Source organism: Occallatibacter sp. FHG110214_02, assembly GCF_059115385.1.
Window position 1 is genome coordinate 1 of the sequence record NZ_JBZYWK010000029.1, and the last position, 46,684, is coordinate 46,684.

At 57.4% G+C, this 46,684-nt stretch carries 38 protein-coding genes and 2 riboswitches; of the genes, 21 read left to right on the forward strand and 17 right to left on the reverse strand.

The window, feature by feature from the left end; translation table 11 throughout:
- Positions 1-643 precede the first annotated feature (643 nt).
- The 3 genes from AC5S3R_RS18495 to AC5S3R_RS18505 all read left to right on the forward strand — a co-directional run bounded on the left by AC5S3R_RS18495 (position 644) and on the right by AC5S3R_RS18505 (position 4,719).
- Complete coding sequence (locus AC5S3R_RS18495) at positions 644-976, forward strand: FeoA family protein (protein WP_494268651.1); 333 nt, start codon at positions 644-646, stop codon at positions 974-976.
- Positions 973-2,886 (forward strand): ferrous iron transport protein B, encoded by a 1,914-nt coding sequence (gene feoB / locus AC5S3R_RS18500; protein WP_494268652.1) that lies wholly within the window; start codon positions 973-975, stop codon positions 2,884-2,886. The genes AC5S3R_RS18495 and feoB overlap by 4 nt, the downstream gene beginning before the upstream one ends.
- A gap of 231 nt (positions 2,887-3,117) precedes the next feature.
- Positions 3,118-4,719: an ABC-F family ATP-binding cassette domain-containing protein gene (locus AC5S3R_RS18505; protein WP_494268653.1), complete on the forward strand. Its 1,602-nt coding sequence runs from the start codon at positions 3,118-3,120 to the stop codon at positions 4,717-4,719.
- 56 nt (positions 4,720-4,775) lie between these two features.
- Here the strand turns inward: AC5S3R_RS18505 and AC5S3R_RS18510 are convergent, their stop codons facing one another.
- Positions 4,776-5,705 (reverse strand): metallophosphoesterase family protein, encoded by a 930-nt coding sequence (locus AC5S3R_RS18510; RefSeq protein ID WP_494268654.1) that lies wholly within the window; start codon positions 5,703-5,705, stop codon positions 4,776-4,778.
- 271 nt (positions 5,706-5,976) lie between these two features.
- Here AC5S3R_RS18510 and AC5S3R_RS18515 point away from each other — a divergent pair, with 271 nt between their 5' ends.
- Entirely contained in the window at positions 5,977-7,710 is a 1,734-nt protein-coding gene (locus AC5S3R_RS18515) for an amidase (protein WP_494268655.1), read from the forward strand.
- Between the two features lie 196 nt (positions 7,711-7,906).
- Here AC5S3R_RS18515 and AC5S3R_RS18520 read toward each other — a convergent pair whose 3' ends face one another.
- Entirely contained in the window at positions 7,907-8,503 is a 597-nt protein-coding gene (locus AC5S3R_RS18520) for a hypothetical protein (RefSeq protein ID WP_494268656.1), read from the reverse strand.
- Positions 8,504-8,768: 265 nt separating this feature from the next.
- Between AC5S3R_RS18520 and AC5S3R_RS18525 the strand changes: the two genes are divergently transcribed.
- Positions 8,769-8,996, forward strand: a complete 228-nt coding sequence (locus tag AC5S3R_RS18525; RefSeq protein ID WP_026447189.1) for a hypothetical protein — start codon at positions 8,769-8,771, stop codon at positions 8,994-8,996.
- 141 nt (positions 8,997-9,137) lie between these two features.
- Here AC5S3R_RS18525 and AC5S3R_RS18530 read toward each other — a convergent pair whose 3' ends face one another.
- Positions 9,138-9,650, reverse strand: a complete 513-nt coding sequence (locus AC5S3R_RS18530) for a PepSY domain-containing protein (protein ID WP_494268657.1) — start codon at positions 9,648-9,650, stop codon at positions 9,138-9,140.
- 180 nt (positions 9,651-9,830) lie between these two features.
- Here AC5S3R_RS18530 and ribB point away from each other — a divergent pair, with 180 nt between their 5' ends.
- From ribB to AC5S3R_RS18560, 6 genes are all read left to right on the forward strand, one after another.
- Positions 9,831-11,048, forward strand: coding sequence for a 3,4-dihydroxy-2-butanone-4-phosphate synthase (ribB, locus tag AC5S3R_RS18535; protein WP_494268658.1), 1,218 nt, complete (start codon positions 9,831-9,833; stop codon positions 11,046-11,048).
- Between the two features lie 30 nt (positions 11,049-11,078).
- A complete protein-coding gene (locus AC5S3R_RS18540; protein ID WP_494268659.1) occupies positions 11,079-11,303 on the forward strand; it encodes a hypothetical protein in 225 nt (74 codons plus the stop codon).
- Positions 11,272-11,544 (forward strand): cupin domain-containing protein, encoded by a 273-nt coding sequence (locus AC5S3R_RS18545; RefSeq protein ID WP_494268660.1) that lies wholly within the window; start codon positions 11,272-11,274, stop codon positions 11,542-11,544. Before AC5S3R_RS18540 ends, AC5S3R_RS18545 begins: the two co-directional genes overlap by 32 nt.
- A gap of 86 nt (positions 11,545-11,630) precedes the next feature.
- On the forward strand, positions 11,631-11,906 hold the full coding sequence (locus AC5S3R_RS18550; protein ID WP_494268661.1) for a hypothetical protein: 276 nt from the start codon (positions 11,631-11,633) through the stop codon (positions 11,904-11,906).
- The gene (locus AC5S3R_RS18555) at positions 11,906-13,093 is read left to right on the forward strand and encodes a glutathionylspermidine synthase family protein (protein ID WP_494268662.1); all 1,188 of its coding nucleotides are present in this window, start codon (positions 11,906-11,908) and stop codon (positions 13,091-13,093) included. Before AC5S3R_RS18550 ends, AC5S3R_RS18555 begins: the two co-directional genes overlap by 1 nt.
- Positions 13,094-13,145: 52 nt before the next feature.
- Positions 13,146-13,799, forward strand: a complete 654-nt coding sequence (locus AC5S3R_RS18560; RefSeq protein WP_494268663.1) for a hypothetical protein — start codon at positions 13,146-13,148, stop codon at positions 13,797-13,799.
- Between the two features lies 1 nt (position 13,800).
- On the opposite strand, the gene AC5S3R_RS18565 is transcribed toward AC5S3R_RS18560, so the two are convergent.
- Together AC5S3R_RS18565 and AC5S3R_RS18570 are read right to left on the reverse strand one after the other, a co-directional pair.
- A complete protein-coding gene (locus AC5S3R_RS18565) occupies positions 13,801-14,385 on the reverse strand; it encodes a TetR/AcrR family transcriptional regulator (protein WP_494268664.1) in 585 nt (194 codons plus the stop codon).
- A 105-nt stretch (positions 14,386-14,490) separates the two neighbouring features.
- Positions 14,491-15,288, reverse strand: a complete 798-nt coding sequence (locus tag AC5S3R_RS18570; RefSeq protein WP_494268665.1) for an SDR family NAD(P)-dependent oxidoreductase — start codon at positions 15,286-15,288, stop codon at positions 14,491-14,493.
- A 227-nt stretch (positions 15,289-15,515) separates the two neighbouring features.
- On the opposite strand from AC5S3R_RS18570, the gene AC5S3R_RS18575 reads away from it, so the two are divergent.
- Positions 15,516-16,337: a hypothetical protein gene (locus AC5S3R_RS18575; RefSeq protein WP_494268666.1), complete on the forward strand. Its 822-nt coding sequence runs from the start codon at positions 15,516-15,518 to the stop codon at positions 16,335-16,337.
- A 58-nt stretch (positions 16,338-16,395) separates the two neighbouring features.
- Here AC5S3R_RS18575 and AC5S3R_RS18580 read toward each other — a convergent pair whose 3' ends face one another.
- On the reverse strand, positions 16,396-17,370 hold the full coding sequence (locus AC5S3R_RS18580; protein WP_494268667.1) for a deoxyhypusine synthase family protein: 975 nt from the start codon (positions 17,368-17,370) through the stop codon (positions 16,396-16,398).
- 532 nt (positions 17,371-17,902) lie between these two features.
- On the opposite strand from AC5S3R_RS18580, the gene AC5S3R_RS18585 reads away from it, so the two are divergent.
- Positions 17,903-18,505 carry a Crp/Fnr family transcriptional regulator gene (locus tag AC5S3R_RS18585; protein ID WP_494268668.1) on the forward strand — a complete coding sequence of 201 codons (603 nt, stop codon included), beginning with the start codon at positions 17,903-17,905 and terminating at the stop codon, positions 18,503-18,505.
- A gap of 17 nt (positions 18,506-18,522) precedes the next feature.
- Here AC5S3R_RS18585 and AC5S3R_RS18590 read toward each other — a convergent pair whose 3' ends face one another.
- The 3 genes from AC5S3R_RS18590 to AC5S3R_RS18600 all read right to left on the reverse strand — a co-directional run bounded on the left by AC5S3R_RS18590 (position 18,523) and on the right by AC5S3R_RS18600 (position 22,498).
- Positions 18,523-20,334, reverse strand: a complete 1,812-nt coding sequence (locus AC5S3R_RS18590; protein WP_494268669.1) for a voltage-gated chloride channel family protein — start codon at positions 20,332-20,334, stop codon at positions 18,523-18,525.
- Positions 20,335-20,345: 11 nt separating this feature from the next.
- Positions 20,346-20,416, reverse strand: a riboswitch (Fluoride riboswitch).
- A gap of 134 nt (positions 20,417-20,550) precedes the next feature.
- Positions 20,551-21,141 (reverse strand): BON domain-containing protein, encoded by a 591-nt coding sequence (locus AC5S3R_RS18595; RefSeq protein WP_494268670.1) that lies wholly within the window; start codon positions 21,139-21,141, stop codon positions 20,551-20,553.
- A 262-nt stretch (positions 21,142-21,403) separates the two neighbouring features.
- Positions 21,404-22,498, reverse strand: a complete 1,095-nt coding sequence (locus AC5S3R_RS18600) for a hypothetical protein (protein ID WP_494268671.1) — start codon at positions 22,496-22,498, stop codon at positions 21,404-21,406.
- A gap of 282 nt (positions 22,499-22,780) precedes the next feature.
- Between AC5S3R_RS18600 and AC5S3R_RS18605 the strand changes: the two genes are divergently transcribed.
- Positions 22,781-24,304: a sialate O-acetylesterase gene (locus tag AC5S3R_RS18605; protein ID WP_494268672.1), complete on the forward strand. Its 1,524-nt coding sequence runs from the start codon at positions 22,781-22,783 to the stop codon at positions 24,302-24,304.
- On the opposite strand, the gene crcB is transcribed toward AC5S3R_RS18605, so the two are convergent.
- The 6 genes from crcB to AC5S3R_RS18635 all read right to left on the reverse strand — a co-directional run bounded on the left by crcB (position 24,301) and on the right by AC5S3R_RS18635 (position 28,719).
- Complete coding sequence (crcB, locus tag AC5S3R_RS18610; protein ID WP_494268673.1) at positions 24,301-24,675, reverse strand: fluoride efflux transporter CrcB; 375 nt, start codon at positions 24,673-24,675, stop codon at positions 24,301-24,303. The two genes, AC5S3R_RS18605 and crcB, sit on opposite strands and share 4 nt — an antisense overlap.
- A 109-nt stretch (positions 24,676-24,784) precedes the next feature.
- Positions 24,785-24,864, reverse strand: a riboswitch (Fluoride riboswitch).
- Positions 24,865-24,918: 54 nt separating this feature from the next.
- A complete protein-coding gene (locus AC5S3R_RS18615) occupies positions 24,919-25,476 on the reverse strand; it encodes an esterase/lipase family protein (protein WP_494268674.1) in 558 nt (185 codons plus the stop codon).
- A gap of 62 nt (positions 25,477-25,538) precedes the next feature.
- Positions 25,539-26,039 (reverse strand): GNAT family N-acetyltransferase, encoded by a 501-nt coding sequence (locus AC5S3R_RS18620; protein ID WP_494268675.1) that lies wholly within the window; start codon positions 26,037-26,039, stop codon positions 25,539-25,541.
- A 58-nt stretch (positions 26,040-26,097) separates the two neighbouring features.
- Positions 26,098-26,754 carry an alpha/beta hydrolase gene (locus AC5S3R_RS18625; protein WP_494268676.1) on the reverse strand — a complete coding sequence of 219 codons (657 nt, stop codon included), beginning with the start codon at positions 26,752-26,754 and terminating at the stop codon, positions 26,098-26,100.
- 77 nt (positions 26,755-26,831) lie between these two features.
- Positions 26,832-27,791, reverse strand: coding sequence for a ring-cleaving dioxygenase (locus AC5S3R_RS18630; protein WP_494268678.1), 960 nt, complete (start codon positions 27,789-27,791; stop codon positions 26,832-26,834).
- 166 nt (positions 27,792-27,957) lie between these two features.
- Positions 27,958-28,719 carry a Bax inhibitor-1/YccA family protein gene (locus tag AC5S3R_RS18635; RefSeq protein WP_494268688.1) on the reverse strand — a complete coding sequence of 254 codons (762 nt, stop codon included), beginning with the start codon at positions 28,717-28,719 and terminating at the stop codon, positions 27,958-27,960.
- A gap of 290 nt (positions 28,720-29,009) precedes the next feature.
- Here AC5S3R_RS18635 and AC5S3R_RS18640 point away from each other — a divergent pair, with 290 nt between their 5' ends.
- A complete protein-coding gene (locus AC5S3R_RS18640; RefSeq protein ID WP_494268679.1) occupies positions 29,010-29,876 on the forward strand; it encodes a glutathione peroxidase in 867 nt (288 codons plus the stop codon).
- 70 nt (positions 29,877-29,946) lie between these two features.
- Here AC5S3R_RS18640 and AC5S3R_RS18645 read toward each other — a convergent pair whose 3' ends face one another.
- Complete coding sequence (locus AC5S3R_RS18645; protein WP_494268680.1) at positions 29,947-30,657, reverse strand: urea amidolyase associated protein UAAP2; 711 nt, start codon at positions 30,655-30,657, stop codon at positions 29,947-29,949.
- 99 nt (positions 30,658-30,756) lie between these two features.
- Entirely contained in the window at positions 30,757-31,839 is a 1,083-nt protein-coding gene (locus AC5S3R_RS18650; RefSeq protein WP_494268681.1) for a Vgb family protein, read from the reverse strand.
- 528 nt (positions 31,840-32,367) lie between these two features.
- On the opposite strand from AC5S3R_RS18650, the gene AC5S3R_RS18655 reads away from it, so the two are divergent.
- The 6 genes from AC5S3R_RS18655 (at position 32,368) to AC5S3R_RS18680 (ending at position 46,320) form a co-directional block, all read left to right on the forward strand.
- Positions 32,368-35,658 (forward strand): DUF1549 domain-containing protein, encoded by a 3,291-nt coding sequence (locus tag AC5S3R_RS18655; RefSeq protein WP_494268682.1) that lies wholly within the window; start codon positions 32,368-32,370, stop codon positions 35,656-35,658.
- Between the two features lie 13 nt (positions 35,659-35,671).
- A complete protein-coding gene (locus AC5S3R_RS18660) occupies positions 35,672-37,102 on the forward strand; it encodes a DUF1501 domain-containing protein (RefSeq protein WP_494268683.1) in 1,431 nt (476 codons plus the stop codon).
- A 267-nt stretch (positions 37,103-37,369) separates the two neighbouring features.
- Positions 37,370-41,113 carry a TonB-dependent receptor gene (locus tag AC5S3R_RS18665; RefSeq protein WP_494268684.1) on the forward strand — a complete coding sequence of 1,248 codons (3,744 nt, stop codon included), beginning with the start codon at positions 37,370-37,372 and terminating at the stop codon, positions 41,111-41,113.
- Between the two features lie 343 nt (positions 41,114-41,456).
- Positions 41,457-43,376: a CRTAC1 family protein gene (locus tag AC5S3R_RS18670; RefSeq protein WP_494268685.1), complete on the forward strand. Its 1,920-nt coding sequence runs from the start codon at positions 41,457-41,459 to the stop codon at positions 43,374-43,376.
- Between the two features lie 57 nt (positions 43,377-43,433).
- Positions 43,434-45,818: a tetratricopeptide repeat protein gene (locus AC5S3R_RS18675; RefSeq protein WP_494268686.1), complete on the forward strand. Its 2,385-nt coding sequence runs from the start codon at positions 43,434-43,436 to the stop codon at positions 45,816-45,818.
- A complete protein-coding gene (locus AC5S3R_RS18680) occupies positions 45,805-46,320 on the forward strand; it encodes a hypothetical protein (protein WP_494268687.1) in 516 nt (171 codons plus the stop codon). Before AC5S3R_RS18675 ends, AC5S3R_RS18680 begins: the two co-directional genes overlap by 14 nt.
- Positions 46,321-46,684 lie beyond the last annotated feature (364 nt).

Genomic DNA, 46,684 nt, shown 5'->3' on the forward strand with positions numbered 1-46,684 from the left:
CCCCCCCCCCCCCCCCCCCCCCCCCCCCCCCCCCCCCCCCCCCAGGGCCCTTTTCGGAGATGCGAACGGCCCGATTCCTTTGGAATCGGGCCGTTTTTCTGCTTGATTCTTAGTGTGGCATAAAAGGGTTTAATTGAGCGCAAGAGTTATCCACAGATTTGGGATTTATTTTGCATTGCATGCAGCGGCTGCGCGTTTTGCGCGCCACGGGGATTTTGTGGCCCTCCCGGTGGTCGGGGTCGAGATGGGGGTGTGGCAGTGAAAAAGGCAACCGCAGATCCTTCACTCCGCCTACCCCAATGCGCTTCGCTCAGGATGACAACGCTTGATTTTGTGGGTGAACCAGAACAACGCTATTTTTTGTGGGGTGAGAGAGCTGGCTAACGGCTGTGTGATGGGCGACACGGAGGCAAGTGAGAGGGTTGGGGATACTGCGATTGATATGAGAAAAATTCGGAAGGTTTTCAGCGGCATTCCCGGCGGCGGAACTTCAGGCAGAGATCAGCACAAACACTACATTGTGGCACGATTGCGGCGGAGACACTGCTCACCCTACGTGCGGTCCTTGCAAGTGGGACTGAATGAGTCGTATACTAAATTGCGACTTTTCCGGTCGCAGTTGCGCGTTTCACGGGGTTGGCGGGTGAGTTTTCTGAGTGAGTTACAAGTCGGGGAACGCGGCGTTGTAGTGACGCTTGACCTGCCGGAATCCGTACAGAACCACCTGATGCACATGGGCTTTGTTCCGGATGCGATGGTGACGACACTGCGGCGGGCACCTGCGGGCGATCCTACGGTTTACCTTGTGGATGGGCTTGAGATTGCACTGCGGCGCGAGACGGCCAAGTCGATACGCGTAAAGGTTCCGCGGACACTGAGCCGGCAGCAGGAGCGCGAGTTGCTGGAAAGCGCGCGTCAGGCAGCGCAGCAAGAGTCTGACGATGTTGAGATGAAGCAGGTTGAAACCGTTCGATGAGTGCGTGTTGCGAAACTCCGGCCTTTGTCCCCCCTCCGCCAATGACTGGCGGCACGCTGCGAACGATTGCGTTGATTGGTCCGCCGAATGCGGGCAAGTCCACACTGTTTAACAAGCTGACGGGATTGCGCCAGAAGGTTGCGAATTATCCCGGCGTGACGGTGGAACAGCGCATGGGCGCGATGGCGGGCGTGGCACGGCCTGACCTTACGCTGATTGATTTGCCGGGGATTTATTCGCTTGCTCCCATCTCGGAAGACGCTCGCGTTGCGGTCGATGTCCTGAAAGGCAGGATGCTGGGCACGCCGAAGCCGGATGCGGTGCTGCTGGTGCTGGACGCGCAGCATTTGACGCGTCAACTGATGCTGGCTGCTCCGGTGCTTGCGCTTGGATTGCCGACGCTGGTGCTGCTGAACATGAGCGACCTTATGGAGGCTCGCGGCGGCGCGGTGGATGTGCTGAAGCTGGCGCGGGAGTTGGGCGCTCCGGTGGCGCAGATTTCTGCTACGCATGGAACAGGGCTGGAAGCGGTGCCGCTGTTTTTGAATCAGCGGGATAAGCCTGCGGAAGCGATTCAGAGGCCGTTGACGCTGCCGGTGCTGGGAAACCCGGCGAGCACGCATACGTGGGCTGCGCAGGTGAGTCGCAATACGGGGTATCGCGCGCCGCTTTCCGCAAAAAGCACGCAGAAGCTGGATAACATTCTGCTGCATCGCGTGTGGGGGCCGCTGCTGTTTTTGTTTGTGGTGGTCAGCGTGTTTGAGGTGGTGTTTGCGCTGGGGCAGCCACTGAGCGATGGTTTTCAGAATTTGCTGACGCAGCTAGGTGATCTGGCGCGGCCACTGCTGCCGGAGGGCTGGATTCAGTCGCTGATCCTGGATGGCGCGTGGAAGGGTATCGCTTCCGTGCTGGTGTTTTTGCCGCAGATTCTGCTGCTGTTTTTGTTTATCGGGATTCTTGAGGACTCGGGCTATTTGGCGCGTGCGGCGCTGATTGCGGACCGCGTGATGCGGGCGATTGGGTTGAATGGCAAGGCGTTTATTCCGCTGCTCTCGGGCTATGCGTGCGCGGTGCCAGCGATTATGTCCACGCGCACGATTGAAAATAAGCGCGACAGGTTTGCGACGATCCTGGTAACGCCGTTTATGACGTGCTCGGCGCGGCTGCCGGTTTATCTGCTGCTGATTGCGGCGTTTATTCCGAACAAGGGCGTGCTGTGGGGTTTCCTGAGCTTGCAGACGGTGACGATGCTGGGGCTTTACCTGGCGGGGTTTCTGGCGGCGCTGGCTACGGCGCGGCTGCTGAAAAGCTCGATTCTCAAATCAAGTGAGACGCCGTTCATTCTGGAACTGCCGCAGTACCGGATGCCTACGCTGAGAGCGCTGGGGATTCGGCTGGTGGACCGCTCGAAGATTTTCCTGTCGCAGGCGGGGCGTGTGATTTTGCTGGTGACACTGGGGATCTGGGTGCTTTCGCATCTGCCGGTGACGAAGGTACATGGCGTGCTGAATGCTCCGGAACTGGCTTCGAGCTTGATTGGCAAGCTGGGACATTTTATTGAGCCGGTGATTGCTCCGCTGGGATTTAACTGGAAGGTTGGGATTGGGATTCTGTCGAGCGTGCTGGCTCGCGAGGTGATGGTGAGCACGATGGGCACGCTGTATGGCGCGGACCCGGAGACGCAGTCGTTGAGTTTGCAGACGGCGATGCACAACGACATGCACCTGGGCGGCGCGCTGGCGCTGATGATCTTTTTTGCGTTTGCAATGCAGTGCACCTCTACGATGGCCGTGGTGAAGCGCGAGACGAATAGCTGGAAGTGGCCGGCGCTGCAATTTGCTTACATGCTGGTGCTGGCTTATGGGGCGGCGTTTGTTGTGAATCATGTGGTTACGGCGATTTGGGGCTAGGGACTGGCCGTCCAGGCAGCTGCTCTTCGCGTCATTTTTTGCTGGGATTCGAGCTGTGAGCCTCCCGCTAGTCGGCGCTGAGAAAATGACTAATCCTGTGAGAAAATAGAAGTGTTGAAGCTCTTTGTGCGCCTTTCGTTGCGTGCAATCTCGACCAATTTTTGAAATTGATTCGGCGCGGATAGCGGGCTTGCCTGCTGTGTGGGTTGCGCTACGGATGACAGGAATCGAATGATTAGCGTCAGCAATGTCACGATGCGTTATGGCTCGAAGGTGCTCTTCGAGGATGTCTCGGTGAGTTTTGTTCCGGGGCGGCGGTATGGCCTTACGGGGCCGAACGGCGCGGGCAAGTCCACGTTTATGAAAGTCCTGACGGGCGAGATTGAGCCGCAGAAGGGCACGGTGGTTCGTCCGCGGAAGCTGGGCGTGCTGCGGCAGGACCAGTTTGCGTTTGATAACTATCGCGTGCTGGATACGGTCATCATGGGTAATGCTCCGCTGTGGGCTGCGCTGGAAGAGCGCGACCGCATCTACGAGAAGCCGGAGATGACGGACGAGGACGGCATGCGGCTGGGCGAGCTTGAGGGCGTCATCGGCGACGAGGACGGCTATACGGCTGAGGCGGACGCGGCGGTGTTGCTGAAGGGTCTGGACATTGCCGATGAGCTGCACGAGCGCAAGATGGGCGAGTTGCAGGGCGGCCAAAAGGTTCGCGTGCTGCTGGCGCAGGCGCTGTTCGGGAATCCCGAAGCACTGATGCTGGACGAACCTACGAACTATCTCGATTTGGATTCGATTCACTGGCTGCAGGATTTCCTGGCGAAGTATGACGGCACGCTGATTACGATTTCCCACGACCGTCACTTTTTGAACAGCGTGACGACGCATACTGCGGATATTGATTACCAGACGATCATCACCTACACCGGCGGGTATGACGATATGGTGATTGCGAAGACGCAGGTGCGCTCCACGCTGGAGCAGCAGAATGCGCAACGCGAAAAGAAGATTGCGCAGTTGAATGAGTTTATTGCGCGGTTTGCAGCGGGTACGCGTTCGAGCCAGGTGACGAGCCGCCGCAAGGAAGTGGAACGGCTGCAGACGAATGATTTGGCGCGGTCGAATATTCAGCGCCCGTTTATCAAGTTTGACCAGATCAGGCCGAGCGGCAAGCATGTGCTGGAGTTCAAGGACATTCGCAAGTCGTATGGCGATGAGAAGGTTCTTGATGGCTTTACGGCGAATGTGCTGCGCGGCGAGAAGGTCTGCCTCATGGGCAAGAACGGCGCGGGCAAGACGACTCTGCTGAAGAGCCTGCTGGCGAATTATCCGGGCCTATCTGACTCTGAATTTACGCTCGACAACGGCACGATTTTCTGGGGGCACGAGGCGCAGGTTGGATACTTCCCGCAGGATGTGGGCTCGATGATTGAGCATGGCATGACGGTTGCCGAGTGGCTGCATCGCTGGGACCCCAAGGCCAGCGTGGAAGAGATTCGCGGAATTCTGGGGCAGATGCTTTTCAGCGGCGAAGAAGGCATGAAGCCGACCAAGGCGCTTTCCGGCGGCGAGGCGGCGCGGTTGCTCTTCTGCAAGCTGATTCTGACCAAGCCGAATATCCTGATTCTCGACGAGCCTACGAACCATCTTGATCTGGAATCCATCAATGCGCTCAACGTTGCGCTGCAGCGGTATGAAGGCACGGTTCTGTTGGTTACGCATGACCACGATTTGATTGATGAAGTGGCGACGCGGTTATGGATCTTCAAGGGAGATCATGAGCTTGAGGATTACGCCGGGCCTTACCAGGAATGGAAAGGCAAGCACAACTAAATCAAAAGGGCGAGCGGAATGCTCGCCCTTTTGATTTTTGTACCACGCACGCTTACTTAAGTGTTTTGCGGGTCGATACTCTTGAATCCATAAGTTTCGTAGCGCGTGGTTAGCTTGCCGCCTTTTACTTCCGCTACGGTGAAGCCTTCCGGTGTGCCCATGCGCGTGCCGTGCCACCAGTTGCCGCTGACGGCTCCGCTGGTGATGTACGGAACGCCGTGCCAGAGGACTTTCTCATTGATATGCGTGTGGCCTTGCAGAACGCCAAGAACGTTGTGGCCTTCAAAGAGCGCAATCACTTCGCTGGAATTGGCAACGGACATGCCGTGATGCTTCGGCGGTTCCGCGGGTACAGGCACATAGGAATCAAAGGCCGTGACGAGCGGGATGTGCACGGAGACGATGACGGGCGCGGCAGTGGGAAGAGCTTTGAGGTCGGCGGCCAGCCACTTGAGCTGTGCGGCATCCACGCGGCCCTCATAGGCACGGTCTTCGGTGAAGCCGATGGTGTCGAGCACGATAAAGTGCACGCCTTTGTGGTCGAAGGAATAATACGTCTTGCCGAAGCGCCCTTCGTACATCTTCTTGCCATAGAGCGGATCGGCTGCGGTAGCTCCGCTGGCGGGATAGACGCCAAAGCAATCGTGGTTGCCGATGGTGTGATGAATCTTCATGCCGAGGTCCTGCTCGGTCTTCCCGTAGAGATCGAAGAGGCTTGAGGCGCGGTCCTTGCTCACTGCGAGCGAATCGAAGACATGGTCTCCGCCCTGGATCACGAAGTCGCTCTTGAGATCGCGCGCTTTCTTGAATGCCATATCGCAGCCGGCGGCAGCGTTCAGCTCGGGCTGCAGGTGTGTGTCTGTGATGAAGAGGAAGGTGAAATCTTCCGGCGCGGATGCTGCGGCTGCGGGAACGGACGGTGCAATGGCCGCCAGTCCAGCGGCTCCGGCAAGCGAGAGAAATTCTCTGCGGTTCACGGGGCTCATATCTCCACAATGAACCGTTTTGAAGAAGGCAATATCAAATTTTTCTGAATTCTGCGGGGTGAAGCGGAAGAGTTACGGGGAGCCCATGCAGTGCTGCAACGGGCAAGAGCATACCTCAGGGATTTATCCCCGTGCATTCTTTATCGACTTTGATTGCCGGGGATAAATCCCCGGCCTGCCTGTCATGCCATGATGCAAAGCAGATTCACGTGCTCCACTACCAACGCGAAAAGTATGCTTGCAAGATGGAAACAGCGTGCGATGATGGCTCATGCCGCGCACACTTCCTGCCCTTCTTCTCTATGCGAGCCTTGCACTGGCTCCTGCTTCGTTTGCCGCTCAGCCTGGCGTTCATACTCAATCCGAGATTGATCACGACCTGATGGAAGTATCCGTTACGCAACTGGAGAGCTACTACGCTACGCATAAGTACACGGTGACGCAGGTTATGCAGTGGCATCTTGCACGGATTCATCGCTACAACGGCATCTACCGCGCCGTGGAAACGGTGATGGAGAAAGAAGCACTGGCTCGCGCTGCGGAGTTGGATGCAGAGCCTGCTGGCGCAAAACATGGGCCGCTTTGGGGCGTACCGATTGTGATTAAGGCCAACACGTCGATTGACGGCCAGGTAACGACGGATGGATGGGCTGGCTACACGATGCCGGGGCATGAGCTGATTGCGCCGAAAGATGCGCCGGTTGTTGCGAGGCTACGCGCAGCGGGTGCGGTGATTATTGGCCACACCAACATGCCAGATTTTGCAGCCAGCGATACGAACCGTTCCAGCAGCTTTGGCCGGACGGGCAATGCTTACGATGTACGGTTTTCTCCAGGAGGCTCATCCGGCGGAACGGTGACAGCGGTTACGTCAAATTTTGCCATACTGGGAAATGGCACGGATACCGGAAATTCGATTCGCATGCCTGCGGCAACTTCGGCGGTGATTGGCGTCTTTCCGACGCGAGGGCTTGTGCCCATCTCCGGCATTGCTCCGCTGGACTGGCTACTGGACAACACCGGACCGATTGCGCGCAACGTGACCGATGCGGCGATTGCGTTGACGGTGATGGCGGGCGAGGATTCAACCGGCACACCAAGGCCGGATTCGCTGGATGCGCGGACGGCTGAGGCTCCTGAGAAGGCTCAGCGCGGGCCGTATACGCAATACCTCAAGGCAGGCTCGCTGAAGGGCAAGCGGTTTGGAGTTCCTGCGTTCATTCTCAAGGGTACGGACGTGCCGTTTGAAGGCATTGCCTCCGTTGTGCCGGATGAGCAGGCCGAAGCCACGGAACGCAAGGGAGACTTGCCGCTGGACCCGCGGACGAAGGCGACATTTTTGAAGTCGATTGAGGCGCTGCGCGCGGCCGGTGCAGAGATTGTCTTTGACGACCGGATTCTGCCGGATAGCTTTCCCCGCACGGCTAGCCGCGTGGGAACGCTTCCTTATGTCGGCGAGGGCACGGACACGTTTCTGCGGGAGTTTGGACCTGCAGGGGGATATCACTCGGCGGCGGAGTACGAGCAGGCCACGGGGAAGAAGATTCCGCAGGTGGTGACGGGGTATACCGGGGAGGCGGACCGGCGTGGGTTGCCGATCCAGGCGCAATCGAAGATTGAGAACGATGCGCGGGCGGAGGCGAATGTTTTTGGGCCTCGGGCGAAGGCGATGGCGCAGTTTGAGGAGACGCTTGAGCAGTTCCACCTGGATGGGTATGTATATCCGGCGACGCAGATTCCTCCGCCGGATGAGACGATGCCGCAGGGTGGGGAGATTAGCGGCGGGCCGCACTCGGAAACTAGCTGGGTGAATATTCTTGGGGTGCCTGCGGTGGTGGTTGTGGGTGGGTGGTATCCGGGCGGGCTGCCGTTTGGGCTGGAGATTTCCACGCGGCGGTGGCATGACGGGGATTTGCTGGGGTGGGCTTATGACTATGAGTTGCATACGCATTACCGGCATCCTCCGGTGCTGGTGGAGCAGGGGTTGTTGCCGGGAGCGCCTTGAAAAGCAGAGTACAGAGGGGATGGGGTACAGGGTTTTTAGATAAACGGCTGAAGCTATAAAGAACAAAAACTGTAAAAAGCTGTATATATCCCAGGTCTCCAAAAGAAGGAGACCTGGGGCACCCGAAGTTTGTCGGAGTGCATCCGATGCTGTTCCCTGTTCCCTGTTCCCTGTTCCCTGTTCCCTGTTCCCTGCTTTACTGCACGTTCAGGTCGCCGTCTACGTCGAGCACCAAGTTGTCGCCTTCTATCTGGACGGAGTGGATTTTCAAGCGTTGCAAGGTTAGCTTGTAGCCGGTAGAGGCGGTTGAGCCGACCAAGGCTTTGCGGAGTACATCGGCGGCGTTGACGGTCATGCTGGAGGGGATTTTGTGGCTCAGGAAGGGCGAGAGCAGGAAGTTCAGCTCGCGCTGGTCGCTGATTCGCTCCACGCGGGCGTCGCGGAAGCCTATGGTTTCGCCTTCGCCGTTGGGGGCCATGGAGACCTCCGAGGTTGGCGAAAGAGAGATACCGAAGCAGGCGCCGTGGACCGTGGTTCCGATGCCGGCGTGGGTTTTGACCTGAACGATAATGCGATCTGTGGAGAAGGTTACCTTGGGGTCGGAGGCGTAAACCGAGCAGCCAGCGCTGGGGCCTCCCTTGAGGTAGTAACGCCCGTTGGGACCGCCAAAAAGCTGCGCCTGGAGGGTGCGTTCCAGTGCGGAGCGGCTGACCTTGAGCTGGACGGCGCCGGCGGGCAAAACGAGGCAAAAAGTGGTGCAAGCAAGCAGCAGGGCTGATCGAAACAGACTCATAGGAATGATGGTGCCATTATCCACAGGGCACGCGCTAGTGCCATGCGCTTAACTTCTCCGGCAAGATATTGATAATAAATGCTTTACAAAGTAATTCAACGGGCTAAAATTAGCCACCGGGCTACCATATCCGGTGCAGTTTTCTCTTGATTTTTGAATAAAAAATCCCTAAAATGGAAAACATAAGCGTTGTTGTTTCACCGGATATGCTTCCACCCCTGCAAGCATCCGTCTGAAAAATCCTACCCAGTTAAGGAAACCCATCATGGCAAAGCGTCGTGGAAATCCGAATTGGGGCAAGCCGGAGCCCATCGGGCCCGTTGTGCCTACTGTTACCTCTTTTGAACAAATTGTGAAGGAATTCAAGCTCACCCCGGACCAGTACATCCGTTCGACCCGTCTCCGCGAGTGGGCCCGCCGCAACAAGAATTCCAAGTACATCCCTGAGGCTCTTTTGGAAGCCTGGGGCTTTGAGATCGAATCGACGTTGTAGGCAAGTTTCAGCTTCGTATGACAAAAGCGCCGCTCAATGCGGCGCTTTTTGCTGTTTATGAAAGCACTTGCGATTGTGATCCCGCCCTTTTCGCAAACTGCGTGAAAAAGCCAAGGCATCCGGCGCTTTTCCTTCTTGCTGCTAGAACGGCAGGAGCAGGAGCGGGATGACGATACCCGCGAGGAGCAAGGCCGTGATGACAATACGGTTGCGGGTGTAACGGTACGACATATAAACGCCCGTGAGCGTGGAGAGAAAGAGGCCGACAGAGACGATCACGAAGAAGATCTTCATGGGCAGGTGCGATTTCGGCCTGGAAGCTGGCGCGGGCGTCGACGGAACGTTACTCTGCGGGGCGGACGCTGCCGCGCTGTCCGTGTGGTGATGGTCACCGCCATGATCTCCACCAGTGGACGCCGTGGAGTCCGGCCGGGGCTTCCGCACGGGGATTTCGGTGGTCTGCTTTTTGTGCAACTGCGCGAGGGTGACAAGCCATGCCGGGGGCTTGTAGCTGCTACCGAACGAGGTTTCGTGCAAATTGATGCTTTGCAGAGCTCCTGTGAAGGCAAAAAACAGGAGCGCCGGGGCGATGAAGACTCCCAGGTAGAGGTGCAACAGGCGCACAAGGCGCAGAAAGGCGTGGGATTGGGACATGGCTTGTCTGTATTCCTCGTACTGTGGCTAATGGAACGGCGCTGCGGATGGAGACGCAAATAATCCAGACTTGAACACGGAAGAGAATCCCGCATCACGGCCTGTTGGGTTGCTCATTTTGAGAGAATGATACTATCGGTTGGCTTGAAGAAGCCTTAAGATCTCCCTAAGAAAGACGCTATGCCCGAACGAACAATGACGCCGCCTTTTGTGGATGTACCCGCCGCGCTGGATGAGATTCGCGCGGGACGGATGGTTGTGGTTGTGGACGATGAGGACCGCGAAAACGAGGGCGACCTGACGGTTGCCGCCGAGTTTGCTACTCCTGAGGCCATCAACTTTATGGCGAAGTTTGGGCGCGGGCTGATTTGCCTGACTCTGACCGAGGAACGCGCCGACTTTCTGCGGCTGTTTCCGATGACGCAGCACAATTCCTCGCGGTTTGGAACGGCGTTTACGGAGACAATCGAGGCCCGGGAGGGCGTGACGACCGGGATTTCCGCGGCGGACCGCTCGCATACGATTCTGACGGCGATTGGCGAGAAATCTACGGCGGCGGATTTGGCGCGGCCTGGGCATATCTTTCCGCTTCGGGCACGGCGCGGCGGCGTGCTGGTGCGCGCGGGGCAGACGGAGGCCTCCGTTGACCTGGCGCGGATGGCGGGGCTGAACCCTTCGGGCGTTATCTGCGAAATTATGCGCGATGACGGCGAGATGGCACGGATTCCCGACCTGATTCCCTTTTGCGAAGAGCACGGGCTGAAGATTCTGACGGTTGCGGAGCTGATTCGCTACCGGCTGCAGAATGAACGCTATATTGTGCGCGCTGGCGAGACGACGGTGCAGACGAAGCTTGGCGAGTTCCGCATGATTGCCTACCAGAGCGAGGTCAATGGCGGCGAGAGCCACGTGGCGCTGATTCGTGGAGATGTGGTGTGCAGCGATGCGAGCAAGCCTGTGCTCGTTCGCGTGCATACGCGCTGTACGGCTGGCGATATCTTTGGCGCGGACTGCCGCTGCCGCGAGACCCTGGATGAATCCTTGCGGATGATTGCAGCGGAAGGCTGCGGTGCACTGATTTATCTGCACAACACGGCGCAGGGTTTTGAGATTGAGCACACACCTGCCGAGGCCGGCGCCACCGCGGGCGTGACGCATGACGCGGGACGCATTGTGCTCCACAAGGAACTGCGGGCACGCGAAGGAGCGCAGGACAGGTCTGGTCGGATTGTTCGCGCGATTGGGCTTGGTGGGCAGATCCTTACAGATCTTGGCATTCATCGCATTCGGCTGCTTTCCAATACGCCGATGCACATTCCGGCACTGGAAGGCTTTGGGCTGGAAATTGTGGAGCAGGTGGGGATTCCGCTGGAAGAGTGCGTCAAGGCTGGGGATTAGGACAGGCTCGCTGTAGAAGATGGGTGGCTGATGAAGAGGCTGATTGCGTTCTCCGCGCTCGCTGTTGGGCTAATGCCGCTTGTGTATAGCCAGTCGCTCAAAGTAGACCACTACACTCCCAGCGAGATTATTGCGAAATCTCATGAGCTTGAGCCCAGGGCGCAGGGGCCCGAGGGCGTTGCCAACACCACGCTGAAGGAGTATCCGAACCATCACACGATGGTTGTACTCCGTCATAAAGATGGAGCTGCATGAGGAATTCGCGGACATCTTTTATGTTGTGCAGGGCAAGGCCACGCTCCTTACCGGAGGCAGTATTACCGGCGCTAAGACCGTCGAGACGGGAGAGGTGAGAGGTTTGGCCGTTACAGACGGCGAGCGAACAGAGCTTGCTATGGGCGATGTGGTTCACATTCCCGCAGGGCTGGCGCATCAACTGCTTCTCGGCAAGACCAAGACCTTTGCCTATCTTGTGATTAAAGTAGAAGAGAAGTAATTACCGTTTGCTGTTCTTGGTGGCAAAGGCAGACGGAACCAGCCGCAGGATAATTGCGTAGCTATACCGGACAAAACGAGACTCCCATGCGCCGCTCACGCGAAGTTCAACTCACTCTTCTTGCTTCCCTCGCCTTTTCCCTCACAGCCTGCAAAGACGCTCCGCAGCATTGCGTGGATGCGCAGAACCATCTGCTGCCAGATGCCTACTGCCGCTCGGGCGGTGGCTATGCCGGTGCACACATTATTTACGGCGGCTCAAGCGGAGGGCGCATTGGCGATACCGTGGTGGGCGCGAGTGTTTCGCGCGGAGGCTTTGGTGGTGTTGGCGGGCATGGTGGCGGAGAAGGCGGAGGCGAGTAATGCGGCGTCTGACGGTTACTCCGCGCCATGATTGGCAGAAGCGTGTGGAGCGCGTGGGGCTTACGTATCACACGCTGGATGACGGCTCACCCTATTGGGATGAGACGGCGTACTGGGAGTTCAGCTCCGCGGAGATTGACAGGCTTGAGGCTGCTACGGCGGAGATTCAGCGGCTGGCGCTGGCTGCCGGTGAGGTGATTCTGCAACAGAACCGGCTGGCGCAGATGGGAATTCCCGCCGAGGCGGCGGATGCGATTCGCGCGGCGTGGAATGGCGAGCCTCCGGCGCTCTATGGGCGGCTGGACCTTGCTTATGATGGAAAGTCCATCAAGCTGCTGGAGTACAACGCGGATACGCCGACGGGGCTGGTGGAAGCGGCAATTGCGCAATGGTATTGGCTGCAGGATTGCTTTCCCGATGCAGACCAGTTCAACTCGCTGCATGAAAGGCTGATTGCGAAGTGGAAGGACCTGAAGGCCTACCTCACAAGCCCTGTCTACTTTGCCGATGCGGGCACTCTCGAAGACCGCATGACGACAGGCTACCTGGAAGACACGGCGCACCAGGCCGGTTTGCACACGCGGCATATTGCCATGCGCGAGATTGGCTGGGATGCGCGCAGGCAGGATTTTGTTGACTTCGATAACCGGCGCATCGGCACGCTCTTCAAGCTCTATCCGTGGGAGTGGATGCTGAAGGAACCGTTTGGCGCGAATGCGCTGACGACTCTGCCGCCTGCTTCGGCGCTTTCGGAGTATGGTCCGCGGGAGGACCGGCGCTCGTGGGGCTCGATGCTTTGGATTGAGCCGATATGGAAGATGATGTGGTCGAACAAGGCTCTGCTTGCGATTTTGTGGGAGCTGAATCCGGGGCATGAGCTGCTGTTGCCTGCTTATTTGGATGGCCCGCATGCGATGCGCAGTTATGTGCGCAAGCCGCTGATGGGGCGCGAAGGCAACGGCATTGCCTATGTACGCGATGGCGAGACGGTGGAAGGCTCACTGAGTGGCAATGCTTCCGAAGGGTACGTATATCAAGCCCTGGCGCCGATGGCTGCGGCTGCGGGGAAGACGGCGGTGTTTGGCTCGTGGCTGATTGATGGCGAGCCTGTGGGCATGGGTGTGCGCGAATCGTCCGGGTTGGTGACGAATAATACAAGCAGCTTTGTTCCGCATCTGTTTCGTTAGGGAGAATAGCGTGAAGGAAATCAGCAGGCGCAGTTTTGGATTCGGGCTTGGAATGGCGGCGGTATCTGCGATAACCGCAAGTGAAGCAGCAGAAGCTCAACTGGTATGGGCAAAGAAGGATTGGAACGAGGCGGAGTTTAACAAACTGCTGACAGACCAGCATGGCGATATGCGGCAGGTGTTTGATGTTACTGATGCGCATACGTTAGGCGTTGTGAAGAATGCGTTGAATGGGCTTGAAATTGGATTTGGGATTAAGCCCTCGCGCTTTCGGACGGTTGCAGGCTTGCATGGCACGGCTAATTTCGCGCTGCTGGATGATGCGATGTGGACGAAGTACCGGCTTGGCGAGTTTGCAAAAATAACTGCCCCGGAGACGAGCATGCCTGCCACTCGCAATCCATTTGCAAAGAGCAGTTTTTCTCCGTGGGCGCTGAGCGGCGACCCGAGCGATTTGAGCACAGCATGGCATGATGCCAGTGTGGAAGGCTTGCAGCATCGCGGCGTGAAGTTTTTCGGCTGCCATACGGCACTGGAATTTCAGGCACGCGAGCTGGTGAAGGCGCAGAAACTATCCGACGAGCCGGAAACAATCGTGCGCGAGATGCTCGGGCACCTGCTACCGGGAACAATGCTGGTGGCCTCGATGGCTTCCGCATTGATACTGCTGCAAAATCATGCGAGATACGCGTACCTGAAGCTATGAATCACTTTGCCAGCAGCACTTCAAACGTGTAGTGCGCAAAGGTATGCAATGGGTCGTCGCTCTTGTCGGCTACGGAGCGCAGCAGTGCGCCCTCCCAGTTATTTAACAGAAAGGCTGCCAGCGAATCCGGGTCGGTGCTCTTGCGCAGTTCTTTCTGCGTGACGGCTTCTCGCAGCACATCGGCTAACGCTTGTTGCCAGTGTGCAAATGCGCCGCTTAACAGCTTTCGCAGCGGTGTGCTCTGTCCGGAAACTTCCAGTGTGAGGTTACCGATGGGGCAGCCGAGGGCCATTCCCTTCTGACCGAAGACGCGAATTACCTCATCAAAATAACGGCGCAGGCGCTTCAGAGGAGAGTATCGGGTATCCTTGAGAATTTTCTCCCAGCGGAGAACTTCACGAGTACCGTAGCGGCCAATCACAGCAGCGACAAAATCTTCCTTGCTGCCGAAGTGGTGATAAAAAGAGCCCTTGGGAACGCCGGCAGCCGCGAGAATTTCGTTCAGGCCGGTGGCTGCGTAGCCATTGCGGTGAATCAGTTCCACTCCTACGTCGAGAAGATGTTCGCGTGTGGATTTTTGCTCCATGATGGTTGCGGCTTGCAGCTCCTTTCCTGAGATTGTATCGAGTTAGACCGGACGGTTTAGCACTGTTGCGATTCTGAACCGTCCGGTCTACTTTATTGAGACGGATTACGCCTGCACTGCGTAACGCTCTGCAGGAAATTTGCGCGAGAGATTGGGTCCGAGTGCCTTGCGGGCAGTCTCGTACTTTTCCCAATCGGCAGCATCTGGCAGCGCGGGAATTGTGATTATCTCGCCATGATCAAGTCCTGCGAGAGAGGCATCCACCATATCTTCCGCGGACATAACGATCTCATTCGGCAGGTGCTCGACGGGCATCCCGGCCTTTTCCCATAGTGGAGTTGCGGTGGCTCCGGGGAGTACAGCTTGCACGCGGATTCCCTTCTCTGCGACCTCGTTTGCGAGGGACTGGGTGAAGTTGATGACGTAGGCCTTGGTGCCGCTATAGGTGCCGTTTAACAACTCCGGCGCGAGCGAAACGACGGAGCCGATGTTGATGATGAGGCCGTTGGCACGAGCGAGGAAGCCGGGCAGTGCCGCGAGTGTGAGGTGCGTGAGCGCCGTGACGTTGAGGTAAATCATGGATTCGAGTGCGGAGGGATCCGACTCGGCCAGTTTGCTGACGGCTGCGATGCCTGCATTATTGACTAGCGCGGTGATGGTTGCGTCTGTGCGGAGGCGGCTGGAGACCAGCTCCACGCCTGCTTTCGCACCGAGGTCGGCTTGCAGGGTTTCTACGCTGCGACCGGTCTCCGACTTGATGCGGGCGGCTACTTCGTCGAGTTTCTGCTGACTGCGGGCAACGATGATAAGGTCGTAGCCGCGCTTTGCGAGGCGGTCGGCGTAAACTGCGCCAATTCCTGTGGATGCTCCGGTAACGAGGGCTTTGCCTTTCGATGCGGACATTGAGGTGAATCTCCTTTTCAGTGGGGCACTGGCCCTCACGCATTTTCTTAGAGTAGACCAGTCGGTCTACAGATTCAGAAAAACAATTTTTATATACGAGCACTGGTGCCCTGGAAGGATTTCATCGGGGGAGATATTTGATTTGCAGACGCACAGCTATCATTTATTAATGAGACACACAAGAAAAGCCGTAGACAACCTTAAGGGTAAGGAATAAGACTGCGGCTATGCTGCGTCGCGCTTCGATCTTGCTCCTAGCCCTCACTTCGCTGCCTGCATGGACTCAGCAGGCTCCCACTGCATCCGCAACTGCGGCCAAACCTGCTGATGTTGTACGGCTGACCAAGGCGGTTGCCGAGAGCTACTATCACCCCGATGATCTTGGCGGAATGGATTGCACTGTTGCGCTGGATTGGGCCGCATTTCTCAGTCAATTGAAGGTGGATACGACGGCTGACAAGGCAAAAGCTGCTGTCCAGCAGATGCAGGGAATGAAGCTGCATTCGCACGCTCCTCGAGGAAAAGTTCCCGAACTTAAGTTTGATTGGAATGGCGTGGATTTCCCGGGGAAAGACCAGATGGAATCCGGATTGACGCAGACGATCAATGGCTTCTATCAGTTCTACTGGGCCACCTTTAGCATGACCAGCCTCACGCCAGAAGAGATTACCAAGGTTGAGCCGCTTGCAGATGGAGGCTCGAATATCCATGCCGGAGATAGCAATTCAAAAATCGAAATTCGCGTAAATCCTGAAAATGTTCCGACGCATTACGCATTTGATGTCCCTGCTGCCAATGGCTTCTTTGATGTCTCTTATGTGGCGTCAGAAGAACCGAAGCCGGGTGATATGCGCCGTATCTCGGAGGTAAAAGTTACCGAGCACGTGGGCGCAAACACAGTCAACGCGAATGTGAAACTCGATTATCAGAAAGTGGATGGGTACTTTATTCCAGATCACGTTGTCTTCGAGATTCCCGGTGCATATTCCATGCCGCTTGAATTTACGTCTTGCACGGTGTCGAAGATTGTTCCGGCAGCGGCAGAATAACAGACGGGCAGCATCGCAATGCGATGCTGCCCGTTGTTTGCTACTCCCTATTCGCTTTTTACCAGTTGAGAACGTAGGCGAAAACCAGCGGGGCGACGATGGTGGCGTCGGACTCGATGATGAAGCTAGGGGTGTTTACGCCTAGCTTGCCCCAAGTGATCTTCTCGTTGGGCACAGCGCCGGAGTAGCTGCCGTAGCTGGTGGTGGAGTCGCTGATCTGGCAGAAGTAGCCCCAGAGCGGCACATCTTCGCGCTGCAGGTCCTGATGAAGCATGGGGACTACGCAGATGGGGAAGTCGCCCGCGATGCCACCGGCAATCTGGAAGAAACCAAGCGAGTGTTCCTTGGTCAGTTCGGTGTACCAGTTGGCCAGTTCCATCATGTACTCGATGCCGGTGCGGACGGTGTGGACCTTCTTCACGTCGCCGCTGATGCAGTGGCCGGCAAACATGTTGCCGAGGGTAGAGTCTTCCCAGCCGGGGACGAACATGGGGAGGTTCTTTTCAGCGGCGGCGAGGAGCCAGCTATTCTTCGGGTCAATCTGGTAGCTACCCTTGAGCGCGTCCGAGAGCAGAATCTTGTACATGAACTGATGCGGGAAGTAGCGCTCGCCGGCCTGGTCGGCCTTGACCCATTCGCCTAGAACAACCTTCTCGATGCGGCGCATGGCTTCCATCTCGGGGATGCAGGTGTCGGTGACGCGGTTCATGTGGCGTTCCAGCAGGGCCTGTTCGTCGGCGGGGGTCAGGTCGCGGTAGCGGGGCACGCGCTCGTAGAAGTCGTGCGCAACCAGGTTGAAGACGTCTTCTTCAAGATTGGCGCCTGTGCAACAGATGCCGTGAATCTTGTCCTGACGGATCATTTCGGCGAGGGAGAGGCCAAGCTCGGCGGTAGACATGGCGCCGGCGATGGTCACAAACATCTTTCCGCCCTTTTCGAGGTGATCGACGTAGCCCTGCGCTGCGTCAATGAGCGCAGCGGCGTTGAAGTGGCGATAGTGATGCTTGATGAACTCTTTAATTGGCGCGGACATGGCTGTGCGTGGCTCCTCTGAATGAGTTTGAAGAATTGTTCACCGAGTCTGCCTTGATTCTGCGTCGCGGAAGGCGGAAAGAATCTTGCGCCCAAAGGGCGCAGGCCGGGAGAACTTCCTTCGTTAAATTATCACATTTGAAAGCAACAATTTGATGAATTGGGAAGAACAGGGGGGCAGGGTACGGGTGTAGGGGACAGGGTTATAGATAAAAGGTAAAAAGCTATACAAAGATAAGAGCTGTAGATATTTCACATGGCGCGCGAAAGCTACGCATGAGTGAGGCACCCGACGTAGCGGTCAGGCATGGCGCTAATGCTCCCCTGAGGCTGGCCTCTGCTTTTATACTGACCTCATAACGCCTGCTAATCTCATTGCCGGAGTTTCCGGGCAGTTTTGTGTCACTTCTCTGGATAGGAGATCGGTCATCGCTCTGAAATCTCTCGCTCCCCATAACTGTGCCACGTGCAATGCCCGAAAACCTGGATGGTTCTGCGACCTGCCCGAACACGTATTAACCGAATACGATGCGATGGGCATCCACTCGATGCTTCCGGGCGGCGCTAAGGTGTTTTCCGAAGGCCAGCCCGCACGCAAGGTTTTTGTTCTGTGCTCAGGGCGGGCAAAGCTGGTGAAGTCTTCGCCGAATGGCAAGACGTTTCTTGTCCGCGTTGCCAAGAGCGGGGATTTGCTGGGATTGAGCGCCGTACTTGCAGGCACTCCCTATGAAGTGACAGCCGAAACAATGGAACCCGTACAGATGAAAGTGTTTGACCGTGACGAATTTCTGCACTTTCTGGAACACCATGTCGAGGGCAATCAACACGCGGCTGTCAGCCTCAACAATGAATATCGCGCCGTGCTTCTGGATGCCTGTCGGCTGGCCTTATCCAATTCCATAGCAGGCAGAATGGCCAACCTGCTGCTTCAGCTTGCAAGCGAAGATGGAACCCTGGCCGAGCAACGCCCCAGGATTCACATGCCGTTTACGCATGAGGATATTGCCGCAATGCTTGGAACCACGCGCGAGTCCGTTACGCGCATTCTCAGCGATCTTAAGCGCAAACACATCCTTTCCATCTCGGGGACAAAGGCGCAGATTCTTCGCAAGAGCACACTTGAAGCTCTTATCTGAATTGATGCTTCCGCGACTCAGTCTTCGTCAGGTGTGGTAAAGGTCGGCTCGTGCTCCATCTCGATGGCTTCTTCGAGTTCTTCGCGCTCAATCTCGGCTTCAAAGCGTGCTTCTTCGCCGCGTAAGAAGACTGTGCGAACTTTGGCGAGGTGGTCTTTGTTGTGCTTCAGGAAGGCTTGCAGGTCGTGCTCGTCGCCGACCAGTTCCAGGCATTGCGGCAGGCGGGCGGGTGGAACCTCGCCAGTGTCCATGGCTAGTTCCTGATTCTTGAGATAGCCGCCGATGACGCGGTGCAAGAGCGCCTGCTCGATGCCGTGCTCGCGGGCCTGGCGCAACAGATAGCCGCCGAGGCTTTCCGGAGCGAGACGGCGCCACCACGAATCGGCGCGGCGCATCTCCGAGGCTGAAAAATAGAGGCGCAGAACGGTGAGTTGTTCCATTTCACTTCCCTCCAGGTATCCGTACACGTTGATGTCGTTCAAGAAATCCTGTGGCGCTTGTTCGCGCGTGCGGGCTACGTGCGCCAGAGACATGCCTTCTTCCACTTCTGCTGCGCGGTGCTTGCTTTTGCCCACGCGCTGCGCGTGATAGATGCCTGCGTGACCGGAGAAGAGGTAACTAACGATGCAGGCAATGGCCGCGTAAGCTCCAGCTTCTGCGCCGAAGAGCTCGATGGCCATGAGGGTGGAGGCGATGGGGGTGTTGGCGGCGGCTCCGAAGACGGCGACGAAGCCCATGCCCGCAAGCAGCGAGGGCGGCATGGGCAGAAGGTGTGAGAGCGCGTTGCCGAGCGTGGCTCCTATGTAGAAGAGCGGCGTGACTTCCCCACCCTTGAATCCGGTGCCGAGTGTGACGACGGTGAAGAGGAACTTTGCGGCGAAATCCCACGGCGGGAGGGTGGAGTGGAAGGACGCAACAATGGTGGGTATGCCGAGGCCGATGTACTTGAAGCCTCCGGTAGCGAAGACGGCTGCGGTGACGATGAAACCACCAGCGACGGGGCGAAACTCAGAGCGCGGGATGTATTTGCGTGCAACGTGGGAGACGGCGTGCGTGGCTTTTGCAAAGGCCATAGCGGTGACGCCGAAGGCGATTCCAGAGATGCCCGCATAGAAGAGTTGCGCGGCGCTGAGCTGTGGTACTTCCGCAACGTGATAGACCGTGTGTGCGATGCCGGGAACGTGGTTGGCCCAGGCACGTGTTACCAGGTCTCCGACGAAGGCTGCGAGGAAGCATGGGGCAATGGCATCATAGGTAACTTTGCCGATTACCAAGACTTCAAGGCCGAAGACTGCTCCTGCGAGCGGAGTTCCGAAGACAGAGGCAAAGCCCGCGCTGATGCCTGCCATGAGCAGAATGCGGCGGTCTGCGGGGTTGAGGCGCAGGGGGCGCGTGAGCTGGTCGGCTAGTGAGGCTCCGGTTTGGAGCGCGGTGCCTTCACGGCCAGCTGAGCCGCCAAAGAGATGCGTGATGAAGGTTCCGATGAGAATGAGCGGCGTCATGCGCAGCGGGATGACGCTTTGCGGGTCGTGTGTCTCTTCGAGGATGAGGTTGTTGCCGCCTTCTACCGATTTCCCGAAGAGCCTGTACATGAGGCCGACGCACCAGCCGGCGGGCGCTAGCAAAAGAATGAGCCAGATGTGATGCTCGCGCAAGTTGGTGGCAAACGTGAGTGAGGCCAGCAGGGCTGCCGATGCAGTTCCAGCCAGAATACCTGCGGCAGAAGCAATGGGAATCCAGCGGAGAAGGTCGAGCAGAAGCGTTATCTGGTCAGAAAAGTGACGGGGCTGGGCTGGAGACAGGGATTGAGCGAGGATGATTTTTGGCACGAGTCCTCCTACGAAATGTAGGAGTCATCAGCACCGGATCTATAACCGGGCGGGTATGGCGAACTCCATCGCCTCCTGATTGTGAAACTAGAGTAACAGTCTTGGAATGAAGGGGCAAGATGTAGCGGGGAAACGCAGACAGGCCCGGATTCTCCATTGTTTCAATATGCTGGGGCGGAGATTACCGGGCCTGTTTTCCGGGGGAAGGTGTTTAGCTTAACGGCGGAAGCCGCGGTATCCTCCGCGATATCCGTAACGATAGGGACGCCCATAGAAGCCGCGTCCTACAAAGCCAGGCCGGCCATAAATTCCTACTCCGATTCCAACGGTTGGCGCATACCCGTAGGCGTATACCGGGCGCACGGGAACCACAACCGGCGGCGTTACAACAATCGGAGCCGAAGCAACATACGCGGGCGCAGGAGGTGGAGGAGGTGCGACAGGCTCAGGAGCCGGGGCTGGAGGCACGTAACTGCTGGCCAGCTCAGGCAGGTGCCCCGTCCTATGGTGATGGCGAATGCTGGCATGCACCGGCGCGGGCGGCAGACAGGCATTGGCTGCCTCTGCTGAAGGCAGGGTGATGTCGTTGACTACTTCCTTTACGCCGGGAACCTGGCTGGCGTCGGTTGCGGCCTGTAGGCGTGCGTTGTCGTCTGTGGCCTCGCCGGTCAGAGTGGCAACGGCATTGGTTACAGCAACGTGCACGTCAGGGCTGTCGGGGCCGGAGAATGCCTGGTCGCCGGAAAGTTTGGACTGAATATCGCCTGCTAACTGCGCATCGGTACGCGCCAGTACGGGCTTGTCCATGTTTTTACATCCGGCAAGAGAGAACAAGGCGCCGGCGGCAAGCAGAAGAACGGGGGAGGACAATGTACGCATAAATAAAAACCTCGTTTGGTGCTTTTCCAATAACTCGCACAGCAAAGTTGCGAGGCGCTTCAGTCAGATAGAACACGAGGTTGGAGAAGAAGTTGCGGAAAAATCAGGGACAAAGGGAAAGAGCGGCGAGCGACAAGGAAAGTGCGGGCGTTAGTGCTTTATTTAGGTGATTTACGCGTTGCACTGCGGATTACTCGTGCTGTGCGCCCAGTGCTTTCATTCCGGAATCCATTGCGCCGGTTGAGAGCGGCTGCACGTTGTTGCTGTGTGTGGCAGTTGCGGCGGATGACAACGGTGCTGCGGAAGCGGTTTTCATGTCAGCGGGAGCTGGCTGCAGCGGACTGGAATTCGCCAATGCGGAAAGCGTCTCCGGGGTAAGCACTTCCGGTTTGCCCAATACATGGGGATAACGGCCACGGACAAGGTAGTCCACAAAGATGCCGCCTGCTACATATGGGTTCATCAGCACCAGCGGCACGGCGTAGCCGGGGGTCATCAGCGACGCAGCAACGGATTTGTTGGGGTGGCTCAGGTGGCGGTAGCCGGGCACCTGTGGAATCTCGAACTCGATGAGGCCAAGCTCAGGATGCCGCCTGCCGTAGCGAACCAGCTTGTAAGTCAGCCCTCGCGGCGTGGTCATGCCCGCGTCAGGAAAGAAGTTGCGGCCAAAGGTTTTGGGAAAGTAGAAGTTCAACAGACGGCGCGCAAAGTCGGCGCAGTTGTTGTAGGTCAGGTTGAACTCCGACTTGTTGGCACTGTCATTCAGAAAGGCAATCAGCGCATCGTCCTGCTCTTCCGTGGTGTTGAAGCGGTAGGCATAGATGCGGCGCTCGTAAGCTACGCCGATGAGTTGCGTCCAGCCGCCGTGCACGAGGTTGCCCTCAAAGACCTTTTCTCCCAGCACGCCTAGGTGCTGCTCGTGGTAGCGATTGCGCAGTTCCAACACTTTGGCGCGGTCCACGCGGTCGGGTGCATTGGCTGCGTCCTCGACCGAGTAGAGATACGGAATGAGCGGCATGGCCACCCAGTCATACCCAGCGATGCCCTGATAGCGCGCAATGACGGAGCCGGGTTCCCCCGGCTGGCAGCGGCGCAGCTTTACGGGAGTCTCGGAGCAGATACGGGAGAAATAGAGGGCGTCATGTCCAGTAGGGTTCAGCATGCCGAAAAAGCCGTATGGCTCTTCCATCAGCAGCGCAGCCTGGGAGTGGGCGCATGGCAGGAGGCCGCATGCCGCAAGCAGCCCAAGAAGACAGGCAAAGAGGCGGCAACGCAAAAACAACATCAGACCTCCTGAAAACAAGAAAGGATGGGGAAGATCCCTTTATTCGCTAGGACGTAATTTTTCGACGTGAATTGCGGTTGCGGTCAGGCATTGCGCCCTCGAAAGCAAAATCTGGAGCACTTACACGCACTATTCACCCAATCTTAACTCGATTTGAAACGAAAAGTTGTGGATTGGTTGTCTGCTTGCCGTTGCAGCGTACTTTAAGCGTCAGCTAGAAGCACGCGTGCTTCATCTGATAGCGTTTTCTTTCTTGAGTTTTTCTCTGGAGAGCGAATTGGAATGGGGACAGCCTTGAAGCTGCATGCGATGTTGTGGGGTTCTTTGTTGAGCTTGACTGCGGGGTTGACTCAAACTGCCGGGGCGCAGGTAACCATTCCGAAGATTTTTTCTGACCACATGGTGGTGCAACGCGATTTGCCGGTGCATGTGTGGGGACTGGCTCCGCTGGGCGACCACATTACTGTTAGCTTTCGCGGTGAGTCGCGCACGGTGGCTGTGAATCGCATTGGGCGCTGGAGTGTCTATCTGAGGCCCGGCGAGGCGGGCGGGCCGTTTGAAATGACCGTGAAGGGCGAAGCCAGCAGCGACCAGACTGCAACTTTTCACGATGTTCTTGTGGGCGATGTGTGGGTGGCTTCCGGCCAGTCGAACATGGAGTTTGCAATGCGCCAGACGGAGACCGCTGCGCAAGATTTGCCCAAGGCCGACAATCCGAATATTCGGCTGTTGACAGTGAATAAGAAGTCTGCCGACTTTCCGCAAGAGGATATTGAGACGAGCGGATGGGCCGCTTCGACGCCGCAAACAGCACATGATTTCTCTGCGGTGGCGTGGTACTTTGCGCGGGAGATTGAGCAGAAGGAGCACGTGCCGGTTGGCGTGATTCATTCTTCGTGGGGCGGCACAGTTGCTGAAGCATGGGTACGCATGACCGCGCTTGGCGAAGATGCCGCGCTGAATCCGCTTTTTGCTTCTCGCGGAAGGATGCTTGATAGCGAGAATGATAACCGCCGCTCCATTGATGACGAACTGAAGCAGATTGCCGAAGCCAAAGCGTCAGGCAGGCCGCTGCCCAGTTTTGCGTGGCATGCTCCGCTGCCTACGTGGGGGCCAGGGAATCTATATAACGGTATGATTGCGCCGCTTACTCCGTTTCCTATTCGCGGGGCTATCTGGTACCAGGGCGAGAGCAACAGCGCGCTGGAGCGCTGGCCGCTTTACAACCGCATCATGCGTGCTCTGATTGAAGATTGGCGGCGCGAGTGGGCTGTTGGCGACTTCCCTTTCCTCTACGTGCAGATTGCCAACTTCAAGTCCACGGAACTGGAAGACTGGGCGGACCTGCGCCAACAGCAGGTGGAGACGCTGGGGCTTCGCAATACGGCGATGGCCGTGACGATTGATATTGGCAATCCTGATAATGTGCATCCTACGGACAAGGTGGATGTGGGACATCGGCTTGCGCTTGCGGCGCGTGCGCTCAACTATGGCGAGTCTGTTGAATACTCAGGACCGCTCTTCCGGCAGGCTGTGCCGGAGAATGGCGCGATGCGTGTATGGTTCAATCACGCAAAGGGGCTCACGGCAAAGGGCGGCAGCGTGACAAGTGTGGAAGTGGCAGGCAAGGATAGGAAGTTTGTTGCGGCGAAGGCTGTGATTGAGGGAGATACGCTTGTCACATCCAGCCCCGATGTGCCGAATCCGCTCTACGTACGCTATGGGTGGGCCAACAGCCCGCAATGTAATCTCTTTAACGGCGCGGGGCTTCCTGCTTCTCCGTTTACTTCAGTCAAACCTTACTAGAGACGCTGGGCGATTGCGGAGCCAAGCCACGTGGCTCCGAGGCCCAGCGCAAAACTGGATACCGCGTACAGCGCTGCTGTGGCAAAGGCTCCAGTGCGCATGGTGGATAGCGTTTCCCACTCGAAGGTGGAGAAGGTGCTGTATGCGCCGATGAATCCAACAGGAACGAGATAGCGCCACGCGGGATTGATGTCCGTGCGCTCGCCGATGAAGGTCAGCGTAAAGCCGATGATGATGCACGCAGTGATATTTACCACCAGCGTTCCATAAGGAAAGCGCATGCCCATGCGGCCGGCAACCACGGCGCCAACCCAATAACGCGTAATGGAACCCAGCGCGCCCCCCAATGCAATCAGCAGATATTTCTGCAAGAAAGAATCTCCTCGTTGTCACAATGCAGCACGGCTCACGACTGCGCAATCGACTGCAGGATAATTTTTCAGGGAGATGCACGGCCGGGACAATTCTCCACGACAGGCACCCCTGCCAGGAGTCATCATCTGTCCGAGCCGCAAAAGGCAGGACAGCGGTTAAGGGGGAACTCCATCCCCGCTGAGATTGATTAAAGTTGCGAGTGTTGTTGTGTGTCAAGATTTGTTGATGTGAGCTGGAGGTTATACGTCCCTGGTTTGTTGCTTTTGAAACCAATTCCACCACTGCTGACTGAAGTTGTCGTCCCATATGAGAGCAGCATGTGGCTTGATGGGAGAGGCGGAAGTGTCGAAGGTGTGGTTGACGGCGTGCTTGTCGAAAGCGGGACGCCATTGCCTGTCAGAACCGAACCTTTGCATCCAGTCACGCTTGGTAGAGAGATTGTAGAAGCGCTGGATGTTTGGACCGGGAGTGTAGCTTTTTGAGCGACGTGCGGGCTTGTTCAGAGTGATGAGCAGGCTAATGGGGTGGGCAAGGCCGAGGCGCGATGCTGCGAGGGCAACGTTGCCGCCGTGGCTGTGCGCGATTATGTTGAGAGGCTCGCCGATGGCGAAGGTGTGGCTTGCGATGAGGGCGCGGAGTTTTTCTGCAGCTTCAAGGCGGGCGGCGTCTGAGTTGCCGCCGGGCCAATGAAAGAAATGAACGGGAGCGCCGAGGGATTCTGCGTAAGCGAAGAGGATGTTGTCCGGGCCCCATCCGCCATGACGCTGCCAATCTGTTCCGGGAACAAGGATGGTCATCGAGAGAGAAAGATTACCTTCCTGTTCAGAATAGAACAGCTACGCACAATGCTTCCCTGCCCTTACCAGCGCTTTTCATAGCAGAGAAAGCGTAGACCGGGACGGAATCCGAGGTCGATTTCTCCGGCGAAGGTGTAGCCAAGTTTCGGGAAGAGTTTTTGCGTGGCTGCGTTGTTGGAGTTGGTATCCACGCGCAGAATGGAGATGCCGCGCTCTTTTGCAACCGCCTCAGCCTGCTGCATGAGTGCTACGGCTACTCCCTGCCCGCGAAAGGCGGGGTCAACGGCGACACGATGAACAACAATGGCCGCTTCTGCAATATCCCAGCCCACCTTGGCGTATTCTGGCTCCTGATCCGTGGTGACGGCCGCAACTCCAGCAATCTGGTTGTCGATTTCCGCAACCCATAGCTGGTGATTTTCAATATCGCGGGTAAAGACGGTGGGGTTCGGATAAGCATCGTCCCATTGCAGGTTGCCGCTGGCGCGCATGAGCGGAACAACGCGGCGAATAAGCTGCATGATTGCTTCGAGGTCTTCCGTTGTCGCTTGCCGGATTTGCATGAGATGTATTTATGCTAGTCGATCCTTCAAGCTTGCGCTTGAAGGATGGGCTATGTGCTTACTTTGCCGCGGGCGTGAATGCTTTGGCGAGAATATTGCGGGCCATCTCCGCTTCTTCGCGGATGATGGTGTGCGGGCGCATGGGGTACTGGCGAAGCTCGACGGCCGCGCCCATGGCTTCATATTGCCTGGCCGACTCTTCTACGCGAATCCATGGAACATGCGGGTCAGGATCGCCGGAACTGAAGAGAACCGGGGTGCCTTCGAGTGAGCCGGGATGCGTCAGGTCCATGCCGGAAGGGCCAATGAGGCCGCCGGTAAAGGCGATGACCGCAGCGTAACGGCGTGGGTGGCGGGCTACGTACTCCGAGGTGAGGCAAGCGCCCTGCGAGAAACCTGCGATGGCGATGCGGTCCGACGAGATTCCAGCAGACAGGCAACGCTGGACTACAGACTCGACAAGGTCAAGGGCTGAGGAAAGATACGGCTCATTCTGCGCAATGGGCGCCATGAACGAGTAGGGATACCATGTGTATCCAGCGGCCTGCGGAGCTACCAAGGCGATGTCGGGCGGCGCAATCTCCTGGCCAAGGCCGAGGATATCGGCGGCGGAGCCTCCGCGGCCATGGAGAACAATGAGAACACCGTTGGACGAGCGCAGTGGCGCGCCCGCTTCGTAGACTTCCGCATTGGCATGGGGGCCTGTGAGTGACATTGGGAACATCTCTCCTTCGCTATCGAAGTATTTGATGTCACATGGTTCGATTTGGTTCCAAAGCGGAAAACAGTTCTTCAGGCGGGCTTCTGATAATGCAGCGTGATGGGCTCGACGAGGTTTTCAATCACGTTGCGGCGACCTTCAAGCCAAGGCGGAAGCTTGAGACCTTCGCCGAGGGTTTCAATGGGCTCATCAAAGGTGAAGCCCGGCGGGTCGGTGGCGATTTCAAAGAGGACTCCGCCCGGCTCGCGGAAGTAGATGGAATGAAAGTACTGGCGGTCCAGAACCGGCGTGATGTTGAGGTTGAGATTCTTGAGTGTTTCGCGCCATTCCAATTCCGAGGCGTCCGTAGGGACGCGGAAAGCAATGTGATGCACGGAGCCGGCGCCCATACGGCCATAGGTGAGTTGTGTTTGCACCAGGATGTCGATGTAGTTGGCGAGCGCCGTGCCGGGGGCCGTGGAGGTGAAGCGAAAACGATTCCCCTCGCTGGTGGTCTGCTTATAGCCCATGGTTTCCAGAACATTCGCCGTTGATTCGAAACCGCCTTCGCAGAGCGTAACGCCAGAGAAACCGTGGATGCCGTGCTTCGCAGGCACATCACTGTGGCGCGCAGGCTTAGGGGCATCGCCTTCTGCGTCGCCAATCAGCTCGAGCCTGGTGCCATCGGTATCGGCAAAGGTAAGAACGCGTTTGCCGAAGCGATCGGGGGCTGCTTCCACGGGGACATGAGCGTCCGCGAGGCGCTTTTCCCAGTAGTCGAGTGAAACTGCGGGAACACTGAAGGAGGTTGCGGAGGTTTCTCCGATACCGCCGGAGCCGCGGGTGGCGTGCGGCCAGGGGAAGAAGGTCAGCAGGGTGCCGGGGGAGCCTGCATCGTCTCCGAAATAAAAATGATAGGTGCCGGAGTCGTCAAAGTTAACGGTGCGCTTGACGAGGCGCAGACCGAGAAGCTCGGTGTAGAAATCAAGATTGCGCTGCGGGTCTGAGGCGATGGCGGTCACATGGTGCAGACCAACAATTGGATCAGGCATGGCAATACCCCCTGTTCAAGACTTGCATTGGAACACAGGAGATGTGAAAAAGGAAACCGGAACGGCAGTTATCAGAGATCAGGTTTCAGGGGTCAGTCTCGCTATTGAGGCAAACACATGCCCTCAGGCACAATCTGGTCCTTGAAACCTATCCCCTGATCTCTATTTAGCGGCGGTCGTTGAGCTTGGCTAGCAGGCGGAGGATTTCAAGGTACAGCCATACCAGCGTGACCATGATGCCGAAGGCCCCGTACCACTCCATGTACTTGGGCGCGCCTGCATAGACTCCGCGCTCGACGAAGTCGAAGTCGAGGACGAGATTGAGGGCGGCGATGACGACCACGATAATGCTGAAGCCGATTCCGATGGGGCTGGAGCCGTTGAGCATGAGGAAGTGGACGCCGAAGAAGCCCGCAATCATCTGGACGAAGTAGAAGAGCGCGATTCCGCCGGTGGCTGCGGCAACGCCGATGGCGAACTTCTGCGTAACGCGGATGAGGCCAGAGCTGTAGACAAGCAGCATGGCCAGCAGCGTTCCGAAAGTGAGGCTAACGGCCTGAATACCGATGCCGGGGTAGCGAAGCTCAAAGGCCGCGGAGATGCCGCCGAGAAAGAGACCTTCGCAAAGTGCGTACAACGGCGCGGTGATGGGCGACCATGCCTGCTTGAAGATGGTGACCATGGAAAAGATGAGGCCGCCGATAACTCCAAGCAAAAGCAAGCCGGAGACCGCTGCCATGTCACGGGTTTCCGTGAACAGGTGCCAGGTGTACATGGCACTGGCAAGGGCGCACAACAGCAGGACGCCGGTCTTGTTGACGGTGCCGCGCAGTGTCATGCGGGCAGAGGCATCAATGGCTCCGCCGAAGTTGCCACCGTACTGCGAGCGGAAAGTCTGGTCGTTGAATGCGGGGTTTGAGGTCTTCATTAAAGGCACGGCTGACTGCTCCTTAGAAGGTTGGATGCGGCGGTGCTCCGCACGATGCGGAGAAGCGCAGCCTTCCCTCGTCTTCTATTTTAAATCGGTGGGGATTCTATGCGCCTGAACCCGGGCCTGCCGGGAGAACCGCATAATGCGAATACGCGGTTGTCATGGAGGCACGACACTCATCTATTACGCCGATAAACAAACGCTATACTCGGTGAAATGCGCCAACATCCCCGCTAGAATGAAGCTGTCAGCCGCACGTACATTCACTTTTTCAGGAATCATTGACTATGCGAAAGATAGTGTGGGGCTGTGCCCTGCTGCTTGCCTGTCTGCAAACCGGCGTTGCGCAACAGGACGCTGCCAAGCCGAAAGATCCGTCGAGGACCGTAAAGCCCAAGGCACAGCCGGATGCTGAGAAGCCCGCTGGCGAAGGCGAGGGTGCACCTTCCGGCGGTGGACGCCGTGGGGGCAATCGCGGCGGTGGCGGGGAGAAATCTGACAAAACGGAGAGGTCGATTTATGACTTTGAGCTGCCGGGCGCGGATGGCAAGGGCATACCGATGTCAGAGTTCAAGGGCAAGGTGATTCTGCTGGTGAACCTGGCGCGGCAGTCCAGCTACAACGAGCAACTGCCGGGCCTCATCAAGCTGAGCGAGCAATTCAAGGATAAGGGGCTCGTTGTGATTGGTGTTCCTTCCAACGATTTTGGTGCGGGCGAGCCGGGGACCGATGCTGAGATTCAAAAGGCTTATGCCGATGCGAAGGTTCCCTTTCCAATCATGGCGAAATCGCTGCTCATTGGGGACCAGCAACTGCCGCTGTATGAGTTTCTGACCAAGGGCGAGCCTGGTTCTGGTGGCGGACGCAGCGGCAATGGCGGACAAGGTGGCGGGCCCGGAGGCAGTGGTGGTGCATCGAGCTCTGCTACTGACGATGTGCATTGGAACTACACTAAGTTTCTGATTGACCGCAACGGCAAAACGGCGGCACGGCTTGATCCGGATGCAACACCGGATTCAGCAGAGATGCAGGCAACACTCGACAAGATTTTTGATGACTCCGAAGAGAAACCGCGTGGAGGCCGACCCGGCGGACGCCAGCAGCAAGCTCCAGCCAAAGCTTCCAATGGCGAACCGAAGAACTCAAATATCTGAACTGTTCATACAATCAAGAAGAGAGCCGCAGGCGATGCCTGCGGCTCTCTTCTTTTGAATTTCCAGACCACTATGCAGACCAGATGAGAACTTCTACCGGCGTGGGGTTATAGGCGTTGCAAGGGTTGTTCAACTGCGGGCAGTTAGAGATAAGAATCAGCACATCCATCTCCGCGCGCAGCTCCACATATTTGCCCGCATCAGAGACACCGTCTTCAAACGTCAGCCCGCCATCCGGCGTTACCGGCACATTCATGAAGAAGTTGATGTTAGCGGCAATGTCCTGCTTGCCCAGCTGAATTCCGCTCTGCTCCGACCAGTCGAGCGCGCCCTTTACAAAGCTCTGCCGGCAGGCGTGCATCGGCTTCTTCTCGATCGCGTAGCGAACCTGGTTGGACTCCTGCGCACAGGCTCCGCCAAGCGTGTCATGGCGTCCGCAGGTGTCCTCCACAATGGTCAGCAGCACGTTGCCCTCGGTTGAGTACAGCTTTGTGCCCGTGGTCAGATAGATGTTGCCGTTTTCGCGGATGGTGTCCTGCGCGCTGTAACGGTCGGTGTAGTCATGTGCGTTATAGAAAAGCGTGTCGGCGGCCTGGTTGCCTTCCAGGTCCACAATGCGCACATGCTGGCCTTTTTCAATTGCGCGCACAAAATACGTGCCCGCCTCTACAGTTGCGCGAAAAATTGCATCATCCACCTTGCGCGCACCAGCCGAAGTTGCAGCCTCTTCCTGCGGTACGGAAGCCGGCTCGGTGGACGGCAGACTTGTTGAATTTGGCAAGGGACGCTCCTTTGTTGCAGTGTCCACCACTAAGGGGAAGTAAAAGCGGAGTCGAAGTTTCCCGAATTTCCGCGCATGGAACGGTTACTACAATAACAGCTACTTTTGGTCGGGTGAAATACGCCACACGTTTTGCTGGCGAAGATTGGAAAGCCACACAGAGCCATGCCCAAAGCGCACGCCGTCGCCGCCCTGTCCGCCCCATTGCTTAACCACAGCGTTGGTTTTGGCATCGACCTGAGTGAGCGGAAAATCAAACAGCGCGGCCCACACGGAACCTTCTCCGAAAGTAATTTCGCCACCGGGACCGGGAAGACCTGCTTGAATCGTCGCGACAAGCTTGCCGGTCTTTTCGTCTACACGGCTGATGGTGCCATCGCCCTGGTTGAGCGTCCAGATGGAGCCTGCACCTGCCGTCAAAAAGCGCGGCTTGGGGCCGATGGGAATTGTGGCTATAACGGCGTTTTTCTTTGGGTCTACCTTCAAGAGCGAGTCATGCTCAAAGGACGATACCCAGACAAAACCATCGCTGAAGGTGGGGTTATCCGAGCCACCTGGCAATTCAATGGAAGCAGCAACATTGTTAGTCGCCGGGTCAATACGAACCAGCGTAGAAGGCTTGGTGACAATCCAGACAGAGCCAGCGCCAACCGTAATGCCGCCTTCTGAGTTGGCGGGATCGGCGGCGATTTCTGCGACCGACTTACCTGTGGCCGGATCGATGCGCACTACATTGTGGTTCCCGCAGCTCGGAGCCCAGATGGAGCCGAATCCATCTGCAAGGCCGGAGCAGGGGCGCTTCACATCAGCTATCACGCCAACTGTATTTGTCGCAGCTATGAGCTGCACCACATGGTTGGCGCGGGCCGAAGAGACCCAAACGGAGTCCTTGGAGGGGATCGACCAGTCCGGGCTACCTTCTACCGGAAAAACAGCGGCGGGGAGTAGTTCCGAGAGCGGCCTGGAGACGCCGGGCTTGTTGACGCCGGGAGGAACAATGCGCGGCGGGCGGTGCTGCTGCGCACCCATTGGAGTTCCGCCAGACAAAGGCGCTCCGGCAGGCGGCATTGGTGGGGCGGCAGGCTCCTGCCCTGTTGCCCCAAGCGCTGCAGTTGCAAAGACACACCCGGCCAAAGCCAGCGCCCGTGCGGGCCGGCACACACCCTGTTCCAGAGACAGCATACTCAACAAGAACTCCCAAGTATGGAGGTACTGCCCTATACCGGCACAGCGACTCCTCGAAAATGCGGATTTTCTCTACTACACCAGCATCCGGCAAAGAATTGCGTGAACATTGATATTTTCTATCGATGCGATAGAGGAAATTAAACCAATAGGGATTATCTATACCCCCGATTAGCCTCATTCATAGAGCAAATTTTCGCGCCGTTTCCACCGTATATTGATTACACACGTGCAAGATCAGGCTCTCTCGCCTTTGCTGTGCGGTCTTCCGGCAAAGAGATTGCAATACCAGTGGAGCATGTAAGTGAGACGGAAAACTGAGTTCAGCCAAGGCCCTTGCCGGGTTCTCGCCGTATTGCAGTTGCAAGCGGCTTCGGGCTTTTTCGTGCTCTTGCTTCGTTTCCATCAGCGTGCACTGCACCTGTCTCATTTCCACCCCGCCGTTTTCATGCGGGGTTTTGTACGCGAAATTCTGTTGCAGTTGAACCCACGTTTCATAGAGACATGGCTTCCCGGAGAAACACGATGAAAGTTGTGCAAGGTCTTACTGGCTGTACCGCACCCGCCTTGGCATTGGCGTTGGCACTGACCAGTGGCAATATTGCAACCGTAGAAGGCGCTCAGAGCCAGGCCGCTGCAAAGGATGCTGCCGCGCCTCGCGCCGCGGCAGGCGGCGCTGCTTCCGGCAGCACCGACCCTTCCAGCGTTAAGTTCTTCGATGAAAAGATTCGCCCCGTTCTAGCGGAAAACTGCTACAAGTGCCACACCACGGAGGCCATGGGCGGCCTTCGCGTGGATTCCATCAAGGACATGCTGGCGGGTGGCGACTCCGGCCCGGCCATCATTGCAGGCAATCCGGACAACAGCCTCCTTATCACAGCCGTAAAGCAGAGCACGGACCTGAAGATGCCGCCACGCGGCAAAAAGCTCTCCGACAGCGAGATTGAGGCGCTGGTGCAGTGGGTTAAGAACGGCGCCGCGTGGGATGACAACGAGGCCGCCAAGCCCGTTGTTCCGCAGATGACGCAGGTTGCGGCCAAGGGCACGCCGGGCGAGGAGTTCTTCGAGAATAAGATTCGCCCCATCTTTGTGAATGAGTGCAGCGGATGCCACGGCTCCCGTCAGGCCGGCGGTCTGGATGTGACTACGCGGGACGGCTTGCTGAAAGGCGGCAAGACTGGCCCCGCGATTGTTGCTGGAGATCCGGGTAAGAGCCTGCTCATCTCTGCCGTCCACCAGGAAGGCGAGCTCAAGATGCCGAAGGGCGGAAAGCTCTCCGACGAACAGGTTGCCGACCTCTCCGAATGGGTCAAGATGGGCGCACCGTGGCCCAAGGTCACGCAGGAGATGCAATCGAATGGCCGCGTGGTAACGGATTCCTCGCGCCGCTTCTGGTCGTTCGTGCCCATCAAGCAGGTCGCGGTGCCCACCGTCAGCGATCCTGACCACTGGGCAAAGACAGATATCGACAAGTTTGTGCTGGCCAAGTTGCAGGAGAAGGGGCTCAAGCCCGCGGCCATGGCTGACAAGCGCACGCTCATCCGCCGCGCCACGCTGGACCTGACGGGCCTGCCTCCAACGCCGGAAGAAGTAGAAGCATTCGAGAAAGACTCGTCTCCCGATGCTTTCGCAAAGGTTGTCGATCGCCTGCTGGATTCGCCGCGTTACGGCGAGCGCTGGGGACGGCACTGGCTGGACGTTGCGCGCTATGCCGATGACGATATTCGCGGCCTCGACCCGCGTGGCCGTGGCTACATGCCGCTCGATGGCGCGTATGTCTATCGCGACTGGGTTATCAAGGCCGTAAACGATGACCTGCCCTATGACAAGTTCATCAAGATGCAGCTTGCCGGGGATTTGATGTCGAAGAATCCCACACCGGAGATGCTTAAGGCTACCGGTTACCTGGGCGGAGCACCGTGGATATGGGACCAGGCCGAGCCGGTGCAGGGCCGTGCCGACGAGCGCAACGAGCGCATCGACGCCGTAACACGCGGCATGCTGGGCCTAACCGTAGCCTGCGCGCGCTGCCATGACCATAAGTACGACCCCGTGCTGCAGCGCGACTACTACGCATTGGGCGGCATCTTCGCCAGCTCCACTTACAAGGAGTACAACTTCGTTCCCGACGCCGAGGTGCAGTTTGCCAAGGAGAAGTTCGAGAAGAAGGATAAGCAGGACGAGGCCATGCAGGCCTACACCAAGAGCGTTGCCGATTCCCTTGCGCAGGCTTATGCGGCGCAGACCGACCAGTACATGGTGGCGGCATGGCGCGTACTCGGCAAGCCGAAGATGAAGGTGGAAGACGCCGCCGACCAGGCGCGTCTTGATCCGGAGATGCTGGAGCGTTGGGTAAAGTTCGTGCAGAAGAAGCCGAGCTACTACCCGTACCTCAAAGACTGGCAGATGATGATTGCGCAGGGCGGCACGGAAGACCAGGCCAAGTTCCTTGCGGAAAGCTTCAAGAACCGCATTATCGCCCTCCAGATTGAGCACAAGGCTCTTGAAGACGAGAACGACAAAATCAAGGCCAAGGCTGGTGTGCCCACGCGGCGCAAGAAAGACGCCAAGCCGAACGAGTTCGAGACGTATGACGAGTTCTGCCCCGGCTGCACGCTGGAGTTGAAGGTGCTTGCGCCTGAAAAGGCTAATCTCTACACGGACCTCTTCGAGCGTTCGCTGTCATCTGACTCCGAGCGCGGCGATCCTGCCCTGTTTGTCTTCCGTGGATGGGAGCTGGCGCGGCGGCTTGGCCCAGTAGAGCAGGCGTATCTAACCGCCAACAGCGGCCCCGGAGCCGGTGGCCCCGGCGGCGGACGCCGTGGCGGTCCGCAGAACACAGCGGAGTATCCCTTTGTTCACGGCATGGCGGACAAGCCACAAGCCGTCAACATCAACCTTGATCTGCGCGGCAATCCACACACGCACGGCGAGACAGTTCCACGCGCCTTCCTTACTGTGCTCAGCACGCCGGACAAGAAGCCTTATACGCAAGGTAGCGGACGCCTGCAGTTGGCGGACGATATCGTAGCCAGCCCGCTTGCCAGCCGCGTTTGGGTAAACCGCGTATGGAAGTGGCACTTCGGCACCGGCATCGTCAACACGCCAGATAATTTCGGCGCAATTGGCGATGCTCCTTCCGACCCCGAATTGCTGGAGTACCTTGCCGGACACTTCCGTGAAGAAGGCATGTCGCTCAAGAAGCTGCAACGCGAGATTATGCTTTCGGCTGTCTATCAGCAATCGACGAAGGAAAGCGACGTTGCGAAAGAGAAGGACCCGAACAACCGCCTCTACTCGCACTTCCCTCTGCAGCGCCTGGATGCTGAGCAGCTTCGCGACTCGATGCTCTTCGTTGCGGGTGACCTCGATACGTCAAAGATGGGCGGCCCGGCAAAGGACTTCAGCGTGGACAACGTGCGCCGCACAGTCTATGCCAAGGTCAGCCGCTTCCGCATCGACCCATTCCTGCAGGCCTTCGACTTCCCGAACCCCACGTTCACAGCAGAGCAGCGCTTCTCCACTAACGTTCCGGTGCAGCGCCTCTACTTCATGAACAACACCTTCGTTTACTCGCAGGCAGGCAAGCTAGCTGAGCGGCTTAACGCCAAGCCTGACGATATCGCCAAAATTACCGAAGCCTATCGCCTCCTCTATGGCCGCGCACCCAAGCCGGAAGAGTTAGCGATCGGTGTCAACTTCTTGAAGACCACGCCTGAAAAGCCCGGCTATGTTGTTGGCCAGGAGCCCATCACCGCGTGGAAGCAGTACGCACGAATTTTGTTCAGCTCGAATGAGTTTGAGTTCCTCAACTAACAGGAGATGCAACATGCCGTGTCTTAGACCGAATCCAATCACTCGTCGCGATGCGCTGCGCAAGATCGGCGGCGGCTTCGCAATGATGAGTTTTGCAGGACTCATCGGCGAGCAGATCGCCAAGGCGGACGTTACCAATCCCAACAGCCCGTGGATGATTAAGGACCCGCACTTCAAGCCGAAGGCCAAGCATGTCATCTTCCTGTTTATGAACGGCGGCCTCTCGCACATCGACAGTTTTGACCGCAAGCCGATGCTGGAGAAGTACAACGGGCAGCCCATGCCCGGCGGCGATCTTGGCCACGAGCGCAAGACCGGGTCGCTGATGAAGTCGCCCTTCTCATGGAAGCGCTACGGCCAGAGCGGCATGGAAGTCAGCGAGCTATTCCCGAATGTAGGCGAGTGCGCCGACGACATCTGCTTTGTGCGCTCCGTCTTCACGGAAATTCCGAACCACGAGCCCGCGCTCATCATGATGAACACCGGCGCCAACGTCTCCGGGCGTCCTTCTATGGGCTCATGGCTCACCTACGGCCTCGGCACCGACAACAAGAACCTGCCCGGCTTCGTGGTTCTCTGCCCGCAGGTGCCCACAACCGTTGGCCCGCCGCTGTGGAGCGCAGGCTTCCTTCCCGCCGTGCACCAGGCAACGTATGTTTCAACGGACACACGCTCCAAGGAATTCGACCCCTACAAGCTGATTCCGAATATTCACAACGAGCGTTTCGACCTGGAGCAGCAGCGCAAGGAGCTGGACGCAATTGCCAAGCTCGACAAGCTAAACATGCAGGACACCGAAGCCGACCCGCAGCTTGAGGCCACCATCGGCTCCATGGAAACAGCTTTCCGCATGCAAACCGAAGCTCCGGATGTTTTCGACGTGCGCAAGGAGAGCGAGGCCACCATCAAGATGTACGGCGAAGGCTCCACAGCGCGCGGCTGCCTCACCGCTGCCCGCCTCATTGAGCGCGGCGTGCGTATGGTACAGGTGTATTACTCCTCCGGCGATCCGTGGGACGCGCATCAGGATATCCAGGCGCACCGCAAAAATGCTAAGGACTCCGACCAACCCTTCGCAGCACTTGTTAAAGACCTCAAAGCCCGTGGCCTCTTCGATGAGACCATCATCGTCTGCGGCTCCGAGTTTGGCCGCACGCCTGTTGTGGAGCTTGGCGGTTCCGGCATCCACGCTGGCCGCGACCATAACCCGCATGGATTCACCATGTGGCTGGCCGGTGGAGGCATCAAGGGCGGCATGACCTATGGCGCCACCGATGACTTCGGCTGGAAGGTCGTGGACAAGCCCGTACACGTGCACGACATTCACGCCACCATCCTCTACCTGCTCGGCATTGACCACACCAAGCTCACCTATCGCAACAGCGGCCGCGATTTCCGTCTCACGGACGTTTCCGGCAAGGTGATTCACGACATCATCGCCTAGCGTAAAATTTACCTTCCACCAAGGCCTTTCCGGCATCCCCGGAAAGGCCTTTCTGCTGCACATTTTTTAATCGCTTAAATACATCAAATCGCCAGTCTTTATGCGGTCCTCACGCATACCGCATTTCTCCCACGATCCAAGTGATTCCTGTCATAGAAATTCGCAATATATGTCCGTTTGACAGTCCATTCACTCTACAGTCGGAATCAGCAAATCGTAATCCCCCCAATTCCATTCATCTTTGTTTGCACCGCTGGAGGTTATCGCTTGAACCAGTTGCGCTCTGTCTTTCTTCTTCTCATGCTCGCCTGCACGGCTACCTTGTTCGCGCAGACAAATACGACGGGCCTGAGCGGAATCATCTCAGACCCATCGGGAGCGCTGATTCCCGGCGCTGCCATCACCATTACCAACACCGCCACCAACCTCACCCGCAGCACGCAAAGCGGCGCCAGCGGCCAGTATGTTTTCGACCAGATCCCTCCCGGCCCCTATAAGGTAGTCGCGACCGCCAGCGGCTTTTCCAACCAGGAAAAGCTCGTCCAGTTGCTCATTGCCACGCCCATCAGCCTCAACTTCAAAATGAGCGTGACGGCAACGGAAGTGGTCAACGTTTCGGAAACCACCTCGTCCATCAACACAACGGACGCCGCGCTCGGCACTCCGTTCGACACGCATCAGGTCCAGACGCTTCCCTACCAGGCCAACAACGTTCTCTCTCTGCTCTCGCTGCAAGCGGGCGTGCTTTCGCTCGACCCTGGCGCACAGAATGGCGGCATCAACAACGGCGGCTCAAATGGCACGCAGGATATTCGCACTGGAACCATCAACGGCGCGCGCCAGGACCAGACCAACGTCACGCTGGACGGCACCGACAACAACGACCAGAACAACGGCTATGCGTTCATGGGCGTACTGCGCTCCACGCGCGACTCGGTGCAGGAGTTCCGCGTTGCCACGGGCAATGCAAATGCCGATTCCGGCCGCTCCTCCGGCGCGCAGGTTTCGCTGGTAACGCGCAGTGGAACCAATGCGATTCACGGCAGCGCCTACTACTACTATCGCGGACCGGCGACAGCTTCCAACACGTGGTTCCTGAAGCAGTCGCAGCTTGTGCAGGGCAACTCCAACATTGCAGCCAAGGTGCTGCAAGATACCTACGGCGCGACGCTCGGCGGCCCTATCAAGAAAGACAAGCTCTTCTTCTTTGGCGCGTATGAAGGCTTTAAGCAGGCCAGCGACGTGCCAGTTTCGCAGACTGTGCCATCCGTGCTTGAGCCATCATCCGGCTTACCAAAGACAAGCGACGGTTTCGGCGGCCTTGTAACCGGCACGGTAACCTATCTGACTGCCGGCGGCGGCCTGCAAACGCTCACGCAGTCCGATGTAAAAGCAATGGACAAGACCGGCCAGGGTGTCGATGCCGCTTCCATCGCGTATTACAACCAGTTCCCGCGCGCAAACTCTTCGTCGCTGGGTGACGGCTACAACACGGGCGGCTATGTCTTCTCCTCGCCAAACCCCATCAGCCAGATCACCAACATTGCTCGCCTCGATTACAACCCAACGGCGCGGCACTCCATCTTCGTACGCGGCAACCTGCAGAGCGACAACACCAACAGCACCTACCAGTTCCTGCAAGCCGGCGCGGTGCCCAGCTCGCGTATCTTTGGCAACAACAAAGGCATCACCGCAGGCTGGATATGGAGCCTCTCCAATACCATGACGAACAACTTCCGTTATGGATTTATCCGTCAGGGACAGGCCACACGCGGTGCAGTCACTGCGGGTTACATTAGCGTTTCCGGCATCTCCAGCCTTTCTCCCACCAGCACCTCGAACATCTACATCGAGCCGGTGCACAACTTCGTCGATGACTTCGCGTGGGTGCATGGGCGCCATCTCATTCAGTTCGGCATCAACGACCGCCTGCTGTTTAACAATCGCTACTCGGATTCCACGCTTTACCCCAGCGGCAGCGTCTCGGTTTCGCTGCTTTCCAATGCAGGCGTTGCAGGCAAAACCGGCAACAGCTTTGATCCAGGTACCTTCGGCTACCCAACAGCGGCCAGTTCCTTCCGCACTTCGTACAACAACGCCATCCTTGCCGATGCGGGCGTTATCACCAGCTCCACGCAGTACAACAACTACACACTCAGCGGCAACACCATGGAACCGATTGCCGCCGGAACCATTCTGCCGACGCGCCACTTCAAGGACATCGAGCAGGAATACTATGTGCAGGATCAATGGAAGGTAACGCCAACCGTTACGATTACAGCCGGACTGCGCTACGTCTACCTGCAGGTGCCGTATGAAACCCGCGGGCAGGAGCTTGCGCCGACCATCAGCATGCAGGACTTCCTCAAGGACCGTCAGGCAGCCTCGGCGAGCGGCTCCGCATACAACACCCGCATCACTTACGTGCCCGCAGGCAAAGCCAACAATGCGCCGGACTACTGGGTTCCGCAAAAGAAGAACTTTGCTCCGCGCCTGTCTATCGCATGGTCTCCGAATAACAAGTACTCCGTGCGCGCCGGTTATGCGCTTGCCTATGACCACTTCGGCGATTCCATCATCAACGCGTTCGATGCAAGCGGCGGCTTCAAGCTGAACTCGTCCTTCACCAACTCCTACAAGACAATTGACAACTCGCCGCGCTTTACCAGCTACACCGGCGTACCCACATCGTCCTCCAGTTCCGGCGCGCTCACGCTGCCTTACACGCCGCCTGACAACAGCTTCAACTTCACCTCCAACATCAACCGCACACAGAAGACTCCGTATGCGGAGACCTTTAACTTCAGCGTAGAAGGCGAGCTGACGCACGGCCTCAGCTTCAGCGCCAGCTATGTTGGCCGCCTGGGCCGCCACCTGGTTTCAAGCTGGGATGCCTCGCAGCCCAACAACCTGGTGGATACCAAGAGCGGCATGAACTACTTCCAGGCAATAGGCGTGCTGGCCAAGCTTGCCGACCAGGGAGTCAACCCGGACAACGTTGCAGACATGCCTTATTGGCAGGATGTCTTCCCCGCAGCCTCCTATACCTATGGCGGCAACGGCAAGACGTACACGGGAACCAAGGCCATCTACGCCAAAGAACTGGCCGAAGACCGCGGCAACGAAACGGACATCATCTACCAGTACGACGCCACTGCTGGCAGCTCAGGCTGGGCAGATGGTTCGCTCTATCACTTCTTCTTCCCGCAGTACGGCTCCATGTTTGCGCTCTCCACGCTGGGCGTAAGCAACTACAACGCGGCGCAGTTCACTCTGCGGCAAAACCTGCACTCTGGCATACAGTACAGTTTGAATTACACCTTCGCCAAGTCAATGGATGAAGGCTCCGCGCCGGAGCGCTCGGGTACCAGCGCCAACCGCATCAGCAACACCTTCAACCCCGCCGGCAACTACGGCCCGTCCGACTTCGATGTGCGCCACAACATTACGGCGAACTACATCGTGGATTCGCCCTTTGGCCACGACGGGCATCTTCTCAGTTCGGCCAACCGGCTGGTGGATACCATCGTCGGCGGCTGGCAGTTAACCGGAGTCGTGCACTACAGCACCAGCATGCCCTGGACCGCCACATCAAGTGTCTATGGCACCAACTTCGCCGCGTCTTCCCAGATGATTGCCACCTCGCCAATCAAGACGACGGGCCACCATCAATACATCACCAACAACACCGCAAGCCCCTACGAGTCGGTGTTCACGGGAGAAACGCCAACCTCCGCAGCGGGCAAACTCCGCTTCGTCTACCCCGGTGAAGCAGGCGAGCGCAACAACTTCCTCGCGGACGGCTACTTCGACATGGACAATGGCCTGGCGAAGAACATCCGCATCTTCCGCGAGCACTCTATCCGGTTTGAGGCAGAAGTCTTCAACGTGCTCAACACGGTGCGCTTCAACACGCTCACCACCAACTTCTCTTCCGGCAGCTTTGGCAAGTACTCGTCGGTGCTGGTCAACCCTCGCCAGATGCAGTTCTCTGCCAAGTACAACTTCTAACCGCGCAACCAGTGCAGCAGATACGCCGCATGGGATGTTCCCATGCGGCGTATTCCTTTTTACCCTGCAAATAGAATCTGTTTTGACACTCATTTCAGCCATTCCCGGCCGCAATGCGAAAGAGATAAAATGCTTTCGGCCCAATGAACAGTCCCTATAATTACGGAAAAAACTGGTCCGGACACGGAATTGCAGCCACGATTGCCTCCGCAGTGGATTGCTCCACGAGTAGATATCTCCACCCAAGGATGGAGATATCTATCCTCCAAACCAACGGAGACAATCTGCAACATATCAACAAGAATTCGAGCCGGGTGGAATCCCCTGCAAGTGAGGTCGTTCAATGAAATCTCCGGGCTGCGCGCATTCCCTGCACACCAATGTGGCTTTCGGTGTACTGTCCCTGTTTCTTTCCGTTATTGCCGGAGCACAGACGCAGCAGCAGCAACCCTCGCAGCCGCCTCTTTACGGAGGAAAAGGCTCCCAGTCGCAGCAGAGCGGCTCGGCAACAGGCGGCACCTTTGCGCCGGTTCTGGACGCAGAAAAACGACCCATCACCGCAGGCGGCTTTGTTAAGTCCGGCCCCATTGTCTTTCAGGACGTCTCCGAAAAGGCTGGTCTAACGACATGGAAGCATCGCATGGGCAATCCGCAGAAGGAGTACATTCTGGAAGCGATTGGCTCCGGTGTTGCGCTCATTGACTACGACAACGACGGATGGCTCGACATCTATCTCGTCAGCGGCTCCACACGCCCCGCACTGGACGGCAAGGAAGAACCGCCGCACGCCGCGCTCTTCCACAATAACCACGACGGCACATTTACCAACGTTGCCGACAAAGCAGGCGTCACCAATGACCGCTGGGGTTATGGCGCGGCTGTCGGCGACTATGACAACGATGGCTGGCCCGACCTGTATGTAGCCAACTTCGGCCACAACCGGCTCTACCACAATAATCATGACGGCACATTTACAGATATGGCGGAAAAAGCCGGCGTAACGCTCGGCAACTGGTCCACCGGGCCCAGCTTCGGTGACTATGACGGCGACGGCAAGCTCGACATCTTTGTGCCCGGCTATGTGCACTGGGATATGAGCCACCTGCCGGTCTCGGGCTCCGCAGCCGTTGGCTATGTAAACTGCACCTTCCGCGGCGCTACCACCTACTGCGGCCCTCGCGGCCTGCCGGGCGAAGCCGACCATCTCTTCCACAACAATGGAGACGGCACCTTTACCGATGTAAGTGAAAAAGCTGGCGTGCAGGATAAGCGCCACTACTATGGCTTCTCCTCTACCTTTGTGGATATCGACAACGATGGCAAGGTAGACCTGCTCGTAGCCGATGACTCCTCGCCCAACTACATGTATCTGAATAAAGGGGACGGCACCTTTCAAGATGCCAGCTTCTTTTCCGGCTTTGCGCTGAACCAGGATGCTCGCGAAACCGCGTCCATGGGACTGGCCGTGGGCGATTACATGAACAACGGACGCCTCGATCTCTACACAACCACCTTCTCCGATGACTACAAGACGCTGTACCGCAACGATGGCGATGGAAACTTTGTAGACATCACGCCGCAGATGGGCATTGCTGAGGCCACGTATCCCTTCCTGAGTTGGGGCGACGCATTTTTCGACTACGACAACGATGGCTGGAAAGACCTGATGTTTGTCAGCGGGCACGTTTATCCGCAGGTGGACCAGCACAACTGGGGTACATCATGGGCGGAGCGTCCGCTGCTCTTTCACAACGTGGACCACGGCAAAAAATTTGAAGTGATTCCGCCGGTGGAAGGGACCGGGCTTGCTGACGTTCTTCCCGCTCGCGGTGCGGCCTTTGGCGACCTCTTCAACAACGGCAAGATTGATGTGGTTATCAATTGCATTGACCACACGCCGGTGCTGCTGCGCAATGTGAATGACGACCATAATCATTGGGTTGGGTTGGCGTTTATCGGTGGACCGAAAGTTCCGCGCGATGCAATTGGAACCAAAGTCTATGTCACCGCAAATGGTGTGCGCGGACGTGCAGATGTAGCCAGCGGCGGCAGCTTTGAGTCATCGAATGACTTCCGCATGCACTTTGGCCTCGGCAGCGCTACCGCCGTGGACAAAGTAGAAGTGGAATGGCCGGATGGTAAGAAAGAAACTGTAACGCTGCCCAGCGTGGACCGCTACTTTGCCATTGAAGAAGGCAAAGGCGTTGTTCCAAGTGTCTACGACAAGGTGGCCGCGGAGCAGCAAGCAAAGGCAAAGAAATAAGCAGCTCGAATCCCCCAGAAAAGCACGCCTCAACTCGACGTGTGCAGGATGAAAGACATGGGAGTAACAATGCGCAAGAAAAACCAGATACGAATGGTGCTTGCCGGAATGGCGCTGAGCTGCTGCACTCTGCTGAATGCTCAAACTCCGCAGAACGTAAACCCGGCAGACCCCGGCACAAGCGAACTTGGTCCTCCTCCCGCGTATACGCCACGCACCAAAGACGCTCCTCCCCTGCAGGATACGCAAGCGCAGTTAGACGCAATGGCCCGCTTCAAGGCTCGCGCAGAGGCCAAAGTTGCCGCCGATCGCAAGGCTTACAACGATCTGGTCACGCCTGCATACAACTTCCACTACGGCAAAGGGAATCCTTTTACTCCCGGTAACATTCAGCCGCAAGACGCGGGTTTCATCCAGCCCGGTGCGTATCCCAGCGCGGAATATTGCGGCACCTGCCACCAGGAGGCTTACACCCAATGGCGGCAAGCGCTGCACTCCAACGCTTTCCGCACGCCGTTCTATCGCACCAGCGTGAATTTGCTCATTCGCGACAAGACACGCGGCATCTCCTTCGCACGGCATTGCGATAGTTGCCACAATCCCATTGGCGTGCTGGGCGCGGCGCTTACGGAAGATTCCAAAGTGGACCGCGCAAAGTTTGACACCGATGGCCTGACCTGCATGACGTGCCACGCAGTTACCAGTATCGGCACGGATCAGCCTGGCGGCTCGCTCAACGGCAACGCCGCTGTGACTATGGGCATTCCCGCGGTGATTGTGGATGCGAATGGTAATCGCGTGCCGGGGCAAGTGCCGTTTGATGAGATTTTGCGGCATCCTGAGCGGCACTCCAAGGCGGTGATGCACGACTTCCTGCATAAGCCGGAGTTCTGCGCCGCGTGCCACAAGGCCAATCTGCCTTCGCCGCTGAATGACTATAAGTTCATTCGCGCCTTCACGGCATACGACGAGTGGCAGCAGTCGAAGTTCTCGCAGCGCAACCCGCTTACCTTCTACACTGCAGACTTCAAGAGCTGCCAGAGCTGCCACATGATGCGCGAAGCTGTTACGCATCCTGAATACGGCGCGAAGAGCGGCACCTTTGCTTCGCATCGCTGGCTTGCGGGCAACACCGCGGTTCCTTACTACTACGGATTCAAAGATCAGCTTGATAAGACGATTGAGTTTCTGCGCACGGGCAACTATCTCAATGTGGATATCTTTGCGTTGAAGAAGGCCGATAGCGACAAGCTTATTGCTCCGCTCGGCAAAGTTTCCTATTCCCTTGCGCCCAGCGATGTTGTTGAAGCATGGGTTGTCATCCAGAACAAGAACATTGGCCACTCGCTCATTCCCGAAGTGCGCGATCTCTACGAAGCATGGACCGAGTTTGTCGTGAAGGACCAGGATGGTAAGGAGATTTATCACTCCGGCTTCCTGAAGCCCGATGGGATGCTCGACCCGCGTGCGCATAGCTTTACCAATCGCCCTGTCACTGACGAAGGCAACTTTGTGGACAACCACAAAGTGTGGACGATTCACTCGGTGGCTTATGACAACTCCGTGCAGGCTGGGCGTTCGACGCTGGTTCGCTATCAGTTCCGTATGCCTGCGGATGTGCATGGCGCGGTGACAGTCACGGCACGAGTGAATTATCGCCATCTGCGGCAGAGCTACCTCAACAACATCTTCGGCAAGGACCATCCGGCGTATCCTGTGGTGGAGATTGCTTCGCGGACGCGCACGCTGCATGTTGGCGAGAACATGCCGGAGAAGCCGGAGCCCAACGATAACGAAGACTGGATGCGCTGGAACAACCTCGGCATTTCCCTGCTGGATGCGTTGCAGTACATGGAGTCCGTGGATGCGTTCAACGAGGTCGTGAAGCTGCGGCCTGACTATGCGGATGGTTACACCAACATTGGCCTCACAGAGATTGTGTGGGAGAAGTATGACTCGGCTCGCATGGCGATTGACCATGCGCTGAAGCTGGACCCGATGAGCGCGCGTGCTCACTACTACGATGGGCTGTTGCAGCGCCGCTCGGGCAACACGGCAAAGGAGATTGCGGACTTCAAGTTTGTTGTCGAGAAGTTCCCTGACTCTCGCGATGCGCGGCGCGAGCTGGGCATTACCTATTACCAGCAGAAGATGGATAAAGAGGCGACCGAACAGTTTGAAGCGTTGCAGAAGATTGATCCTGACGATCTGGCGGCGCACTACAACCTGTCGATTCTTTATCGCCGCGCTGGCAAGGTTCAACAGGCTCGCGATCAGCAGGACATGTTTGTTGATAAAAAGGTTGACCCCGGCGCGCCTACTTATTCACTGAACTATCTGAGCGACCATCCGGAGATTTCTACGGAGAGTATTGCGTGGCATCTGCACTCAGACATGGCTCCAGGAGCGATGAAGGGAGTAGCGAAAAATGACGGCAGGTAAATGGATGCGCCTCTCTCTCAAGCTGATGGTTGCGCTGGGCCTGCTGGCGATTTCGGCAACAGCGCGTGCGGAGAATAAGTGCCCGTGGCTTACGGAAGCTACTGCCGGTGGATTGCTTGGTGGGGATGCTGTTGGGGCTTATACGGCTACGGCGAATAATCAGCCTGCGCTTTGCACCTTCACGCAGAAGGAAGGCAACGCGATGCGCGAGTTGACTATTACCGTTGAGGTTAATCCTGATGCGCATGCGAAGCTTACGGGCATGATGCAGGCTTGCGGAGCCAGTTCGCAGTTGTTGCAGGCGATTGGGAACGAGGCTGCTGTTTGTGCGATGGATTCGCGGAAGAAATCGCTGAGTGAACGTGTGGTTGGGCGCGTGCGTGACCAGATTTTTACCATCAGCATCAGCTCGAATGTGAAGGACGATATGGTGCTGAATACTTCTACGCTGATGACGAAGATTTATACGGCCTCAGAACAAGTTGCGGGCAACTTGTTCTGAAGCAGGGGACAGGGCTCAGGGTATGGGGTACAGGGTTTATAGATACAGAGTTTCAAGGCTGTAAAAGACAAGAAGCTATAAAGGGCAAAAGCTATAAACCGCAACCGCAGATCCTTCGCTCTGCCTACCCCACTTCGCGGGGCCCCAAAGCGCTTCGCTCAGGATGACACTACTGTCTTTTGTGGGTGAACGGGCGGTATTGGTATCCCAGGTTCTCAACTGCAAGGACCTGGGACACCCGCAGGGGCCACCACAAAACTATAAAAGGCTATAGATATCCCACATCTCCAAAACCGGGAGATGTGGGGCACCCTATATTTGTGGAAGTGCATCTCGGCTTGTCCCTTGTCCCTTGTCCCTTGTC

Excerpts from the sequence above, each read along its gene's own strand:
- AC5S3R_RS18540 (WP_494268659.1), top strand. The coding sequence starts at position 11,079 with ATGAAGAGGCTGATTGCGTTCTCCGCGCTCGCTGTTGGGCTAATGCCG.
- AC5S3R_RS18575 (WP_494268666.1), top strand. The coding sequence starts at position 15,516 with ATGCTGCGTCGCGCTTCGATCTTGCTCCTAGCCCTCACTTCGCTGCCT.
- AC5S3R_RS18615 (WP_494268674.1), bottom strand. The coding sequence starts at position 25,476 with ATGACCATCCTTGTTCCCGGAACAGATTGGCAGCGTCATGGCGGATGG.
- AC5S3R_RS18510 (WP_494268654.1), bottom strand. The coding sequence starts at position 5,705 with ATGAGCCCCGTGAACCGCAGAGAATTTCTCTCGCTTGCCGGAGCCGCT.
- AC5S3R_RS18565 (WP_494268664.1), bottom strand. The coding sequence starts at position 14,385 with ATGGAGCAAAAATCCACACGCGAACATCTTCTCGACGTAGGAGTGGAA.
- AC5S3R_RS18585 (WP_494268668.1), top strand. The coding sequence starts at position 17,903 with ATGGGCATCCACTCGATGCTTCCGGGCGGCGCTAAGGTGTTTTCCGAA.
- AC5S3R_RS18530 (WP_494268657.1), bottom strand. The coding sequence starts at position 9,650 with ATGTCCCAATCCCACGCCTTTCTGCGCCTTGTGCGCCTGTTGCACCTC.
- AC5S3R_RS18630 (WP_494268678.1), bottom strand. The coding sequence starts at position 27,791 with ATGCCTGATCCAATTGTTGGTCTGCACCATGTGACCGCCATCGCCTCA.
- AC5S3R_RS18660 (WP_494268683.1), top strand. The coding sequence starts at position 35,672 with ATGCCGTGTCTTAGACCGAATCCAATCACTCGTCGCGATGCGCTGCGC.
- AC5S3R_RS18655 (WP_494268682.1), top strand. The coding sequence starts at position 32,368 with ATGAAAGTTGTGCAAGGTCTTACTGGCTGTACCGCACCCGCCTTGGCA.
- AC5S3R_RS18555 (WP_494268662.1), top strand. The coding sequence starts at position 11,906 with ATGCGGCGTCTGACGGTTACTCCGCGCCATGATTGGCAGAAGCGTGTG.
- AC5S3R_RS18605 (WP_494268672.1), top strand. The coding sequence starts at position 22,781 with ATGGGGACAGCCTTGAAGCTGCATGCGATGTTGTGGGGTTCTTTGTTG.
- AC5S3R_RS18560 (WP_494268663.1), top strand. The coding sequence starts at position 13,146 with ATGGCGGCGGTATCTGCGATAACCGCAAGTGAAGCAGCAGAAGCTCAA.
- AC5S3R_RS18680 (WP_494268687.1), top strand. The coding sequence starts at position 45,805 with ATGACGGCAGGTAAATGGATGCGCCTCTCTCTCAAGCTGATGGTTGCG.
- AC5S3R_RS18600 (WP_494268671.1), bottom strand. The coding sequence starts at position 22,498 with ATGTTGTTTTTGCGTTGCCGCCTCTTTGCCTGTCTTCTTGGGCTGCTT.
- AC5S3R_RS18580 (WP_494268667.1), bottom strand. The coding sequence starts at position 17,370 with ATGTCCGCGCCAATTAAAGAGTTCATCAAGCATCACTATCGCCACTTC.
- AC5S3R_RS18625 (WP_494268676.1), bottom strand. The coding sequence starts at position 26,754 with ATGTCACTCACAGGCCCCCATGCCAATGCGGAAGTCTACGAAGCGGGC.
- AC5S3R_RS18595 (WP_494268670.1), bottom strand. The coding sequence starts at position 21,141 with ATGGACAAGCCCGTACTGGCGCGTACCGATGCGCAGTTAGCAGGCGAT.
- AC5S3R_RS18520 (WP_494268656.1), bottom strand. The coding sequence starts at position 8,503 with ATGAGTCTGTTTCGATCAGCCCTGCTGCTTGCTTGCACCACTTTTTGC.
- AC5S3R_RS18550 (WP_494268661.1), top strand. The coding sequence starts at position 11,631 with ATGCGCCGCTCACGCGAAGTTCAACTCACTCTTCTTGCTTCCCTCGCC.
- feoB (WP_494268652.1), top strand. The coding sequence starts at position 973 with ATGAGTGCGTGTTGCGAAACTCCGGCCTTTGTCCCCCCTCCGCCAATG.
- AC5S3R_RS18650 (WP_494268681.1), bottom strand. The coding sequence starts at position 31,839 with ATGCTGTCTCTGGAACAGGGTGTGTGCCGGCCCGCACGGGCGCTGGCT.
- AC5S3R_RS18620 (WP_494268675.1), bottom strand. The coding sequence starts at position 26,039 with ATGCAAATCCGGCAAGCGACAACGGAAGACCTCGAAGCAATCATGCAG.
- AC5S3R_RS18640 (WP_494268679.1), top strand. The coding sequence starts at position 29,010 with ATGCGAAAGATAGTGTGGGGCTGTGCCCTGCTGCTTGCCTGTCTGCAA.
- AC5S3R_RS18670 (WP_494268685.1), top strand. The coding sequence starts at position 41,457 with ATGAAATCTCCGGGCTGCGCGCATTCCCTGCACACCAATGTGGCTTTC.
- AC5S3R_RS18515 (WP_494268655.1), top strand. The coding sequence starts at position 5,977 with ATGCCGCGCACACTTCCTGCCCTTCTTCTCTATGCGAGCCTTGCACTG.
- ribB (WP_494268658.1), top strand. The coding sequence starts at position 9,831 with ATGCCCGAACGAACAATGACGCCGCCTTTTGTGGATGTACCCGCCGCG.
- AC5S3R_RS18505 (WP_494268653.1), top strand. The coding sequence starts at position 3,118 with ATGATTAGCGTCAGCAATGTCACGATGCGTTATGGCTCGAAGGTGCTC.
- AC5S3R_RS18635 (WP_494268688.1), bottom strand. The coding sequence starts at position 28,719 with ATGAAGACCTCAAACCCCGCATTCAACGACCAGACTTTCCGCTCGCAG.
- AC5S3R_RS18525 (WP_026447189.1), top strand. The coding sequence starts at position 8,769 with ATGGCAAAGCGTCGTGGAAATCCGAATTGGGGCAAGCCGGAGCCCATC.
- AC5S3R_RS18675 (WP_494268686.1), top strand. The coding sequence starts at position 43,434 with ATGGGAGTAACAATGCGCAAGAAAAACCAGATACGAATGGTGCTTGCC.
- AC5S3R_RS18570 (WP_494268665.1), bottom strand. The coding sequence starts at position 15,288 with ATGTCCGCATCGAAAGGCAAAGCCCTCGTTACCGGAGCATCCACAGGA.